This is a genomic window from Rhodococcus sp. GB-02 (assembly GCF_053470465.1).
Genome location: NZ_JBPUKE010000001.1, coordinates 569,973 through 627,643, shown reverse-complemented (window position 1 = coordinate 627,643; position 57,671 = coordinate 569,973). Strand labels below are relative to the sequence as shown.

Below are 57,671 nucleotides of genomic sequence, written 5' to 3'. Positions count from 1 at the left end.
AATTCGGCGTCAACCTCACGTATGCGGTGCAACACGAACCGAACGGCCTCGCAACGGCATTCACCCTCGGCGCAGAGCACATCGGATCCGACTCCGTGGCGCTCGTCCTCGGCGACAACATCTTCTACGGCCCCGGCCTCGGAACCCAACTCAGGCGTTTCTCCGACATCGACGGCGGAGCCGTATTCGCTTACTGGGTCTCGAATCCGACCGCCTACGGCGTCGTCGAATTCGACGACTCGGGTCGCGCGGTGTCCATCGAGGAAAAACCGACGTCACCGAAATCCAATTACGCAGTCCCCGGCCTCTACTTCTACGACAGCGACGTCGTGGACATCGCACGCACGCTGAAGCCCTCTGCGCGTGGCGAATACGAAATCAGCGATATCAACCAGCGCTATCTCGAAGCAGGCAAACTCTCTGTCGACGTCCTCCCCCGCGGAACCGCGTGGCTCGACACCGGCACACCCGATTCCTTGCTCGAGGCTGCAAACTACGTGAGGACCATCGAACACCGCCAGGGTCTCAAGATCGGTTCACCTGAAGAGGTCGCGTGGCGTCAAGGATTCATCACCTCCGACCAATTACGCACTCAGGCAGAAACATTGGGCAAATCCGGGTACGGCAACTACCTACTCGAGCTGCTCGAGCACGGCAAGGAATGGTGACGTGGAAATTCGTCCACTGAAGATCGCCGGAGCTTGGGAAATTACGCCGAAGCAGTTCGGCGACAACCGTGGTGTCTTTCTCGAATGGTTCAAAAGCTCCGCCTTCACCGCCGCGACCGGCCGCACTCTCGATCTCGCGCAGGCCAACTGCTCGGTTTCCGAAGCCGGTAGCCTCCGTGGGATCCACTTCACCGACAATCCGCCCGGACAGGCGAAATACATCACCTGCGTGAAAGGTGCCTTCCTCGACGTTGTCGTAGACCTGCGCGTCGGATCACCGACCTTCGGCGAGTGGGATGCGGTGGTGATCGACGACGTCGATCGACGAGCGGTGTTCCTGGCGGAAGGCCTCGGCCACGCGATCCTTTCACTCGAAGACGGATCGACAGTGATGTACCTGTGCAGCATCGAATACTCCCCCCACCTGGACCGCGACCTCGATCCCTTCGATCCGGAACTCGCGATCGAATGGCCGAAGACAGACCGTAACGGCAACCCCCTGACCTACGAGCTCTCCGCAAAGGACGCCGCCGCACCGTCCCTGTCGACGCTCCGCGCAGACGGCCTGTTGCCCGGTTTTGTGGCCGAAGATTCGCCGAATCGGTAATCTTCACCTTTCACGACTCGATGGGATGACGACCGGCGGGACGGACGGCTGGATGACCAAACGTGCGAGCAGACGCGGCCTGTGGACGGCCGTCGTTCTCGCAGCCGGACTCGGCGCCCTCGCACTGGTCGCACCGCCTCTGACTCCAGGCACGATCGAGTCCGCACCGGTCACGGTCATCACGACCACCCCACCCGCGCCGGTTGTTCCGCTCTCCCCGGAGGAGCTCGCGGCCCGGGTGGTCCCCACCATCGTCACCATCACCGCGCCGGCCGGATTCACCACCACCGCAGGAACCGGGATCGTGCTCTCCCCTGACGGGGTGGTGCTCACGAATCACCACGTCATCAGCGGAGCCTCGGACGTCACTGCCGTCAGCATGTCCAACGGACTGATCTACGACGCCGAGATCCTCGGTTACGACAGTGTCAGCGACCTTGCCGTCCTGCGCCTCGCGGGCGCCACCGATCTGCCGGTGGCAGTGGTCGGCAAGTCCGTGGAAGCCGCTCGTGGGGATGCCGTCACCGCAATCGGAAATGCCGAAGGCGGCGGAGTACCCGTCCCGGCTCCCGGCGTCATCACCAACCTCGGTGTCACCGTCAACACCCGTAACGTGTCCGACGGATCGCGAAACCAGTTGAAGGGCCTCATCGAGGTGGACGCGGACATCCGGCCTGGCGATTCCGGTGGCCCCCTGGTCAACGCCGTTGGAGAGCTGATCGGCGTCAGCAGCGCGGGCAACGCCGTCACCGAACGCACCGAAACCTCACCGGCCCCTCAGTCCTACGCGATACCGATCGACACGGCACTACCGATCGTCGAGCAGGTGCTCGGTGGCCGCTCCTCCGAGGCCGTGCGCGTGGGACCGACGCCCGTACTCGGCGTCGCGGTGAAGGACCACGCAGAAATGCCGCCCGGCGCCGAAGTTGTTGCCGTGAGCTTCGATTCGCCGGCCGAACGGGTGGGGCTCACCAAAGGCGCGGTCATCACGGAGTTCGGGGGCAGCCGGATCGCGTCGTCCGCGGACCTCAATGCGGCGATGAGCTCACGCCGCCCCGGCGACACCGTCGCGCTGACGTGGGTAGACGCGACGGGGCAGCCCGGGGCCGGGTCCTTGGTTCTCGACGAGGGACCACCTCGCTAGCCTCGAAAAGCTCTAGCCGTGAAAGCATCGTCGCATGACCACGGTTCTTCTCCTCACCTGTGACGGCGCCGCCCGCGAGGCGGATGTCGAAAGCAAACTCGTCATGGAAGCTCTCACCACCTACGGCATTGCGTCGACAATGGCGCCGTGGTCGAGTCCGTCCCTCCGCGACATCGACGCCGACCTGGTTCTGATCCGGTCTACATGGGACTACACGCAGCGTCTCGAGGAGTTTCTCACCGTTCTCGATCAGCTGACCGTTCCGATCGCCAATCCCCTCGCGATCGTCAAGTGGAACGCCCACAAGGGATACCTGACCGAACTTGCAGTAGCAGGGGTACCCATCGTCCCCACCGCTGTGCTCACCGCCGGAAAGAGCGAAACACTCACCCTCCCTTCGTTCGAGAGTGCCGACGTCATCGTCAAGCCTGCGGTGTCCGCGGGCGCTGTCGGAGTCGGAAAATTTGCCTCCGGGTCTGCGCAGGCCCACGCTCACCTCAGCTCCATCCTCGAGAGTGGCAACGACGCATTGGTCCAGCCATTCATCACGGACGTCGTCGACGGCGAGCGCTCGATCATCCACATCGGCGGACGCTACTCGCACGCTGTACGGAAGATCCCGGCCGCCAACGACTTCCGTGTGCAGGAATACCACGGCGGAACCAACCACCTCCACGAACCGTCCGCCGCCGAACTCGCGGTGGCGGATGCGGCACTGGCCGCAGCTCCGTGCGGCCCCGGCGAATTGCTTTATGCGCGTGTAGACGTCGTGGGACCGGTGGATCAGCCACTGCTCATGGAAGTGGAACTGATCGAGCCCGAACTCTTTCTGCCATTCGCCCCTGGATCTGCCGACGCCCTCGCACGGGCAGTTGTCGCGTCACTAGGTCTGTGACGCGCCTCGGAGTGCCTTCTTGTCGATCTTCCCCAAAGCAGTGAGCGGCAGCGCTTCCAGAATCGAAATCTCCTTGGGCGCCCAGATCGGGCCCTTGTGCGATCTCACGTGTGCGATGAGCTGCTCGGGTGTGACCGACCATCCCGTCTTCAGCACGACTGCGGCGGTAACCGCTTCTCCCCATTGAGGGTCGGGGACACCGAATACTGCACATGCGGCCACCGCGGGATGATGTCCGAGTGAGTCCTCGACTTCGCGCGGATAGACGTTGAATCCACCACTGATGATCGTGTCCTTGATGCGGTCGACGATCGAGATGAGCCCACTTTCGTCGGTCCGAGCAACGTCGCCGGTGTGCAACCACCCATTCGCGAGCGCTGCAGCGGTTTGTTCGGGTTTGTTCCAATAGCCGTCCATCACGAGCGGACCTCGCACACAAAGCTCCCCGGGTACCCCCGTCGCCGTCTCGTTTCCCTGCTCGTCAAGCAACACCACTTCGACACCTGGCATCGCGCGCCCACAACTCCCCAGAACTACGGGATCGTCCCCGTGCTCACGTATATCGAGTACCGTCAACGCATTCGGTGCTTCGGCTTGACCGTAGTGCTGACTCAGGATCGGCCCGAACACCGCCCCTGCCTGCGCGAGCCTGGTGGGGTCGATGGGTGCAGCACCGTAAAGCATCCAGTTCAGCCCGGACAGATTCGCATCTGACAGGCGTGGATGATCGAGCAAGGCGTAGAGCATCGTAGGAACCACGAATGTAGCTGTGACTCTGTCATTTTCAATTGCGTCGACAACCCTGTCCGGGTCGAACGACCTGTGCAGCTCGAAGCTTGCACCTCGCATCAGCCCAGGCGCGACGAGCAGACCGGCAGCATGAGACATCGGCGTAGTAAGCAGCATGTTGGTATTCGAGGGCCACTCCCACGTGGTGCAGGCCCAGGCATTGGCGACCAAGGATCGGTCTCTCAGCATGACGCCTTTCGGCTCACCGGTAGTCCCACCGGTGTAGAAGAGATACAAAGCTCGACCGTGACCGCCGAATCCCGAACCTGTTCCTGCCGCAGCCAATTCACATGCCGATTCGAGAGCTGACAGTGACATCACTCGAGTCTGCGCCGCTTCGGCGCGCGCCTGGAACTGTCCGTCGGCAACCAACAGGAGATCGGTACCACTGTCTTTCAGCACCATTCTGTCGTTCTCTTCGGTCGCGAGCGGATGGAGTGCCGTGTAGCGCACGCCTGCCAGACACGCTGCCGCCATGACCGTGAATGCTTCAGGACACGGACCCGCAAGCAGGGCGACCCCGCCTCCGTCCGGCATAGCGAGGCTACTGAAGACACCTGCAATCCGCTCGATCTGTTCCGCGGTCTGCCGATACGTCAGCTCGGCCCGATCACCGTTCCGATCCGTGAATCGAAACGCGATGTGGTCTGGTCGGCGCCGCAGCGCCGACAGAATCAGATCCGCATATCCCGCTTGCGCGTGCAAGCCTGGCGTCGTCGGTTCCTCGTTCATCGTTTCCGGCGTCATCATGTTCGCGTTCATCGTGGTCCTCCCAAGATCGTGACCGCGGCGACGGCTTCCTCGATGCCGTAGAGACCTCCGCCGTTCTCTGCGACCGCGATTCGAGCACCCGGAACTTGTCGCCGCCCTGCTTGTCCACGCAACTGCGTGACAAGTTCGAAGACCTGTGCCAGTCCCGTTGCCGAGACCGGATGACCACGGGATTCGAGCCCACCTGACGGATTCACCGGACGGACGCCTCCCAATGAACTCGCACCGGACGCAGACCACGCGCCGCCCTCACCGATCGGGCAGAACCCCAAATTCTCGACCTGCTGTACTTCACCGAAGGCCGTGGCGTCGTGGACCTCTGCCACATCCACATCGCCTGGCCCGAGTCCGGCTTCCTCGTATGCGCTCATTGCTGCGCGGCGGCCGATGTGACTCTCCACATCATCTGCGGCCCGATCCGTGCCTGACACCAAGCTGCAACCGAGTACCTGCGCCGCCCGCCGAGAGAAATCGTGCCTTCGCGCAAAGTCCGCACTGGTCACAATGACCGCCGCTGCACCGTCACTGACGGGCGAGCACATCGGAACGGTCAGAGGCCACGCGACTCGCCTTGCAGCAAGCACCTCTTCGACGCTGAAGGGTTTGCGAAAGTGCGACCGCGGATTGTGCACGGAATGCGCATGATTTTTGGCTGCTACGGACGCGAGCTCGAACTCGGTAGTTCCGAATCTCTCCATGTGCGCCCGGGCAAGAGAAGCGTAGATCTCCATGAACACCGACCGCTCACCCTGCGATCCGAGTGCATCCGGCAGCGAAGCGGACAGGGAGGCAAGGCCCGCGAGCGTCTCGTCGCGATGCGCAACGTCGAGTGCACCGTCGAACACCTCCAGACTTCGAGCCGGATCCGAGCACACCAGCTTGTCCACCCCGACCGCCAACGCGACCTCGGACAGACCGGCGCGAACGTGGGCGATCGCCAGCCAGAGTGCAGTTGCGCCGCCGGCGCAGGCATTTTCGACATTGACGACCGGGACTCCCCCGAAACCGTATGGCCTCAAGGCAATCTGGCCTGGGATCATGTGCTGCCGGTCGATCGCCTTCTGGCTGACTGTCGCATAGAAGACCGCACCGACGTCACCGCGGGTCAGGCCCGCGTCTTCGACGGCATCGATCGCCGCACGCCCCGCCAATTCCGAGGCCGAGGTATCCGCGTGCCGCCCAAAGGGGGTCGCGCCGACACCGAGAACCATGACTTCGCCGCTCACGCCACTACTCGATTCCTCAATACACCGAGGCCTGTGACCTCGAGTTCGACTACGTCTCCCGGCTCGAGGAACCGCCCGTGCTCCAAGCCACATCCACTCGGCACAGTGCCGGAACAGAAGACCTCACCCGGGTACAACCGCGTGGAGGTCGAGGCAAACGAAATCACGTCCTCGAAACGATGGTCCATATCGGCGCTGGTTCCTCGGCTCACCTCTTCGCCGTTGATTCTCGCGGTCATCTCGAGCTGATAGGGGTCACCGACTTCGTCGGCGGTCACGATCCAGGGCCCGAGGACATTTGCGTTCGAAAAGTCCTTGCTCTTACTGAGACCGAGTCCGGTGGAGATCTCCTCGAGCTGAGTATCGCGGGCGCTGAAATCGTTGAAGATGGTGTAGCCGAAAATGTGCGCGGGTGCGTCCGCGCGTGAGATGTCGGTACCACCGCGCCCCAGTACACAGGCGAATTCGAGTTCGTAGTCGCGCAAGCTCGAGTACTCAGGCCACACGACGTCAGATTCGTGCCCGGTCACAGCCAATCGGTTCGCTATGTAATACAGCGGGCGCTCCAACTGGATCTTCGGCAGCTCGACGCCCTCGAGCTCGACCCCTTGAATTCGGGCGCGAGCGTTGCGGAAGTGATCCATGAAGCAGCCGAAGTCTCGGATCTGGACCGGCTGAGGAAGCGGCGACATCCAGCGCACATCACCCGAGTCGACGATCGCACTTGCCGGCAACTCGTCTGCGAGCCGATCCAGGATCTCCCGTGCCGCCGGACCACCTTCGATGATGGTTTGCATGGTTTCCAGTTCGGGAGCCAGTCTTCCCGTCACACTTTGATGAGCTCGCTCGAGTAACAACAGCTGCTCGCCGCTGCCCGTCACCAGAGCCGTTTGCTGGGTCTTTTCGTATTCGACGGTCGCAAGTTTCACTGTGAATCAATACCTTTCACTGAATTGTTCGGTGCGTGAGGTGGGAATTCGGCTCAGACGAACGCGACCACACGAGCCGGGGCAGCGCTGGCACGCGCAAGCTTGATCGGAAAGAACGCCACGTGAAATCCCGATGGCGGAAGCGCCGCGAGGTTCGCCAGCTGCTGAACGATGAATACTTCACGTTCGCGTCCGGCCCGGTGTCCGTCCCAGAGAACCGAGTTGTCCCCGGTCTCACGAAACTTCTGCGCCATGACTGCAAAGCTCAAGTCCCAGCCGGCAGCGTCGGTGCCCAACACCTTTGCGCCTTGCTCGGCGAGAAACAGCGTGCCTTCGCGACTCATCCCTGGATACTGAAAGAACCCTGGATCGGCCAAGGTGAAGCTCTCTTGTCCGGTCCGAAGCAACACTGCACCGCCTTGGGGGACGGGCGCACCATTGTCCGCGAGGGCAGCCTTCAAAGCGTCCAGCGAGATCGGCTGGTTCGCCTTGCATCGGCCGCGCAGATCGAGTACCACTGCCTCGCAGAACAATTCATCCAGCGCGATGTCTGTGATCGTGCGAGCCGGCTTGCCCTCGGAGGTCGATCCGTAGTGCAACGGTGCGTCGACGTGGGTTCCCAGATGACTGTTGAACTCACTCAACATCTCCGATCCCCACCCTTCACCGTCCGGAAGATCATGAACTCCGCACTGCATTGCTGCCGCGAACTCGTCGCGCCCGGCACCTGTGGGGTGCGAGTAGGTCACGGAGGGGGCAACGACGGAGGCCAACGCCTGCAGGCCCTCGGGGAGTAGTTCCCGATCGGCTGGATCGAGAGTTCTAGTCAAATCGATGAGTTCCATGTCCGCCCATTCGCTAAGTTATTGGACGCTCAGCATAGAACCGGACGATCAACATAGGCAAGAGGTTCTTTCGAAGGGAAACGACCGTGCGATGGACGGCCTCGTAGCATGAGTGCCGGTACGCAGGTCTCGGCCCCGACGGGCACGTCGACGTCACCGCGTACCGGAATTGGCTGCACTCGAGAACGAAAGAAGGCAGGAACACCGAATGGCGTCGACACGCAAGCAGGAGATCTCCGAGGAAACCAGACGGCGACTGGTGAAGGCTGCGGCCGAACTGGCTGCGGAAGGCGGGTCGGCCGCCATGTCCGTACAAGCCGTGGCGGAAAGATCCGGCATCAGCCGAGGGTCCGTGGCCTGGCACTTCGGGTCGAAAGACGGGCTTCTACGAGCCGTCGTCGAGGACGCATTCCGGTGGGGCATGGAGAAGTTGCGCGCAGAGTTGGCATCATCCTCGGCAACTGGAATCGAAGCACTGATCGAAGCCAACTTCGTGCTGATGTCGTACCCCGAAGCGCGAATTTTCTCGACGATCCTGATCGAAGCCGTGATTCCCGGATCCACCATCCGTGAGACCTACGCAGAGCAGTACGTCGCAATGCGCACGCTGTACGCGGACTACCTGCGTTCGATCGACACCCCGGTCGCCAATCCGGAGTTGGTTGCCATCACCCTTCTAGCCGGCACTCTCGGGATCAACCTCCAACATCGCCTCGATCCCGACAACGTCGATCGACGTTCAGCGGTAACCGAACTCGAATCGATCTATGCCCGAGCGCACGAGAGTCCATAGCCGGAACGGAAGTTCAACTTCCCGAACAACTTTCGCCCGCAGCCTGGGGCGGGACAGCATCTAGCCTGGTGCGAATGAACCCGGCAACGTCACGTAGCGCCGCCCGGCTCTCCGGCAAGCCAGGCCAGACGGCAGGAAACGCGTGAACCTGGCCGTTCCAGATCTGCAGCGAGCATGCCGCCCCCGCGGCGGCGAGCCGCTGCGCCATCACCTCCGAATCAACTCTGAGCACCTCGGATTCGGCGGCGATCAGCAACGACGGCGGCATCCCGGCCAGATCGCCGTCGACGGGCGAGTTCGTCTGTCCGCCAAGCTTTCCGATCGCCATCAAGGCCGACACCGGGGCGATCACGTCACGTCGAGCGTTGGCGTGAACCGATTTGGTGCTGCAGTCGAGATCGAGGAGCGGTGAGAGTCCGACAAGGCCGGCCGGAACCTCGAGTCCGGCGGACACAGCAGCAAGCGCCGTCGCGAAAACCAGGAAACCTCCGGCCGAATCACCCACGAAGACAACCTTTTCCGGCAAAGATCCCTGTTCCAGGAGCCACCGGTACGCACCCAGGCAGTCGTCGACGGACCCGCTGATACTCGTGCTCGGCAACTGCCGATACGCGACGTGCAGGACCGGAAGGCCGGTTCGCTTGGCGATGCTGGCAACCACCGGCCGATGCGTGTTGAGCCCGCAGCACATGAACCCGCCGCCGTGCAGGTAGAGAACGACACCGTCGCGCAGATCAGCCGTCGAGCCTGCCGTGCGCACGAGTTCACCGTTGAATCCCGGAAAACGAATCGCCTCCCGATCGATCCCGGACGGAATGCGTACACCTGCGGCCGAGTCCAGAACTGCGGCGCGGCGCATGGCGCCAGGCGTCAGCGGGGCGATCCCGACTACGGGCCGAAGCATCCATCGGCACGCGTTGTAGAGGACCTGTGATTCGATACTCGGCCTGCCGTATCGAGTTCCGGTCCTACGACTGACAGTCGGCAACAGAGACATCTGTCCAGATTAGAAGCGATCAGGCACCGAAGAGGTCGACTTCGTCGAGATCGTCGACGATCGTGACCTTTCGTTTCCGCCCGCCGATGACCTTGCCCAGACCGCGCAGTCCACCGGACTGAGCTTTCGGGGCGGGTTCGATGCGCTGAGGCGCAACTCTCGTCCGCGCTGCGCGCTGAACGGGCTTGGGTGCGGGAGCTACTGCCGGTGCCGCGGGTTCGGGAACCTCTGCGGGAGCCACGGGTTCGGGAACCTCTGCTGGAACCACCGCTTCCGGCTCCACAAAACCCTGAACAACCTGGGCCTCGGAGGTCGGCACAGCGACTTCCTCCACCTGCACCGGTCCGTCGATCACCGGGATGTCCGACGCCCAGCGGACCCGATACTCGAGGCCGCGCGACGCCAGTTCACGTGCGAGATCCGCATGCCAGACCCCGTCTTCGCCGTCGCCGTATGCCCGTGCGTCGGAACTGACCCAGATGACGTCGACCTCCGGGTTGCGGTCGGCGAGATCGAGCACGGTCAGCCAGTTCAGCGTCGCCGGGTAGCCGTCACGTTTCTTCTTGTCGGTATAGGGCCGACGCAGCGAGATCGCCCTCTCGACCACCTCGAGATGCGAAACGTCAACTGGATCGACCACTTCGACACCGATCGCCACGAGGTCTTCGATCACGTCGTCGACGTAGCCGTCGGCCTTGTCGTGAGCCGCGTCGACGAACCTCGTGAGGTCGCGCCGCAGCCCCAGTCGGTCGTACATGCGCGCCTGGACGCTCAGGGCCGCGATCATCTCCGCCGATTCCTCGCGGTAGCGACTCGCAACCTCGAGTACGACCAATCGCGGCACGACGACGCGGTGTCCGAGTGCGCGAGCGTCGGCGATGGCGGTGTCGAACCGTGCACCCCTGGTCAGGGCCGAAGAATCGAGAACGATGATCATGGGCTCGATTCTCTCTCGAGAAACCGGACGAATGCGCTAATCCACCCCGAACCGTTACTTGATCTTGAAGATCACTGCCCGCTGAACGATGAAGTTGATAACCGTCGCGGTGCCCTGCGCGATGACGAAGGCCAGCGGTGTCCGCCACCAATGTTCATCGAAGACATGGACCATCACTTCGTTGAGTCCGACCTGAACCGCAAAAGTGATCGCATACAGCGCAACAACCGCGATGAAGCGGGCGCGCGAAGGCTCGGCCTTGAACGTCCACCGACGATTGATGAGATACGCCGTCGTGGTGCCCGCGACGAAGCTCAGCGATTTTGCGGCGACGCGAGGCAATCCCAACGCAAAGAGCAGCACGTACAGCCCGTAGTCCACGACCGCCGACAGCCCACCCGTCGCGACGAACCGGACGATCTGCGTTTTCAGGTCCATCGCGTCGTCGGCGATGTCCGTCGTGACAGGAATCTCGACGGGCAGCGGGACGTGGGGTTCGTGCTGGTGACTTGCAGGTGTTTCGGGCACGACGACGAGAGTAACCACTCGAGTCGGAGCCGTCGGCACTACTCCCAGGTAACCTCTACCTTGATGTCCACGACAGCAGAAGAGACGCCGAAGCCGGCTCTCCACACCCAAGCCCGCACCCTCACCGGTTGGGGACGCACCGCCGCCACCACCGCACAGGTGCTGTCCACCCCCGACGTGGAAGTGATCGCGAACGCGGTCGCCCAGGTTGCGGAACAGAACGATTCCAAGCCCTCGCATCTGCGACGCGGCGTCATCGCGCGCGGCCTCGGCCGCTCGTACGGTGACCCGGCGCAGAACGCCGGCGGGCTGGTCATCGACATGAATGCACTCGACCGCATTCATCGCATCGATCGCGACACCGCTCTGGTGGACGTCGATGCCGGCGTGAATCTGGATCAGCTGATGAAGGCTGCTCTGCCGTTCGGCCTGTGGGTCCCGGTCCTGCCGGGTACTCGCCAGGTCACGATCGGCGGCGCCATCGGCTCGGACATCCACGGCAAGAACCACCACAGCGCAGGCAGCTTCGGCAACCACGTTGTGTCATTGGATCTGCTGACGGCCGACGGCAAGGTTCGCACGCTAACCCCCAAGGGCGGGCGCAACGACCCGAAGGCCGCGCTGTTCTGGGCCACGATCGGCGGCATGGGCCTGACGGGCATCATCCTGCGCGCCACCATCAAGATGACACCGACCGAGACGGCGTACTTCATCGCCGACGGCGACGTCACCAACAGCCTCGACGAGACCATCGCGCTGCACAGCGACGGCAGCGAGGCCAACTACGAGTACTCGAGCGCCTGGTTCGACGCGATTTCCGCGCCCCCGAAGCTCGGTCGTGCGGCAGTCTCGCGCGGATCGTTGGCGAAGCTCGATCAGCTTCCGGCCAAGCTGCAGAAGAACCCGCTCGCGTTCGATGCACCGCAGCTCCTGACGTTCCCCGACGTCTTCCCGAACGGGCTGGCCAACAAGTTCAACTTCACCGCCATCGGTGAGGTCTGGTTCCGTAAGTCCGGCAAGTACCGCGGCAAGGTCCAGAATCTGACGCAGTTCTACCACCCCCTCGACATGTTCGGTGAGTGGAACCGCGCGTACGGATCCAACGGATTCCTGCAGTACCAGTTCGTGGTTCCGCCGGAGGCCGTCGACGAGTTCAAGAAGATCATCGTCGACATCCAGCGCAGCGGGCATTACTCGTTCCTCAACGTGTTCAAGCTCTTCGGCGAGGGCAACCAGGCGCCGCTGAGCTTCCCGATCCCGGGCTGGAACATCTGCGTGGACTTCCGTATCAAGCCTGGCCTGAACGAGTTCGTCACCGAACTCGACAAGCGTGTCCTCGAATTCGGTGGACGCCTCTACACGGCCAAGGATTCGCGAACGTCCGCGGAAACCTTCCACGCCATGTACCCGCGCATCGACGAGTGGATCGCGACGCGCCGCAAGTACGACCCCACAGGCGTTTTCGCCTCCGATATGTCCAGAAGGCTGGAACTGTGATCAACGCTGTAGGTAACCCGCAAACCGTTTTGCTTCTCGGTGGAACCTCCGAGATCGGCCTCGCCATCTGTGAGGAATACCTGAAGAAGGCGCCGCTCCGCGTCATTCTGGCGGCTCTTCCCGGCGACCCGGGACGCGAAGCTGCGGTCAAGCAGCTCGAAGCGAAGGGCGCCACCTCGGTGGAGCTCATCGACTTCGACGCCGTTGATTTCGAATCGCACCCGAAGGTGATCGACCAGGCGTTCTCGAACGGTGACGTCGACGTCGCCATCGTCGCTTTTGCGTTGGACGGTGACTCCGAAGAGCTGTGGCAGAACCAGCGCAAGGCTGTTCTGGTGGCAAACGTCAACTACACCGCTTCCGTCTCGGTCGGCGTTCTCCTCGGCGAGAAGATGAAGGCTCAGGGCTTCGGCAAGATCATCGCGATGTCGTCCGTAGCCGGCGAACGCGTCAAGCGTGCCAACTTCGTCTACGGCTCCACCAAGGCGGGCCTCGACGGCTTCTACCTCGGGCTCGGCGAGGCTCTCGCGGAATTCGGACCGCAGGTGACCGTCGTTCGCCCCGGCATGGTGCGCACCCAGTTCAGTGCCCACGTCAAGGAAGCCCCGCTGACGGTCAACAAGGACATCGTCGCGAAGCTCGCCGTTGCCGCCTCGGACAAGGGCAAGGAAATCGTCTGGACTCCCGGCCCCTGGCGCTTCGTCATGATGGGTCTGCGCCACGTGCCGCGCCCGATCTTCCGGAAGTTGCCGGTTTAAGCTCCTCCCGTGCCAGAAACAACAACTGCTCCGAGTACAGACCTTTCGACCCCGTCGCCGTGGCGTAATGCCGCGGCGACGGTGGTGGAAATGGCGCTCGGAGCGCTGGTCGCCGCTGTTGTAGCCGCTGTCGGGCTCTTTGCTTTCGGCCGAGTCCAGTGGCCGGCGTTCACCTCTTCCAACGTCACGCAGGCAGTCACGACGGTGCTGCAGGTGCTCTGCATCGCAGTGGTCGGTGTTGCGGTTCTGATGTTCCGTGCCCACAAGGCCGAGCGGGTCGCAAAACTCCTCTCGTGGGCCGGGCTCTCCGGCTTCGTCACCACGACGCTCGGACTTCCCCTGGCCGCGACGAGCCTGTATCTGCACGGCGTCTCGGTCGATCAGCAGTTCCGCACCGAGTACCTGACCCGGTTGACGGATTCGGCTGCGCTGCAGGACATGACGTACGTGGATCTGCCGCCGTTCTACCCGGCCGGTTGGTTCTGGGTCGGTGGACGCGTCGCGAACCTGCTGGGCATGGACGGTTGGGAAGCCTTCAAGCCCTACGCGATCGGCTCCCTGGCGGTCGTCGCCGTCGTTGCACTCGTGTTGTGGACCAAGCTGATTCGACGCGATTGGGCCGTCGTCGCAGCATTGGCCGTCACTGCCGTCGTGTTGGCGTACAACTCCCCCGAGGCATACGGCGCCGTCATCAACCTCCTGATTCCGCCGGTGATGATCCTGGCGTGGGGTGCGCTCGATCGTCCGGGTGCTTCTCGATTTGCCGGAGCCGGCGCGATTCTCGGGACGGGCCTGTTCCTCGGTTTTGCCGCAACCGTCTACACGCTGTACCTCGCCTTTGCCGCCTTCTCAGTCACTTTGATGGCCGTCGTTGCCGCAGTACTTGCCGCCCGCGCTCAGAACACGTGGAAAGCCGCACTGGGACCCCTCATTCGACTTGCAGCAATTGCAATCATCTCGGGTCTGGTCGCTCTGACCGTCTGGACGCCGTACCTGCTGAAGGCACTCTCCGGTGCCACCGCAGAGTCCGGCACAGCGTTCCACTACCTCCCCGACTCCGGCGCGGTGCTGCCCTTCCCGATGCTGAGTTTCACGCTCGTCGGCGGCCTGTGCCTGCTCGGCACGGTCTGGCTGATTTCGCGGTTCCTGTTCTCCCGCCGCGCCCGAGCACTCGGTATCGGCGTCATCGCCGTGTACCTGTGGGCACTGCTGTCCATGACGTTCACCGTTGCCGGCAGTACGCTCCTCGGTTTCCGACTGGAGCCGGTTCTGATCGGACTGCTTGCCGCCGCCGGTGTGTTCGGTTTCTTCGAGTTCGCGGGCTGGATCGTGCTGGCCACCAGCGAGAATCCCCGAGTCAAAGCGGTACTAGTTGCACTCGGCGTCATCGGAGCCATCGCTTTTGCGCAGAACATCCCGCAGGTGCTGGCGCCGGATATCGCTGTGGCATACAGCGATACCGACGGCAACGGTGAGCGCGGTGACAAGCGACCCCCGGGTGCCGAAGCCAATTACGCCGACATCGACCGGATCATCCGCGAGCAGTTGGGACGCGAACCCCATGACACGGTGGTGCTCACCGCCGACATCGGCTTCCTGAGTTTCTACCCGTACTTCGGTTTCCAAGGGCTGACGTCGCACTACGCAAACCCCCTCGCCGATTTCCGTGCGCGCGCCGCGCTGATCGAGCAGTGGTCGGAACTGAAGACCGCTGACGAACTGATAGCTGCGCTGGACTCGGCGCCGTGGCGCAGCCCCGACGCCTTCGTCTTCCGCCAGGGCGCCGACGGGTACACACTGCGGTTGGCCGAGGACGTCTATCCCAACGACCCGAACGTCCGCCGCTACACGGTCACGTTCCCCAAGGAACTGTTCGACGATCCTCGTTTCACCGTCACAGAGCAGGGTCCGTTTGTGGTCGTTACCCGCTCTGACGCGAAGTAACCAGGAGATACGTCACAAAAGGCTTACCGTCGGGGTCGTTGACGCGACCCCGACGCACCCCTAACTTCATACCGTGACCCGAACCGATGCCCGAGCGGCAATGATCGATGCGGCCGAGCGTCTGGTTGCCGAACGTGGCCTGGCCGCTCTGACGCTTCGTGACGTTCAGACCGAAGCCGGGCAGGCCAACAAGTCGGCCGCGCAGTATCACTTCGGTTCACGTGAGGGTTTGCTGGCGGCAGTTGTCGAGTCCAGAATGCGCCCTGCCGCTGAGCGTCGGCGTGAGTTTCTCGACATGATCGATCTCGATCCGAATCCGCCGACGATGCGTGTCCTCGTCGAGGCTCTTGTCCTGCCGTTGGCAGAACAGACCATCTACCGCGAGGGCACGTTGTACGCACGGTTCCTGGTGCAGTCGATCTTCGACCCGGCCATGTCGTCGACCATCCGCGATCACATGCAGGCCGAGAGCTTCCGCGAAGTTCAGCGGCGGATCATCGCCGCTTCGCCATTGCCGACAGACATCGCCGAACTTCGAGCGGGAACTCTGACCGTGCTCACCGTCGTCACGTTTGCCACGTGGGAGGGTCGCGTCGACAGCCGAGATCGGGCTCACGTGATCGCTGCCGACCTGATCGAAAGTTGCCTCGGAGCACTCTCGGCACCGGCTGCGCAAATCTGACACGCCACCCGGCGAGTTTGTTTCCGAAACTGCCGGGGTACTCAGCCCCTCCAAGCGCAGTCGAGCAAACGGCCGCATCAACCACCGGCGGGGTAGGTGATGACAGTGAGCGAACTTGTTGCGCAAAGCCGCGAGCTAGTACCGCATCGTGCAGTTCTCGATTCCGCAGAGCATGTTCTGGTCATTGCACGCGGCAAACCGTTCGGGCGCGAGCAGGCCTTTCACGAAGTGCTGAGCGTCGCGATTCGCAACCGCATCGAAGTCCTCACTCTGGCAAGGGCTCTCATCGACGTTTCCGAGTCTCGCGACTACCGCACGATCCCGACCGACACCGCGCACACCGTTGCGGTGCTCGAATGGGGTGAGCTACTCGAGATCCCGACCGAACACCACGAGAAGTCCAAGGCCGAATCGGCTGGGGACATCGATGAATCGAGCGAACCCGACGATCCGATCGAGCCTGAGTACCTGGTCGAGACCGACATGGGCGGACGCGTCGTCTTTGTCGCCCTCGCGTTCACGGTCGGCGGGATAGTCGGATTCTTCGCGCACGACTGGGCACTTCTGCTTCTGATCACCGCCGTGTACCTCGTGTGGATCGCGGCGCGACTGGTCGCGAAACTCGTCAGTGTTTCCCGCAGTGCCCATTGGGCAGACGCTTCGCCTATTCGCGGCACCGAAGCGACCACACGCAACGCGGAAAACCCCCACCGTCACGCTGTTGCAGCGTGACGGTGGGGGGCACCCGCTTCCGCTAAAGCCTCTGCGGTACACCGTAAGTGACGACAGTATCGCCATTCGAAGTAACGGCCTTCGCGTACGGCCTGATAGTCACCGGACCGATTGCTCCCTGTACGTATCCGTGAACTCCGGAAAGTCGAACGGCCGCTTCGGGACCGTCGAATTCCTGATCCTCGAGCAGCGCGACGTCGGTGATACCACCCGGCGCCAGATCGACATCGAGTTCCTGGGACGGAATGATGTCACCGCCGATGGCGAACCCGTTCGAAATATCCAGTCCCAGTTCGAAGTCCGGAACCAAGCCGATACCGAGGTTGGTTCCACTCTCGACAGCCCAGTCGAGACCGGGACTGTTGAGAACGACCGTGGCGCCGGTCAACGCGATCGGGTAACCGATCTGATAGCCGATCGTCAGCTTCGTTCCGGTGAAACTTGCTGCATCCGGCCCGTCTATCTTCACGCCGGCAACCCCGTCGTGAAAGAACTCGACACTCAGCGGTGAGCTGTCGAGCGGTGGAAAGACATGGATAGCGGTGTCCGCTTGAAAGACTTCTATCCGATTTCCTTTGACGTCGGTTATCGAACTGGTGTTGTCGACGCCCGCCGACGCCGTCCCACCCCCCAAGACAACGGCTAACAAGGCCACTGCCCCCACTGCGCTACTACGAACTGCTGTCTTCGACATGCACAAGCACCATCCCATCCGGTATAGGCCCCGGACGTAGGTTCCAACTCTTCGTCGAGGATGGGATTCGTCGGGGCTGCCTGAACAAACGCGAGCAAGATCCTTGTTGCGATACCCCGGTCACGAACCTGTCAAACGGTGCAAGAAGCATTACTTTCCGGACAAGTCGGGTGGACCGGTTTGTCCCGATGACTGCACCCGCTCGCGGACGCGAACCGTTTTGTTCGTTACTCTGACAGTGGAAGTTATCGAATCGAGACCTAAAGAGGCCACCCCGAACTTCTGAGATCGCCACTTCAGGGATGGGCGCCAGAACCGAAAGGCACCGACTGCATGACCGAGACCTTGCCCGACGTCCAACTGCTCGAAGAAGCACGTCCGGGGCGAGTCCGTTCACTAGTCAGGCGCTCGGTCGTCCAGCGCGGGCGTCTGGTCGATCTCGCGATCATGGCGACGTTCACCGTCGCGGCGATCTACGTGATGTCGAACCTGTGGAGCGATCTGCAGTCCGGCTATCTGTTCAATGCGGGCCGCGACCAGGCGATGTGGGAATGGTTCTTCGCCGATACCGCCCATGCCCTCGCCCAGTTCCGCAGCCCGCTGTTCAGTGACCTGCAGAATTACCCGCTCGGCGTGAACCTGATGGCCAATACCGCGATGTTCGGCATCAGCATTCCGCTGGCCCCGATCACGCTTATCTTCGGACCGACGGCCACGTATGCAATCGGGCTGACCGCCGGGCTCGGCGGCACCGCCATCGCTTGGTACTGGGCCTTCTCGAGGCACGTACTGACCGGCGTTTCGGTCCGCTCCAAGGTTGCCGCCGCCGTCGGCGCGGGGTTCTGCGGATTTGCCCCGGCCATGATCTCGCACGCCAACGGCCATCCGAACTTCGTCGCGTTCTTCGTCCTTCCGTTCATCTTCTTGCAGGTAGTGCGCATCTCGAACGGCAAGCGCCCAGTTCGCGATGGAATCGTTCTCGGCCTCCTCGTCGCGTGGCAGATCTTCCTCGGCGAAGAGCCGCTCCTCATCTTCACGATGTCGGCCATGGTGTTCGGCGCCGCATACGCCCTGCCCGACCTGGCCAAGTCACGCCAGGCGATCAAGCGCGCGATGCCCGGTCTCGTGATCGGCGGCGCAGTCACACTCCTGATCACCGCCGTGCCGCTGTGGTCGCAGTTCTTCGGCCCAGCGAGCTACGACGGCGTCTCACACGGTCAGGCCGGCAACGACACCGCTGCCCTCACCACGTTCCCGACCGAATCGGTTGCGGGCGACCCCGAGGGCGCCGAGTTCCGGATGAACCCCACCGAGGAGAACGCGTACTTCGGCTGGCCGCTGGTGATCCTGCTCCTCGGTGCCACGGTATGGTTGTGGCGCATCCGCCTGACCCGCGCTGCCGCTGCCGTGATCGTGGTCATGGGTGTGCTCTCGCTCGGTTCCGAACTGATCATCGACGGCGACAGGACCGGCATCACGCTGCCGTGGAAACTTCTCGCCGACCTACCGTTGTTCGAATCGGTGCTCGAATCCCGATTCGCCATGGGCGCGATTCCCGCGATCGGACTGCTGCTCACCCTCGGCACCTACCGCGCTTTTGTCGAACTTCGTGGACCGCGCCGCACTGCTGCCGGTGTCTGGCTGGTGACACTCGCCGTCGCGATGATTCCTCTCATCCCGACGCCCATCGACGCCGATCAACGATCTGCGACGCCCGAATTCATCACCAGCGGCTCGTGGGAGAACTACGTCAGCGACGGCACCCTGGTGACGGTCCCCGTCGCGAGCGCGGAAGACGCCCGCGCACTGAGCTGGCAGGTCGACGCCGACTTCGGCTTCCCCATCGCCGGCGGGTACTTCGTCGGCCCGGATTCGAAGACCCGCGCCGGAATCTACGGCGCCGAGTCCCGGCCCACCTCGACCCTGCTGGTCAATGCCAAACAAACCGGCAAGGTCCCGTTGATCGACGTGGGCACCAGAGCCAACGCACTGACCGACCTGCGGTACTGGCACGCCGACGTACTGGTGCTTCCCCGATTCTCCGGCGACGACGCCCTGCGCCACACGGTCGACGAACTGGTCGGCTTCGATGCCAAGCGCGCCGACGACGTGTGGGTATGGGACGTACGAGACCTCGTGAGCGGCAAGACCTCCAACCAGAGTTGAACGGGTTGATCAGCGGGTCATGATCACCGGACCGTCTTCGGTGATCGCGACCGTGTGCTCACTGTGCGCAGCCCTGGCACCCGAAACGGTGCGAAGGGTCCACCCGTCGGCGTCGTGCCGGTAGTCGTCGGTTCCGTCGGCGATGAGCATCGGTTCGATGGCGATGACCAGGCCGGGCCGTAACCGGAAGCCTTTGCCTGCTCGACCTTCGTTGGGCACATCCGGCCCTTCGTGCATCTCGCGGCCGATGCCGTGCCCACCGTGATCGGCGAGCATGCCGTACCCGCGGCCGCGCGCGTACTGTCCGATCGCGGCACCGATGTCGCCCAATCTGTTTCCGGGCTGGGCGGCGGCAATGCCACGGGCAAGTGCCTGATCGGTCGCGTCGATCAGTGCCTGATCCTCACTACTTCCCTGTCCGACGGTGAAGCTGATGGCGGAGTCGCCGCACCAGCCGTCGAGTCTCGCACCGCAGTCGATACTGACCAGGTCACCGTCACGGAGTCGGTACCCATTCGGGATACCGTGCACCACAGCATCGTTCACGCTTATGCAGGCGACACCGGGAAAGGGTATCGGTGCCGTCGCCGGCCGGTAATTCAAGAACAGCGCCGAGGCGCCGGCAGCCGAAATGACCTCCGCGGCAACGGCGTCCAATTCGAGCAACGTCACTCCGGCGCTCGCCGCCTCACGCGCCGCAGTCAGAGCCTGCGCCGTGATTCTCCCCGCCGCCGCCATCGCCTCGATTTCGCCTGCGGTCTTGATTTCGACCATCTCGAACACCTTCCTTGTCGAATAACTATACCGGTATTACTATAAGCGCATGGTGCGCGTGCCGCTGACGGCGGAAGAACTCGAACGAGGACTACGACTGGGTGAACTCCTGCGGTCTGCGCGGGGGGACCGAAGCATGGTTCAAGTAGCGCTCGACGCCGGGATCTCCGTCGAAACTCTGCGCAAGATCGAAACCGGACGCATCGCGACACCCGCCTTCTTCACCATCAGCGCGGTCGCGGAAGTGTTGGGTATTTCACTCGACACCATCGCCCGAACACTTGAAACACCACAATCCGAACAGGAAGTTGCATCCTGAGTAGTTCTCTCAGGATGTGCGGGCCCGCACTCGCCTAACATCGTTCCTTGTGCCGTCTGAAGTAGTAGTGCCCCCGAAACCCGTTCCCACTGGCCCCGACGCTCCCCGAGAATCGGATTCCCAGAGAGTCCGGACGGCACGACTCATCGCGATAGTCACCGGCCTTCTGGGCTTGCTACTTGCACTCGCGACGCCCTTCCTGCCCGTCAAGCAGGAAGCCGCGAGCATCGACTGGCCGCAGGGTGGGACCGTCAACAGCGTCTCGTCGCCGCTGATCTCCTACTCGCCCACATCGCTGGACATCAGCATCCCCTGTTCGACCCTGGACCAATTGGGCGAGCGCGGCGGCACACTGCTCTCGACCATGCCGAACGGTGCGCCGGACCGAAACGCCCGCGGCCTCACCGTCCGCACCACTGCCGACCGAATCGAAGCACTCACCCGCGATTCGGTGCTGATCTCGGCTCCGCTCGATCAACTGAGCGGGTGCACGGCGATCACCATCACGACCAACTCCGAGCAGACCGTCGCGGCGGTCACCGGAGTCGACGGCGTCGGCACCACCCTGACCGGTGACTACCGCCCACAGGTTGTCGGCATCTTCACCGACCTGCAGGGCGCAGCGCCCGCCGGACTGTCCGCCCACATGGACGTCGACTCGCGGTTCTCGTCCAGCCCCGCACTTCTCAAACTGTTCGCGATGATCGTCGCGGCACTCTCGACCATCGTCTCGCTGTACGCACTGCACCGGATCGACGGCGTCGACGGCCGTCGTGCCCGGCGGTTCCTTCCGGCACGGTGGTGGAAGTTCACCGGCATCGACGCCCTGGTGATCGGCACGCTGGCGCTCTGGCATGTGTTCGGCGCCAACACTTCCGACGACGGTTATCTGCTCGGCATGGCCCGAGTCTCGGAGCACTCCGGGTACATGGCCAATTACTTCCGCTGGTTCGGAGTCCCCGAAGCACCGTTCGGTTGGTACTACGACGTGCTGGCGCTGTTCGCGAAGGTCAGCACCGCGAGCATGTGGATGCGCCTGCCCGCGTTGATCGCCGGAATCCTGTGCTGGATGGTCATCAGCCGTGAGGTGATACCGCGACTCGGTGTTGCGGTGCGCCGCAACAAGGTTGCCATCTGGACGGGCGGGCTCGTGTTCCTTGCCTTCTGGTTGCCGTACAACAACGGCTTGCGTCCCGAGCCCATCATCGCCCTCGGCGCTCTGCTCACCTGGTGTTCCATCGAACGCGCCATCGCCACCGGACGTCTGTTGCCCGCCGCGATGGCCGTGCTGATCGCCGCATTCTCGTTGGCCGCCGGGCCTTCGGGTCTGATCGCGATCGGCGCGTTGATCGCCGGCGCCCGGCCGATCCTGCAGATCCTGATCGCCCGTGGCAAACGCGTCGGCTTCCTGTCTCAGGTCATGCCGATCCTCGCGGCCGGAACCGTGGTGCTTGTAGCGGTCTTCGCAGATCAAACCCTCGCGACAGTTCTCGAATCGACCAGGGTGCGAACGGCCGTGGGGCCGAACGTTCCGTGGTTCGAGGAACGGTTGCGTTGGGATGCACTGATGACCATCTCCCCCGACGGCTCACTCGCACGCCGCTTCGGCATGTTCGTCATGATCGTCGGACTCGTCTTCTGCGTCATGATGATCCTGCGCAAGGGCCGGATCCCCGGTACCGCGATCGGGCCCTCGCGCCGAATCCTTGGCATCGTGTTCGCGTCGCTGCTCCTGATGCAGTTCACCCCCACCAAGTGGACTCACCACTTCGGTGTGTACGCCGGTCTGGCCGCCACGGTTGCCGTGCTCGCCGCCGTCGGCGTGAGTGCGTCGAGCATGCGTTCGAAACGAAACCGCGCGCTGTTCGCCGCGGGCATCCTGTTCATCCTCGCTGTGGCGTTCACCAGCTCCAACGGCTGGTGGTACGTCTCGAGTTACGGCGTGCCGTGGTGGGACAAGCCGCCGTCAATCGCCGGCAAGGGATTCTCGACGGCCTTCCTCGGTCTGACGATCCTCGCGCTGCTGTTGGCCGCGTGGTACCACGTCATGGAGCCGCGCGAGCGAAACGGTGCGGAGGACAGCGTCAAGAAGACCAGGCGACTTCGCCTTCTCGCCCCGTCGCCGTTGACCATCGCGGCCGGAGCCGTCGTGCTGTTCGAGGTGCTGTCCCTACTCAAGGGAGCGGTCGCGCAGTACCCCGCGTATTCGATCGGCAAGTCCAACATCGAATCGGTCTTCGGCGGAAGCTGCGGTCTCGCCGGCGAGGTACTCGTCGAGTCCGATCCGAACGCCGGCGTTCTGCAATTGACGGATCGGCCCACCGATCTCGCCGGCGCGGGTGCGTTCGGTGCGAGCGAATCAACCGGTTTCTCGCCGGACGGAGTCGCGGGCGACCTCACCGCAGACGCAGAAGATTCGACGGCGGGCAGTGCAAACAGCCTCGACACCACGACCTCTCAGTCCGGCACCACCACGCCGGGAACCGGATCCGGAACGGCTGGCGGCTCGCAGTCGACCTCAGGCGTCAACGGCAGCAATGTCGCGCTCCCGTTCGGGCTCGACCCCGCAAAAACGCCGGTGCTCGGCAGTTACGGAGCACCCCAGAACGCGTCGCTGACCACCGGTTGGTACTCACTTCCCGAGCGCAACGACGCCGCACCGCTCCTCACGGTCGCCGCGGCCGGACGAATCCGCTACGTCAACTCCGACGGCATCGTCACCCCCGGTGCGGTCCTGCAGGTCGAGTACGGCAAGAAGCAGGCCGACGGAAGCGTCGACGCACTGGGACGTGTCGATCCGATCGACATCGGCCCGTCGCCGTCGTGGCGCAACCTGCGCGTTCCGATGGATCAACTGCCCGCCGACGCCGACACCGTGCGTCTGGTGGCCAGTGACACCGACATCAGTGCCGACCAGTGGCTGGCGGTGACACCGCCGCGAGTGCCGACCATGCGCACGCTGCAGGACGTCGTCGGATCCACCGATCCGGTGCTGATGGACTGGGCCGTCGGTCTCGCCTTCCCGTGCCAACGCCCGGTCGATCATCTGTACGGCGTCGCCGAGATCCCCGAGTGGCGCATTCTGCCTGACCGCATCGGCGCGGAGTCCACCAACGCCTGGCAGGACCACTACGGCGGCGGACCGCTCGGTTGGACCAGCGAACTGCTCTCGGCCAGGGCATTGCCCACCTACCTGGACAACGACTGGGATCGAGACTGGGGTTCGCTCGAGCAGTACACACCGCTCGATCCGGACGCGATTCCCGCGCAAATGAACGTCACCACCGAGACCCGTTCGGGCACCTGGACACCGGGCCCGATTCGTTACCAGTCGTAACTGTTACGCGTGGACCTACCAACCACCCGGGCACGGTAGGTCCACGCTCAGCCCTGACATACCATCGGTAGCCGTGCCCGACGCCGTGACAGCTTCACCTCAGACTTCGAGTTCGCCGCCTCCTGCTGGTCAGGATGCCCGCGAGCGTTTCCATCGCACTCGATGGGTTGCGATCATCGCCGGCTTGCTCGGCTTCGTGCTCGCACTGGCAACTCCGCTGCTTCCCGTCGTGCAGACGACGGCGACGGTCAACTGGCCGCAGAACGGCATGATCGGCGACGTCGAGGCACCTCTGATGGCGCAGGTTCCCATCGACGTCAACGCGTCGATCCCTTGCACCGCGGTCAGCTCACTGCCCGAGGGCGGCGGCATCTTGCTGTCGACGGCGCCTGCACAGGGCGACGGCGCGGCACTGTCATCGATGTTCGTCCGGGTGTCCGCGACCAGCGTCGACGTGCTCGATCGCAACGTCGTCGTCGCTTCGGCGGCGCGCGAGGACGTCGAGTCGAGTCGCTGCGGCGCCATCGCTTTCAGCTCTGACGTCAACCGGACCACGGCAGAGTTCGTCGGACTGACCTATCCCGACGGCAACCCGATTCGTGGTCAACTCGACGGTGACTTCCGCCCTCAGGTGGTCGGTGTCTTCAGCGACCTGCCCGACGGCGCTGCCCCCGAGGGCCTCGGCTTCTCGATGACGATCGACTCACGTTTCTCGTCGAGCCCCAGCGTATTGAAGCTGGTCGCGATGATCGTGGCCGTCCTCTCGACCATCGTCGCTCTGGTCGCCTTGGCCCGCCTCGACGGCACCGACGGCCGCAAGCACCGACGCTTCCTTCCCGAACGCTGGTGGAAGTTCTCCGGTATCGACGGAGTTGTGGTCGGAACGCTGGTCGTCTGGCACTTCATCGGCGCGAACACCGCCGACGACGGGTATCTCCTCACCATGGCCCGAGTCTCGCCGGACGCGGGATACATGGCCAACTACTTCCGTTGGTTCGGCGTTCCCGAGGCCCCGTTCGGTTGGTACTACGAAGTGCTGGCAGTGATGGCGAAGATCTCGACCGCGAGTCCGTTCATGCGTCTGCCCGCTCTGCTCGCCGGAATCCTGTGCTGGATGGTCATCAGCCGCGAGGTCGTCCCGCGTCTCGGCCGGGCGGTTCGCCGGAGCAACGTCGCCCTCTGGACCGGCGGGCTGGTGTTCCTGTCCTTCTGGCTGGCGTACAACAACGGTCTTCGCCCCGAGCCCATCGTGGCTCTCGGCGCACTGCTCACCTGGTGCTCCATCGAGCGCGCCATCGCCACCGGACGCCTTTTCCCTGCGGCGACCGCGATCTTGATCGGCGCCTTCACTCTTGCCGCCGCGCCCACCGGATTGATGTGTATCGCTGCCCTTCTCGCCGGTGTCCGCCCGCTGGTGCGCATTGTCGTCAAGCGTCACCGGCTGGTCGGCACACTGCCGCTTCTCGCTCCGATCGCCGCCGCCGGAACCATCGTGCTGGTGGTCATCTTCGCCGATCAGACCTTCGCCGGCGTCATGGAAGCCACCCGCGTCCGAACGATCATCGGCCCCAATCTCGATTGGTACCAGGACTTCCTGCGCTACTACTACCTCTTCGTCCAGACGGTCGACGGCTCGGTTGCCCGACGCTTCGCGTTCTTGACGATGATCCTGTGCCTCTTCACGACGCTCTTCGTGTTGCTACGCCGCGGCCGCGTCCCCGGCGCCGCAACCGGTCCGTCGTGGCGCCTTGTCGGCGTCGTCTTCGGCACGATGTTCCTGATGATGTTCAACCCAACCAAGTGGACTCACCACTTCGGTGCGTACGCGGGCATCGCCGGTTCTCTCGCCGCGCTGACCGCCGTCGCTGTGTCCGCGTCGGCCCTGCGCTCGCGGCGTAACCGATCGGTGTTCGTGGCCGGACTGCTCCTGATGCTGGCGTTGACGTTCGCCGGCATCAACGGCTACTGGTACGTCTCGAGTTACGGCGTACCCTGGTTCGACAAGACCATCTCCTACAACGGCCGTGAATCCAACACCCTGTTCCTCGCACTCTTTGCTCTCGCCTTGGCTTTTGCCGCGTGGCAGTACCTGCGTGAGGGATTTGCAGCCCCGCCCGAGAAGCCGAACACGGCCAAGGGCAGACGAATTCGCAAGTTCGCAGCTGCTCCACTCACCGTGATTGCCGGCCTGATGGTCCTCTTCGAGGTGCTCTCCCTACTCAAGGGCGCAGTGTCGCAGTACCCGGCGTACTCGCTGGGTCGAAGCAACATCGAGGCACTCGCGGGCAAGACCTGCGGCATGGCCGAGGACGTACTGGTGGAGACCGACGTCAATTCCGGGAATCTGCCGCCACTGACCGCACCCGGGTTCAACGCCGAGGATCCGCTGTCCGGAGTTGATTCGAAGGGCTTCTCCCCCAATGGGGTTCCCAGTGATCTGACTGCGGATTACATCGAGGTCAAGCAGGGCATGGGTAACACCGACAACCAGAGTGTCGGCCCCAGCTTCGCCACCGGCTCCGGTGCCGGAACCAGCGGTGGCACCGGCAACGTCGGCGTCAACGGCAGCACGGCCAAGCTCCCCTTCGGTCTCGATCCTTCGAAGACACCGGTCATGGGCAGCTACCAGCCCGGCGTGCAGGAACCCGCTTCCCTCATCTCGAGTTGGTACGGATTGCCCACTCGCAGTGAGGAATCACCGTTGGTGGTCATGTCCGTCGCCGGGCGCGTGTGGTCCGTCGACAACACGGGTGCCATCACGTACGGCCAGTCGCTGCTGGTCGAGTACGGCAAGACTCAGCCCGACGGAACCGTACAGGTTCAGGGTTCGTACATGCCGCGAGACATCGGACCCGCACCGTCGTGGCGCAACGTCCGCATCCCCATCGACGAACTCGCGCCAGACGCCGACGCCGTTCGGGTGGTCGCGTTCGATCCCAACCTCACGGGCGATCAGTGGATGGCATTCACGCCGCCGCGCGTGCCCAAGCTCGAGACCTTGAACTCGTACATCGGCAACGAACAGCCGGTTCTCCTGGACTGGGCTGTCGGCCTTCAGTTCCCGTGCCAACGTCCGTTCACACATCAGAACGGTGTGGCCGAGATGCCGAACTTCCGTATCCTCCCGGACCGTCCCCTGGCCGTCAGCTCCACCGACACCTGGCAGTCCGCGGACAACGGTGGCCCGCTCGGATTCACCGAGGTCATCGCCGGTGCGACGACGGTTCCGACGTACCTGAAGAACGACTGGGCACGAGACTGGGGCTCACTCGAGCGCTACGACCGGTACTTCCCGAATGCTGTTCCGGCAGAAGTGGAGACGGGGACCGCAACCCGCTCGGGCATGTGGATGCCCGGCGAGATGCGGGTGCACTAGCCTGCACTGCCAACCCGGGGAACTACTCGGGTGCGACGTACGGAGACGGCCGAGACCGCTCCGACAACGACGACGCACCCGAGTAGCTGCCCGATACCGGGCCGTTCGCCGAGCAGCACAACCGCAAGCAGTACGGCGAGTACCGGTTGCATGAGCAGGAGCGTCGCGCCCACCTCCGCGGGAAGCCGAGGGAGCGAGTGCCCCATCAGCATCCAGCCGAACACCTGGCCGATCAGCGCCAGTGCCGCGAGCCAGCCGAACGCTTCCCAACCCGGGACGAAATCGATCCGGCCCCAGAGTGATCCGATGACGGACCCGGCGATGCCCGCGGACGTCGTCGAGATCAACACCTGGCTCGCTGCCCGATCCGCCTCGCCCGTACGGCCGACCACGAAGATGTAGCCGCCGTAAGCGATTCCGGAGACGAGCGAGAGCGCCGTTCCCCACAGCAGCTCGTCGCCGGTTCCCCCACCCCCGAACACGCCGCCCGCCAAGGCAATTCCCGTGAACATGAACGGTAGGGCGAACACGAAGCGCATCGGAACCCGATTGCCGAACACCAACCAGGACAGCGCGGGCACCACAACCACCTGCACGTTCACGACGACGCTCGCCATACCCGCGCCGATCATGAGAATCGACTGCGACCACAACGCAAAATCCAGCCCGAGCAGCAGACCGCCGAGCACCTGCAGAACGACCGCCCGCCTGCTCGGCTTGCCCACCCGGCGGTACTCCCGCCACGCCAACCACGCGAGGGGCGGCAACGCCAGGAAGCAACGGAAGAACACGGCCGTCGAGGGCCCGACATCAGCCAATTTGATCAGGATCGAACTGATCGAGATCGCGGCCGCGCCTCCGACGACCAGCAATCGAGGGTCGATGCGCCCCTGAGAAGTTCGGGTACGGGTCGGTGTGTGCGTGGTCGCGGAGGTCAGAGTGGTCACCCGACAATGTTCCTGCCGCTAACTATTCAGCACAAGCAAATGTTCAGACCGTGTACTCAGTAGTATTACTACTGTGTTGAACCTCGAGAGACTCCGCGCCCTGCACGCTGTCGCCGAGAACGGATCAGTGGCGGCAGCCGCCCGCACCTTGCATGTCACACCCTCCGGAATTTCGCAGCAGTTGAACAAACTCGAGCGCGAGGTCGGTGTTCCACTCCTCGAACCGCAGGGACGCGGTGTACGACTCACCGAAGCCGGCCGGATCCTCGCGCGCCGAACCGCTGAGGTTCTCTCGACGCTCGCTCAGGCCGAGGCGGAAATCGCGTCGCTGCAGAGCGAGGTGACGGGCCGCGTGCGTATCGGCGCCCTGGTCTCCCCCAGCAGGACGGTGCTGCCGCGAGCCATCGCCGAGATCAAGCACGCGCACCCCCAGCTCGAAATCACCTTCAACGAAGGCGAATCCGAAGAACTGCTCCCCGCACTGATCCGCCGCGACCTCGACGTCGTGGTGGTCGACAGCTGGAGCACTCTGCCCGTCGAGCTTCCCGACGGACTCTCCTTCACTCCCGTGTACGACGACGTGGCCCTGCTCGCTCTCCCCGCGTCACATCCGCTGGCGGAGAACAAGGTTGTCGCGCTCAGCGAACTGTCCGACCATGCCTGGGCGACGTGGACACGGGGAACGGATTTTCACACCTTCACCGTCAGGACCCTACGCGCGCAGGGGTTCGACCCACGAATCGAATACGAGGTCGCCGAGTTTCCCACCCAGGTCGAATTCGTCGCCCAGGGCCTTGCCGTCGCATTGATCCCACGCCTGGCGAGAGTTGTACCACCGGAAGGTGTTCGGATGCTCGACACGGTCCCGCCGCTGGGCCGAGACATTTACCTCGCCTGGCGGACCGACAGCGAAAAGCCCGCCGTCCTGGCGGCGATAGAAGCGCTACGCCGCCAGTTCGATCTTCTGGGATGAACCTCAGCGATCACTTCGCCAACCCGTTCCGTCGAATGACGGACACCGCCGGCCAACAGCATGATGTTTGAGGGCCAACCGACCGATACCCTTTGTCATACATGCCTTTTAGGCTCGGAGTTATCCACCCCTTCGAGTACCAGGAGCATCATGATCGATCTGACCGGCAAAGTTGCACTCGTAACGGGGGGCTCTTCGGGTATCGGCAGGGCTATCGCTGAAACACTGTCGGCAGCGGGTGCACGAATCGTGGTCGCCGATCTTTCCGAACAACCGCGAGAGGGTGGACCCACGACTACGGAGTTGCTCGAATCGCGTGGAGGAGTGTCCGAGCACGTCCACCTCGACGTCTCGGACAGCACAGAAGTGACAAAGGTCTTCGCCGAGACCTCTCAGCGAAACAACGGAATAGACATACTCGTGAATAACGCCGGCATTCTCGTCGCCGGGACTGTCCTCGAAACCGACGACGACCTGTGGCGTCGACAGATGTCGATCAATGTTGACGGCACGTTCTATTGCACCAGGGAGATGATCCGACAGCTTCGCGCAATCAATCGAGGTGGAAAGATCGTGAACATCAGTTCCATCAGCGGGTTTCGAGGAAACCCCGGCTTCGCGGCCTACTGCGCCTCGAAGGGTGCGATCGTCAACTTCACACGACAGGTAGCGCTCGACTACGCACCTTTCGGCATCAACGTCAACGCTGTAGCCCCCGGATTCGTGACGACTGCGATGACGGATTCCTACGACCAACCAACACGCGAGATATTGACCGGCCAAACCCCGAGGGGGCAGTGGGCCACTCCGAAAGATATTGCGAACGCTACTTTGTTCCTGGCATCCGATCTCTCCGATCATGTTGTCGGAGAAAATATCCTCGTCGATGGGGGTTGGACCATCGGCACTCCGACGGGCGTACAGTAGCAAAATCGTCGGGCGGTCTCGGTGTCGAGCGACGCCGAGACCGGTTCGTTGTCACCGCAGCGGCAGGACAATGCCCTCAGCTGTCGCGATTCCCGCCGCCGCCACTCGTGAGTGGCAGTCGAGTTTGTCGAGTATGCGTTCGACATGTGTTGCAACAGTACGATGACTCGCATGTAATTCTCTGCCGATTTCGGCGTTACTGAGCCCGCGGGCGAGATACGTGAGTACCTCGAGTTCCCGAGCCGTCAGATTCCGGGGCGCCTTTTCGTGACGAAGCGTCACCAGCGATCCAGCAGCTACGGGCGTAACGGACATACGCATCGTATGTCCGTCGGGCGAAACCCAATAGAGACTTCGAGGGCCGCCGAGGGCAACTGCAATACGCATTTGTTGGTACAGCGCACCATCCTCGTGGAGATGGTCTCCACGGGCCGTGCCCTGAACATCGGACACCGATCCTTCGTCGGTCAAGAATGCAGTTTCTTCCGAACCATCGACCAACAGTTCCCAACTGCCCCCGTCGTTTGCCCGCAAACCGTCGGTCAGCGTCGCGATGAGGGGCTGAACAGCGATCAAACAGTCGACGGCCGCGTCACTCAATGGAACAGGAAATGTTGTGCTCAGATGAAGTGAGCCTGTATATCGACCGTCCCGTGTGAACAGACAAGTCGTGACTCCTTCGTTGAAACCGGAAGGTTGAAAGACCTCTCGCGCACTGAAGTTGTCTGCGTAATTCGGAATATCGCACCAGCGCAGCGGCCTCGAACGTCGAAATCGCATAGCGAGAAAGGCGGGGTCGTCGACGGTGAACCCCTGATTGAGATACGAACTCACTTCTCCCGGGTATTCCGATGCTGCAACGGTGAAGTGACGCTGCTTTCCCATGTCGTAACTCGCGATCGATGCGGCCTCGAAGGGTATCTCCTCGTTCAGCCGATCCATGACCGCGGATGCTCTCTGGCCGACAGGTGCATTTTCTATGCATATCGACGCGATGTCCGCCACAGTGGCGAGCGTGTGATGAGTGAGCGCCATGTCGTCATCCTCACTTCGATCGATGCGCGCCACATGGCGACAATCGACCAGTCGGTTTCTCGTGCACGATCCCTATCGAAAATTGAAGCGCATCAAGACTTTTCCACGGGATTCATCCGAAAATTCATCGGCTGATAGCACGGTAGGATACCGCGGAACCATGCTTTTCGGGTGACAATAACCGCTTTGCCGAGACAGTGGGCTGCTTCGCAGGGGCGGTCATCAACAGATCACTCGCACTCGGCCGGAGCCGCTGCCCGAGGATTCCGCGAAACGGACTCCGAACAGCGACTCCGACCGAATAGTGAGAACTAGGCGATGCCTGTGCGAACGGCATGCAGTCAGGACGCTCGCAGTGCCCCGTCCTGTCGCACACGGACCGGGCTCCGACCGGCCTCGAAAAGGGTATCGACGCGACGACGATCTGCGTCGGTCCGACCAGTGATCGCCGAGACCGACAGGAAGACAACGAGGTTCACTGCCATTCCGACTATACCTGCGGTGAGCCCGCCAAGGCCCGCAATGTCGTCAGGGTAGATCCAGGTCAAAATCACCGCGACGCTGAACCCGGAGAGCATGCCGGCAACTGCACCGTGCTTGTTACCACCGCGCCAGAAGAGTCCCAGAAACAGAGGAATCGACAATTGCACGATCCCCTGGTAAGAGATCTGAGCAAGGAGCTGCAAACGAGCCATGTCGAACGTGAGATACGCGACGACGCCGGCGACCGCCATGAATACGACCATGCTGGACTTTGCAACTGCCGTCAGCTGTCGATCTGAGAGCGGACGCTTTTCCGAATTGATGATGTCGTTTGCAATCTGAAGACCGCACACCTGGACGCTGCCGTCGATATGCCCCATCGATGCTGCGAAAACAATCGTGACCGCCAGTCCCAGCATCCATGTTCCACCGTATTGGTACATCAGGGTGAACCAACCATTCTGCGGCACCTCGTGCACTTCTACAATGGTCGACGCAGCGAGTCCCACAAGCATCAACAAGCTGTAGAAGACCCCCGAGATCAAGACGGTGCGGATTGTGCCCGCCTTGACTGCTCGCACTCCGGATGCCGTGTAGATACGCTGGAAACTTGTTGGCCAACAAAGTGATCCGACAACGCCAGTGAAGATCAGTGCAAACAGGTAGAAGGGCCCGTATGCGTCGCCGTCGCCTGGTACCCGCAACATCTCCACCGGCAGTTCCGCCAACGCCCCGAAGCTGATGGGTGATCCACCAAATCCGACGAGCATGAGCAGACACACCAATCCGGCAACTACGTAAGCGACTATCCCTTGGAACAGGTCGGTCATGATAAGCCCCCGCATGCCCATCTTGACTGTCCAGATCTGGCGAACGACGATGAGCGCCAAGCCGACCAACAGGCAGGTTGTGACGGACCATTTGCCTTCGCTTGCAACTTCGAGAAGTTGTCCCAGCGCTTGCATTCCGAGCACCACCCACGGGAACAACGACACCACGCCGATCACACTGGCAATCTTCTTGACCAATGTCGAATCGAACCGCAGTCCGAGAAGGTCTGGTTGTGAACGTAATTCGTATCGAGCTCCCCATCGCCAGGCCTTCGTGGCCATGAAATACATCATCGCGACGCCGAGCCCCGAGTAGGCCAGTCCGTAAAATCCGAATACTCCGGCACCAGCCGCCAAACCGAAGAAGGCGATGAAAACCGCACCCGGCCACCAAGAGTTGACGTAGGACATCGCGACGAACCATGGACCATAGCTGCGACCACCCACCGAATACTCGGTGAAGGACGGCGCTTCGCTGCGCTTGGTGGCGTAAAGGATATAGACGACGACAGCATAGAAGACTGTCAACATTCCGAGCATGATCAACATGTCATTCTCCAGTCGGCGAACTCTGTGACCCAACGGAGGGGCCGGATACCACAGCGAAGTCCTCGTCCAGCTCGCCCCTGATGCCTTCGACCAGATAGAGCGCCCACAGACTCAGCCCGACCAACAACCCGTCGAAGAGCCAGTAGAAGATACTGAACGGCAGCCCCAAGATTCGTGTCGAGACGCCACTTGCTGCGAGATACAACGGAGGAAACAGCGCAAGCAGAAGGCTTATGCCGTAAAGGAAACCGAATGTCACATGAATTGTTCGCGGCTCGAGTTGCCGAATGAACTCTTTCATTCTGCCTGCTCCTCGAGTCCGCACCAGTCGATCGCGAGGGCGGCGAAAGTTCTGGCAGCAGTCTGAATTTCGTCAATCAGACAGTACTCGTCATCTGCATGAGACACCCGCAAGTCGCCGGGGCCGTAGCTGATCGCGGGAACGCCTGCCATTGTGAGAAAAGAAGTATCCTCAACCGCACAGAACCCGGCAACGGTTGGCGCACCGCCAAACCGTGTCCCACCCGCGGCAGCGATGTGTGCCTGGGAGATCGCTTGGGTGATCTCAGCTGCCGACTCTCCCGGGTCGTTCGCCGGCCAACTGAGTTTCCATTCGACGGTCGGCGGATTGTCCCGCAGCCAGCCGTCGGTCCGCGCTATCGACTCGATTTGCGCCTCGATCTCCTGCTTGACTGTTTCAGGGTCGTCCTGAGGTGGGTACCAAACGCAGTACTCGATGGTCATGTATTCCGAAAGGATGAACGGCACAAGCACTCCGTGTGGACCACCCGTCACCACACCGGGATGAATCGAGAAATGCCCGGGAGCGAAGAGCGGGTGTGTCTTCGTGAATGCCCATTCTTCCTCGAGGCGTTGGAGTGCCTGAAAGACGAGAAACCCCTTGTCGATTGCGTTGACGCCGACCTTTGACCCGCCACCGCCGGCTCTGATCGTCTGACCACGCATCGACGAGTGAGTAGCTTTACCTGCCACTGTCACCGAGAACCAGAGCAGACCTGGGGTCACCGGGATTACGCCGAGTTGAGTCGGACCGCTCGGTTCGGCCACGACAGCAGCATCAGCCCGATACCCGCGTTCCAGGGTCGACGAGATCCCGCACTCGTGGTCCATGACCTCTTCCCCGACAACCGCCTGAATGATCAGATCGCCACGAAGTGCGATGCCGGCACGTTGCAGTGCCTTGACCGCAAAAGCCTGTGCGACCAGCCCTGCTTTCATATCGCTTGCGCCGCGCCCCCACACTCGGTCACCGTCGACTCGGCCAGAGAACGGGTCTCCAGATTCCCACCGCGCAACATTTCCCGGAGGTACGACGTCCACGTGCCCGTTGTAGATCAACGAACGCCCGCCACCGGAGCCGGAAACAGTCCCCACAGCGTTGGTCCGCTTGGCCTCGACTTCCCATCTCTCCACATCGGCGCCACTGTCCTGATAGATCTCGGACAGCACGTTGCTGACTTTGCCCTCCAGACCTACGACTTGGTCGTAGCTCTGGCCGGGATATTTCGGATTCACGCTGGGAATAGCGATGATCTCCGACAACACTGTGACCATGTCCTCAGCCAACGCATCGACAGCGTCGAACGCGCGACGTTTCGCTGCCATTTCGGATGAGGGTTCGGACAACTCCGTGGGATTGCTCACCATGTGCTCCTGGAATGTAAGTGAATCGACTTGAACCAGAAAGAGTCCCGTGCATTCGTAGACGGAATACTTACTGCGGCAGCAGATTCGCCGCGAGTAGACAAAGACTAGATGTGAACAAGGTCACGCAACATCAGCAACTCGACCCCAGATGTGCACCTAACGGGACACGTTCATCCGTCAAACAACGGATCCCTGGATTGTCCGACACGCAGCCCCCACGTGGATCCACCAGGGCTTCGGTACCGACCGGCAGCCGGATCACGCAATCCGACGCTATCTCGTTCTATTACAACAGAACTCAGGATTCGGAGTCGGTTCGAACTTCCAGGACGGTGGTTGTTGCCTCTGTTCGTCCAGCCGATCCCCGGGCAGTGACCGAGATTCGAGTTCGATCAGCGCGAAACAGGTCACGTGAGTATTCGAACGGAATGCCCGACTGGTCTCGGGTGGTGCGCGTGATCAACAACAGAGCAGCATCAACGCGGGTGCCGAGTACCGACGCCTCAGTCGTGGTGGCGTTGACAGCTTCGATTTGCTCCTCGGCCGCACCGGGAACCAAACCGTATGCCTGCTCCATCAATTCGTAGAGCGAGCCGCCGAGAGGACGCTCCAATAGGCCCGGAAACCTACCAGCCGGGAGTTGTACGTGTTCCAACGAGATGGGAGACCCGTCGGCGAGCCGAATGCGCCGAATATCGATCACGAACTCGTCCTCGCCCAAATCCAGCGCATCTCGCGCGCTTCGGTCGGGAACGGTCATTTGAGTGGACAGGATTCTACTGCCGGCCACGTATCCTTGGCTCGCCAGATACGCGGGTAACCCGATGACACCGGAGAGATCTCGCTCGACCGTTGCATGACTGATGAACGTCCCGCCGGAACGCCCGATCGCTCGACGAACGACCCCGGCTTCCTCCAATGCAGCAAGAACCTGCCGAAGACTCGAGCGGCTGACTCCGTAGTGTTCTGCCAGTTCCCGCTCGCTCCCGAGCCGCGACCCGGGAGGCAATGCTCCGGAATTGATCTCGGCCACGATACGCCGCCGAACCTCCTCAGTTTGCGCACCCATGGGGCAGCCTCCTGAACATGGCGGGTATTCGGTCTGACCAAATAATAGCCGTGCGCGCCGACGACGGATTCACCGGGGACAGGTGAATCCGTCGTCGCTTGTCTTACATTTCGCCGAGCGCCATCGCCGACTCCGGAAGGACCTGTCCCCCATCCACGATCAACGACTGACCGGTGATGTACGCGGCTTCGTCCAGGGCAAAGAACAGTGCGGCATTGGCGATATCCTCGACGCTGCCCAGACTGCCGGCCGGGACACTGGACGCCATTTCGTCCAGATACTGCTGTCCCAAACCGTCGAGTCCCTCGGTGATCACATTGCCGGGTAAGACGGCGTTGATCGTGATCTTCTTCGGGGCCAGCTCAATGGCAGCGGTTCGGATGAAGCCCATCTGCGCGGCCTTGCTTGCCCCGTAGTGCGACCATCCCGGATAACCGGTCACGGGTCCGGTGATCGAAGATGTCACGACGACCCTTCCATGCCCGGAAGTTTCGAGCCACGGCATGCACGCTTGCACGGCGTGGATGGTGCCCTTGACGTTGACACCGAATACGCTGTCCATGTCCTCCGAGGTCATCTCCCCCAGCCGCTTCGACGGGAAAATCCCAGCGTTCGCGCACAACACGTCGATTCCCCCGTGTCGCTCAGCCGCAACTTCTGCCATACCGGCCAAGGAGTCAGGATTCGTGACGTCGACTTGAAGTGTGGAGACGGTGCCAGGAAGATCGTTCAAACCCTCCGCCGCACGTTCGAGAGTCGGAGCGTCTCGCGCGGTCATGAGCACATTGGCCCCTGCGCGCGCGAACACCCGGACCATTCCCAAGCCGATGCCCTTGCTACCGCCGGTGACGACGACCGAACGACCTTCAATGGAGTTGAACATTTGGACCTCATCAGAGTTGATTGATCGGGACTAGTCGGTCAGCAAACAGAACCGGTTCGTTCGAGTGAGGAACCGGCGGAATCGAGGTATCTGGTCGCCAGATCGCACGTTCCCGCTGCATAACTCGAACTCTTGGTGCGCGACTCTTGGGAATGCGAGTGGGAACCCATCCAGGCCACCAGGAGCATCCTGCGCAACATGACGAATGTAGCGAGCATGTCTTCGTCCTCGTCGGACAATTCCGCGACGGTTCGGTACCCGGACAACCACGCTTCCTGCCAACGCGGCAATGCCGGGTCGTGCTCGATGAAAGACACGGCGGTACCGAAGTCGTACAGGAACCAGCCGAAACCACAATCGTCGAAATCGATCACGTTGACCTGATCTGCATCAACGAGAAGATTCGCCAGTCGGAGGTCTGCGTGCACCAGACCGAATCGGTCCGGGCCCTGCCCGTATCGTTCCAACCTCCGGTGAATCAATTCCACGGCAGGCTCCAACGTCGCAATCTCGTTGGTCCCGATGCCGACGGCATCTTGCCAGCGCCCCCACCGCGGTGCCTCGCCGAGTGTATTGGTCCAATCCCAGGAGAAGCGAGCGAAACCCGCCGGCTTGCGCCAACGCTTCGAATGAGAATGAAGTCTCGCTGTCACCGCTCCGAGAGTATGAAAGTCGTTCGCACAAATTCCCGCTTCATCCGGCTCCAAGCCACCCATCGTCTCGAAAAGGACGGCATGCCGCGTTCGTCCGGAAACTTCCGTCGTCACGATTCGACGCCCGTCCGATGTTCGAATCACTTTGGAGGCATCAACGATGTTCTCCTCGTGGAGGGCATCGAGCCAATCCAGTTCTGACTCGATCGCCTGCGCATCGTGGTAACCCTCCCGATGCACGCGGAGGATTCCACCCGAGTCTGTCCCCGGGTCTTCGACCAGGTAGGTCGCATTTTCCGACAAATTGATCATGCGCCACTGCGCATCTCGCGAGAACGTGTACTCTTTGATCGCACGATCTGCGACCAGATCTTCGGCCGATCCCGCACCTTCGACAAACATCAGGTGGTCCTCCTCTCCTCTCAGAAACTGACTCAGCCGTGTTCGCGGCCTTCGATACCTGCCAAGACGTCCGTGATCCTGTCTCGGGCCGACGTCACCTCTTCGGTCGATCCTGCGATATACAGCCGTCCGGCTGCACCGATCATCTGCACGTCTACGAGAGTGATTCCCGGAGCTGCGCGTTCGGCCTCGTTGGCAGCCACCGTCGCGAACAGCGCCGGGGTCATTTCGTACACGAGCAGTGACTGCCCAGGCATCACCATCGATGCCTGTCTGTTCCGATTGATGATCACCGCATGCTGATCCGTGATGTCCTCGATCACGTCGTGGTAGAGCACCTTCGGTCGCAACTGATCAGCTGCCTCGCTACCAGTGCCGTCCAAGATCGCCTGACCCGCACGTTCCACATCGGCGAGGTTGTTCGCATGAATCTCGAGAACTCCGAATTGCCTTTCCACGTAAAGTATCCCGGGCTCGACGGAAGGAACCGCCCTCAGCGCGAGGTCCATCACGCGTTCGATCGCCAGAGCTGGTGACACCTCGACGATGAGTGCGTAATCGTGCTCATACGGCGGGTACCCACGCGCGCGAGTGGGTGTACCCATGTACGCCGCAAACTGACGTTGCAGGTCATGCACCATCAGGTAGACGCGGATATCCGTTGTTGATTGCACTTGTGCGGACACCGAGGTGCCTCCTCCTCAGACTTTGATCCTGCCAGGACGTTGATCCTGCTGGGCCTAACGGATGCGACCGAGCTACTTGGAGACCACCGAGAAGTGCGCACCTAGTTCGGCATGCGGACGCGGAATCACATGGACGCTCACCAATTCGCCTATCTGAGAGGCTGTTTCAGCGCCGGCCTCCGTGGCGGCCTTCACCGCCCCTACTTCACCGGTGACGATGACCGCTACCAATCCGTCGCCGACCTCTTGCCGATCCGTGATGGTGACGTTTGCTGCCTTGACCATTGCATCGGCGGCCGCCAACGCTGCAACGAATCCCTTGGTCTCGATCATTCCGATTGCTGTGCTGGACATTTGTCGACTCCTTTGTTGACGGTTCTGTCGCGAGGTACGCAGACAGGAGGATCACGATCCGGTCAGTGACCGGAGTTCGGGGGAACTTCGGGTGTGGCGTCTCGATCGATCGATCCGATGACGAGAGCGTCCACAGGTGGTGGTGTGCCGGGGAACCAGTTGGATGCGACGGAGCCCTGCGCAACGAGGACGTGCTCGCCGACACCTGAACCCAGTACATCGAACGCGATGAATCGGTCGCCCGACTCCAGAGCCTCGACGCGCAGAAGCGCGCCGTTCGGCAGTCCGTCGATGCGTCGCGACGACCAGATGTTTCCCGTGACAACTGCGGCAATCATCAGCGCTCCTTTTCGAATGAGACCCCGAGTGCGCGTGCCTTCTCGCGAGCCAGCGGGGTTATCACTGCTTTGCGCCCGAGAACAAGGCGCGCACCGGATTCTGCAAAGCGAGCTATGTGCCGCTCGGTCACCACACCCTCGTCGATACGGTGAACTGCCGATGTTGGTCCCGCTGCCTTCGAGCCGGGGGCGAGTGTGAATTTCAATCGGCCGGCCCGCAGGTCTTGCCGCGATTTCGGATTCTCGAACAATTCCAGCAGCTTGAACACGAAGGTCTGCAGTTCGGCGCTGGTGCTCAGCCGCACTGCTTCAGTCTTGTTTCGATGAGAGGCAGCCATCGGACCAGTCGGCGCCGGAGCAAGCTGAGGTGAGGCGGGCTTGCTCGGGGCGGGTTTACTCGGAGTGAGCTTATTCGGGATCTCAGGTGCGACTTCCCGGACGATCTCTCGAATCATAGTCCGAAGCTCTTCGGGCGGAGGCAATTTCATCAGAATTCACCTCCCAGAGCACTCTGAGCTGCCTCGGCGGCCTGCCGCACATCTGCTTCACTACCCGATAGATACACTCGACCAGTTGCACCCATCATGCGAAAGTCGACCACCTTGACGTCGGCTGCCTTCTCTGCCTCGTTCGTGGCCAGGATCGCGTATGAGGCAGGCTGAACTTCCAGAACGAACAGCGAATCTCCAGCCAGCACCATCGATCCGATCTTGTTGCGATTGATCAGGAACGCATGCTGCGGTTCGATACTGGAAATGATCTTCGAAGCGAGAATTGTCGGCGAGATCGCAGAAGATCTGGTCGCCTCGAGTGCGTCCAGCGCCGCGTCTGCGGCAGACGTCACCGCCCCTGTTTCACCGTGAAATTCCAAGTACCCGAATTGCCTTTCGACAACCAAGACGCCAGCCTGCACATCAGCGTGTTTGAGGGCAACGTCGGTAATGCCTTCGATATCGAGTCCTGGCGCAACCTCGATAATCTGAGCGGCAGAATCGGCCCGCGGAAGCGTTCCACGAATGAAGGTACCCAGATAGGACATCGTCTGTGGTTGCAGCCTGTCAATGAAAATGAACGATCGAAGTTCAGCCATGGGTCACCTCTTGTTCAGTTGGGAGAGTTCTTCGACGACTATCCGACGGAGCTCTGCACGGAGTCGATCCGCATCTCTCGACGAACCTCGAACAGGCGAGTCAGCGCGGATTGTCTGCGGAACCGATTTCGGCACAGCCACTCCCGACCCGGGGGCAGCATTCGAAGCGATGGGGTAAACCGGCACGGCGCCGGCCGGCACCTGCCAGATTTCGACACCCGAAAGATTCGCCATGCGGACACTTTCGTCCGAGTTGTAGGCGACGCGAGCCCAGTTCAGTAGATGCTTCGGCTCGAGATTGTCACCGATCGAACTGCGCCCGGCGAATCCGGTACCGATCGTCATCGATGGAGCCAGATTCGTGTCGAGTCCCGCGCTACCCGTACTGTTCCCGACGTTCACCGAAATACGCAGCACCGGCACCAGCGCCGCATAGTTCATGATCGTGTGCGAATTCTCGCTGTGAATTGCCGCAGAATGACCGGCGCCGGCGATACGGACCACTGCCCGCGCAGCTCGTACACCTCGATCAGCGTCAGGGACCCGCACCATCCCGATCACCGGTGACAGTTTCTCGTGCGCCAGAACCTCTTCCGAGCGAACAACATCGAACGGAGCTACGAGCAGTCTGGTTTTCGCGGTCAGTCTCAGTCCGATCTTGTCCGCGATCCACACTGCATCCTTGCCGACGACGTCCGCGTTGAGGTGGCCGTCGGGAAACATGTACTCGCGCAGTCGATTCACATCGTCGACATCCAGGAAGTAAGCCCCCGCACGCTGCATCTCGCGCGCCAAACCATCCGCAACTGAATCCTCGGCGATGAGTACGGATTCGTTGGTGCACAGAAGAGAATTGTCGAAAGCCTTGCTGTCGACGATTCGTTGTGCGGCCAAACGCACATCCGCGGTGGCGTCCACGAACACAGGGACATTGCCCGGACCCACCCCTAGAGCCGGATTGCCCGACGAGTAAGCCGCGCGGACAACGCTGGACCCACCCGTTGCCACGATGACGTCGGTTCGATCGTCCGACATCAGCGCTTCCATCAACGGAATCGTCGGCTCGTCGACCACCTGAATGATGCCGTCCGGTGCGCCCGCTGCCACCGCTGCAGCACTGAGCATGTGCGCCGCATCCGCACACGACAGCTTTGCCCTCGGATGTGGTGCAACCACGATGGCATTTCGGGTCAACATCGCGATCAGCACTTTGAAGTACACCGACGAAACAGGATTGGTAGTAGGAGTGAGAGCAAGCACGACACCGGCAGGGCGCGGAATCTCGACTATCTTGTCGAGCTCGCCCACCCTGGGGCTGACAAAATCTTGCCCACGGTAGAACTCGAGGATTCCGCGTGAGCAGGCCTGATTCTTCCGAACCTTGTCTGCAACCACGCCCATCCCCGTCTCGCGAACCGCCCATTCGGCATAGTGCCCAGACGCTTCGTATGCCGCGTCGGCTACCGCCTGCGCAATACGACCCACCGAGTCGGCGTCGTAGGTGGCAAATGACTCGGCGGCCCAAACGGCGCGTTCGAGCATATGTCCGGCAAAAGCCGTACTCATCAGATTGCCCTCCGGTCAGAGTTGTGAACGTCGTCGCGTGCTCGTCCGACAGCAACTTCAACGCGATCGAGGACGTCTTCGCATAGCTCACGCGACATCAGAATGCCTGGTTTGAACTGCAGCACACGCGGATCCAAGGTCGAAAAGATTGCCCATACTCCCAGTTCGTACAACTGGCGCATCACGAACTTCGCCCCTTCGGGGTGATCGAATCGCAAACCGAGGATCACTCCGTTCTGACGAATCTCGGCGAACCACCCGGGGTATTGATCTTGAATTCTGCGAAGCCCGGCACCCATGAGTTCGGATATGTAATGCACCATCGATCTCACCTGTGGGCGGGTGGTGATCTCGAGTGTCTTAAGCGCTGCGACACAACCGAGTTCGGCGCCACCGAACGTCGAGATATGGCCGAAGCCATCCTGCTCGAGCCACTGCCCCGCCCGATCACTGAGCAGCACAGCCGCGATCGGGTAGATACCGCCTGAAATTCCCTTACCGGTCACCATGATGTCGGGATCGATCCCGTGCTTGGTGATACCCCACAGTTCACCGGTACGCATCAGTCCTGTCTGCACCTCGTCTGCGATGTACAGAGCGTCGTACGCTTCTGTCATCGCTTTGACCGCTTCGAGGTAGCCCGGCTCCGGTAGTGGAAATCCGTACGTCGCCGGAATCGTTTCCATGATCACCGCCGCAACGTCACGGCCAGACAAGGCCTTGTCCATTGCATCCAGATCACCGAACGGCACTTGAATGAACTCGTCCGGTCGATCCGCGAGGAAGAGCTTCGCGAACCGATCGTCACCGGTGCCTACCGCAAGTCCGGTATGACCGTGATAAGCCTTCACGATCGATACGATCTTTCGCTTCTGCGTTGCATGCCGAGCACTTTTGAGCGCGATATCGATCGCCTCTCCACCTCCGGACGCGAACGCAACCTTCGTCAGACCTGCAGGAGCCGTCTGGACCAATGCTTCAGCGAGTGCGGTGCGCGCGACCGAGGGAAAGTGGTGGTTTCCGATGTCGAACAGCTCGAGTCCCTCGGCAACTGCCGCCACTACCTCCGGATTTCGATGCCCGAGGTTGTAGGTTCCGCCATTCAAATGAAGGTCGATGAGGCGGCGGCCCTCCATATCCCACAGCACGTAACCCTCGCGTCGGCCGATGACCAGATCGATGCCACTGTCGGTCCAGAACTGAGTCTTGTCGGGGTTCCAGTACCGTTTGGCCTTCTCCAGCACTTCGCTCTTGGAATCGAAGCTGAATGAGCCGTAGTCGTACATATCCCACCTGTCCTGACTCGGGCCCGATTCGTTCGGGCTTTCGACTCTCTGTGTACATGTAAATCATTAATGGTCGGACCAATAAAGTCAATGGCATGGGCAAGAAAAAGTTGAATCCTCTGATCGCACGACTCAATAAAGCTGCACAACATAACAATTCGAACGTCAGCTGGCTTTCCCGCAACAAAACATGCCCGCCGTGCCATATTTGGTCATACCAAATGAAGATCAGTTGATCGAAGGTTCCGCTTCCGGTTCCGATTCGGGTGCGTCGTCCAAGACGATGCGCCCGATTCGGGCGTATCGCTCAGGAGCTCGGTACTTGTACCAAACTGCGACGAGCATTCCGAAAAGAAACAGTCCGCCCACGATGTACGGACTCAAGCGGAAAAGCAGGGTATCCGCAGCAGCACCCGCCGCGAAACTGCGGTTCTCCCACAAGAGGTACACCACGTACAGCATTCCCAACCCTCCGAGGAGGGGAGCCAGAAGAGTTCGAAACCAGTTGGCCGTTTCCGGATGGTTCCTGGAAACATGGAAATAGCCGATGACTGCAAAAGCGCAGAGCGACTGAACAATCAGGATTGCCATCGTACCGAGAATCGCCAACAACCCGAATAGGTGGATGTACGGATCCATCCCGGCAACCGCGAAGGCGATCACAATCGCAGTGGCCATGACGGTCTGGACGAATGACGCGATGTGTGGCGACCCGTGCACGGGGTGGGTTCGACCGACGGAGCCTTCGGAACCGGGAATCAGCCCTTCACGCCCCAGCGCATAGATGTATCGAGATGCGCACTGATGGAAGGCCATTCCGCATGCAAATGACCCTGAAATGAGTAGTACCTCGAAGACAGTTACGGCCCAACCACCGACGAAATCACGTGTCGGACCGAAGAATATTTCACTGGAAGTCGAGGAATCCTGCGCCAACTCGATGGCCCGGGCAGGACCGGTACCGGCGATGGCCATCCAGGAAACGAATACGTAGAACAGTCCAATTCCCAGAACCGACAGGAGAATTGCACGCGGAATGATTCGTTTGGGGTCGCGCGACTCCTCGCCGTACATTGCCGTCGACTCGAAGCCTACCCACGACCAGAAGGCGAAGAACAGTCCGATACCTGCCACTGCACCGCCGACGCCTGCCGCAGGCTCGAACGCATTCACCGGGTTGATCGAAGACACCGCGAACCCGTCCGGACCACCGCCGTGAACGAGCACTGCAACGGCCATCAGTCCCAACATCAAGATTTCCGTTACCAGAAAGGCTCCCAAAACCTTTGCAGCCAAATTGATATCGAAGTAAGAGAGGATCGCGTTGGCCGCGAGCATCACCAAAGCGAACACGATCCACGGAACGGAGATGCCGGTATACTTCTCCACCGTGCTGTGCGAGAAGAAGCTGAAGATGCCGACGAGAGATGCCTCGAACACCACGTAGGCCATCGTGATGATCGTCCCCGAGGCCATCCCGAGTACCCGTCCCAGCCCATGACTGATGAATCCGTAAAACGCCCCGGTCGCGGTGATATGGCGTGCCATCGCTGCATATCCGACTCCGAAGAGGCCAAGCACGATGGTCGCGACCAGATACCCCGCCGGAGCGCCACTGCCGTTGCCGAAGCCGATAGCAATCGGAACATTCCCGACCATGGCAGTAATCGGCGCAGCGGTCGCCACAGCCATGAAAACCACACCTGCGAGGCCGACTGAATTCTTCTTCAGACGTTGGACTGGCTGACCAGACTTGTTCTCACCGGCGGCGGCCGCACCGTCGGCCTCGGATACATCGGTCACGACGAAGGTCCTCTCAGTATTTGCCGAACAGATTCGACGACTCGAACTGCGACCTGTCGCCGCAGCGCACCTTGCGATCGACTGAGTGTGACACACGTAACATACCAAAACAAGACCTGTTTAGACCTTTTACATGGCTATGTACTGCGGTTATATCAATTGGATCGAAATTTGGTATGTCCGATGGTTGAGAATATTCAGCGTTTGGTCCACCTCTCTCAGCACTCACCCAGAAGGGTCAACCATTCGACCCCGCCAAGACGCTAGAAGCTCCGATCAACCGCCCACCATGCGATAAGCTGCCGAAACAGACCGCAGCGGCTCCAGCAGTGTGCGGGATTGGCGAATGGGTGTTGGACGTGCCGCACTCCGGCGCCGGGGCGGGAGGCGATTCCGATGACGACTGGCATGGGTGGGCCGGTAGCCGAGCAGGTTCGCCGAAAGATTCTGAGCGACATCAGTTCCGGGATTCTCAAACCTGGGGATCGTCTCCCGAGCGAGCGAGAACTGGCCGAGCACTTCCAAGTGAGCCGATCCACATTGCGGGGCGTTCTGACAGGTCTGTGCCAGGCAGGAATCACGCATCGCCTACCAGGCCGGGCTGGAGGCACGTTCATCGCGCAGCGGAAGTTCGAGCGCGACCTTGATCGAGTTGACGGGTTGCCGTCCTATCTCGCGAGGCAGGGGATGACATCCGGGTCACAGGTGCTGTCGGCCGTCTTGCAAAACCCTGAACAGTCGGTTCGAATCCGACTCGGCCTCGACGACGAAGCCTCGCTGGCGTTCAGCATCATCCGATTGCGTTTCGCCGACGGAACTCCATTGTCCATAGAGCAGGCATGGCTCCCTGCTCAACGCTTCCCCGGGCTACTGGAGCGGCCATTGGGTGGCTCCGTCTACGAACTTCTACGAAGTGAGTACCAAGTCGAGGTCGTGAGCAGCGAGGAAAGACTCGAAGTAGCCTCGGCGACACCGGAAGAGGCTCGATTGCTTTCCGTCCACACCGACGCGCCACTCATTTCAATTCAGCGAACTGCGCGGGACGCGGCCGGCACAATCATCGAATGCTCGAATGACCTGTTCCGAGCCGACCGCACCCAGATCCTCGTTCGCTCGGCCGGTCACGGGATACGTGCCGAATCGGACAATTCTGATTCGGGGCTAGAACTCAACCTCATCTATTGAGCCAACCCCAGACCGAACCCTCCATTCAGTACCTCTCAGGTACTAGAGCGGCAGCAAGTTGTGCTTGCGCGGGTTCTTGTAGATCGTCTTGTCCTTGAGCAACTTCAGAGCCTTGCGGATTTCGAGACGCGTCTGCGAAGGCTCGATCACCGCGTCGATGTATCCGCGCTCAGCCGCGATGTACGGCGTTGCGACGAACTCGTTGTAGAAGTTGATCAGCTGGGCACGCACCGCGGGTGCGTTCTCGCCGGCCTCGGCGAGCTGACGCCGACCCATGATGTTGACGGCGCCCTCGGCACCCATCACGGCAATACGTGCCGTCGGCCACGCAAGGTTGATGTCGGCACCGAGCTGCTTGCAGCCCATGACGGCATAACCGCCGCCGTACGCCTTACGAACCACCACAGTCACCTTCGGCACAGTGGCCTCGATGTACGAGAACAGGAAACGCCCGCCGCGCTTGATGACGCCGACCTTTTCCTGATCGACGCCGGGAAGGAAACCGGGTGTGTCGACGACGAAGACGAGCGGGATGTTGAAAGCGTCGCACAGGCGCACGAAGTGGGCGGCCTTGTCGGAGCTGTCCGCGTCGAGGGCGCCACTGAGGTACGTGGGCTGGTTGGCCACTACACCGACGGGCAGGCCGTCGACGCGGGAGAATCCGGTGATCACATTGTGCGCGACCTGGGCTCCGATTTCGTGGAAAGTGCCGTCGTCGAAGATCCGCAGAATGATGTCGTGCATGTCGTAGCCGGCATTGTCGGCATCCGGCATGAAGGCGTTGAGTTCGAGATCCGACTCGGTGATCTCGGGTTCGAGACCCGGGTTGATCAGCGGAGCCTTCTCCTGGCACGAGGACGGCATGAAGCTCAGGTACTCACGCACCCAGTCGAAAGCCGCCTTCTCGTCGGGAGCGACGTGATGGATGTTTCCGTACTCCGCCTGCTTGCGTGCTCCGCCCAGATCCTCGAGGCTGACCTCTTCGCCGGTGACCGACTTGATGACGTCGGGCCCGGTGACGAACATGTACGACTCTTCGGTCGCGACCACGACGTCGGTGTTGATCGGTGCGTACACGGCACCGCCGGCGCACTTACCGAGGATGACCGAGATCTGCGGGCACAGGCCCGACAAGGGCTCCTGACGTGAACCCATGTTGGCGTACCAGGCCAGCGAGGAAACAGCGTCCTGGATGCGAGCTCCACCGGAATCGTTGATACCGACGACCGGGCAACCAACCTTCAGCGCGAAATCGTTGACAGCTGCGACCTTACGGCCGAACATCTCTCCGGCGGCACCGCCGAACACAGTCTGATCGTGCGCGAACACGGCAACCGGACGCCCGTCGACGGTTCCGTGACCGGTCATGACGCCGTCGCTGTACGGGTTGTCCTCGCCCGCCATCTTCACCAGGGCGCCGATCTCGATGAAGCTACCGGGATCGAGCAACATGTCGATGCGCTGGCGCGGCGTACTGTGCCCTGCTGCATCGCGCTTGGCAATGGCCCGAGCCGAGCCGGGTTCCTTTGCCTTCTCCAACTTTTCGCGGAGTTCAGCGAGCTTCTCCGCGGTGGTTGTCGTCACTTCTGAACTCCGGTTTCCGATACTTTGGTCTGGGCTGTCTCGATCTGGGCCAGCTTTGTGGTGAGGTCTGCCGCGACCTTCGCGATGTACGGCTCGTCGACGATCTGCAGGTGATCCCCGCCGATGTAGACGACCTCGAGGTTCTTCACGTAGTCACCCCAACCACCATCTGCCTTGCGGGTCTTGAATGCAGGCTCGAGCGTCATCAGCTCGTCGTGGTACTTGTCGGCCATATAGAGCACGACGTCGCCGTCGTAGCTGCTGAACTCGGCCGTCTGGATGGCACGGTCGTCCAACCAGGACGTCCGCTGATGTTCGATGATGCCGCCGGGAATCTTCACACCGCTCATCTTGATCAAATCCATCAAGATCTGGATTTGGTCCTCGTCCGACTCAGTGGCGGCCAGAACGTCAAGCGGCAGCGGAACATCCAGGTTGTAGGTTCGCTTGGCGAACTTGCCGTAGCGCTCCCAACGCTTGCGCCGTTCCGCCTCGGTATCCGGCACGACCTCGCCGGCCATCACGGTGTCGAGCAACCCGACCACACGAACGTCGGCGCCCTGCTCGCGCAGCAACTTCGCGACCGCATACGACATCACGCCGCCGAACGACCAGCCACACAGCACGTACGGCCCGTCGCCCTGGATCTCACGCAGCAACGGAACGTAAGCAGCAGCGCGGGTTTCGAGTGAGCCCTCGACCCGCTCGAACCCGTACATCGGTGTGCCGGCGGGCAGGCGCTTGAGCAAAGGCTCGTACGTCACCGTCGAACCACCGGCAGCGTGGAAGACGAATACCGGTACGGCAGTGGAGCCTTCGGGACGGGCACGCAGAGTACGAACGAGCCCGTCGATCTTGCCGTCGTCCTCGAGGTACTGGCGAACGACGTCCGCAAGCTCTTCGATGGTGGTGGAATCGAGAACGTCGTCGAGAGTGATCTCGCCGCGCGCACGCTCGGAAAGCCGAGCCGCCAGCTTCTCGGCGACCTCGTCACCGACGATCGGCAGATCGTTGAAGATACCCTTGGCGGACTTCCCGGTGACGACGGCCCACGTCGCGAACGTCAAGCGCTCGGCCGCATCTCGCGGCGGAACGTCGGAGCCGGCGTCGTCGGCAGTTCCGGCACGCGAAGGATCAGCGGGCGCGGCAGCAGCCACAACGGGAGCAGTGGCAGGTAGTTCCACCGCCACCTCGGCGGGAGCAACGTCCTCGTCGGCAGCATCGGCCGCCAACTTCTCCGCGGCCTGCTTGTCGGCCATCGCTTGAACCTCTTCGCGATTGTCGATCGCGTAACGCAGGTACTTGTTGACCTCGTTGAGGCTCGCGTCCTTGACTGCCTGGAGCTGGAGCTGCGGAATGTCGAACTCGTACTCGACGCGGTTCTTGATGCGCATCGCCATGAGCGAGTCGAGACCCAGTTCGATGAGCGGAACCTCGGCCGGAAGATCTTCCGGCGAGTACCCCATCGACTCGGCCACAACGATCTTGAGGCGGTCGTCGAGGCTCTGCGAACCGTTCGGATCCCACTTGTCTCCGGCGTCTTCGACGACCTCGGCCAGGGTCTCCATCGGCGCACTGGTCTTGACCGGCGCACTGACGACCAGCTCGGGCAGCGGCTCACCGGACGTGACGACGGAGTCGAAGAGCAGACGGAACGTAGCGCCTTCACGAGCGTGCACCTGCACCGACGCTCCACCTGGATGCGGGTTGAGAGTTGTCGTCAACGTCGCAGCACCGGCCAGCTCACCGTGCGGAACCGCAGCGGTGAGAGCGACATCCGAGAGCACCTGTCCGGCAGCAGCGCTCACGAGCACTGCCAGGTCGGTGACCGCGGATGCGTCGACCTCCCACACGTGGCGGCCGTCGGGCAGGGCAACGTGCGAACCGGGAACGCGAGCCGAACCACCGGCACTGACACGAATGTCGAGCCAGTACGGCTTACGCAGGAACGCAGTACGCGGAACCGAAGCGAAATCGCCTGCGGGAAGTAAGGACTCGAGGTTCACGGCATGACCGTGCACGTACAGCTGCGCGAGAGCGGCAATCACACCCGCGGACTCGTCTTCCTTACGCTTGAGCGTCTGGATGAGTTCCATGTCGTGCAGACCCGAATCGAAAGCGGTGGCCGCCACCGACATCAGCGTCACCGGGTTGGGTGCAAGCTCGACAAAAGTGGTGTGGCCGTGGGCAACTGCACCGCGCACCGCATTGGTGAAGTACACACTGTGGCGAAGACCCTTGACCCAGTACGCCTCTTGGTGGATCGGCTCGTGACCGGGACGGTAGAAGGTGTCCTTGTCGACGGACGAGTAGACGCCGAGCTTCAACGTGGTCGGCTCGATACCGGCCAACTCCGCGGCGAGCTCGCCGAGCAACGGATCTACCTGCGAAGTATGGCTGGCGCCCTTGGTCTGCAGGACACGCGCCATCTTGCCGTCGGCCTCGGCGGCAGCGACGATCGCCTCGATGTCCGGCTGCGGTCCACCGATCACCGTATGCGTCGGAGCTGCGTAAACGCAGACCTCGAGCTTGGGGTAGGTGGGCAGCAGCGCCTCGATCTCGGATGCGCTGTACTCGAGCAGTGCCATCAGACGGATGTCGTCACCGACAAGTGCGCCCTCGGCCTCACCCATCAGCCGTGAACGTGAACAGATCACGCGGACAGCGTCTTCCAGGTTCAGACCGCCGGAAACGTACGCGGCAGCGGCTTCACCCATCGAGTGCGGAACCACGGCTTCGGCCTCGGCCCCGTGGTGGCGCAGCAACGCAGCCAAACCGACCTGGATGGCGAAAATTCCCACCTGTGCGGTCTCGACGTTGTACTCGATCGAATCGTCGAGGAACATCTCGACCATCGAGTAGCCTGCCTCGTCCTGGATCAGCGCGTCGACCTCGTCGACGGCTGCCTTGAAGGCCGAGTTCTCCGTGTAAAGCTGCTTGGCCATCTTGCGGTGCTGCGAGCCGAAGCCCGAGAACACCCACACCGCGCCCTTGGGCGACGGTGAGTCGGCCGAGAAGACGCCCTGGGCCGGCTTGCCCGCGGCGACAGCGCGCAACGAGCTGATGGCCTCGGACCGCGTCTTCGCCACAACAGCGGCGCGCGAGCGTCCGTGGTTGCGACGCGCGAGTGTGCGGGCGACGTCGGCGAGGGGCGTCTTGCTTCCCTCTTCGGTCTCGAGCCAGTCGGCCAGATCGGCGGCTGCGCGGCGACGACGCGAAGGCAGCGCGCCGGAAACGGCCAGCACAACCGTGATCTCGTCCTCTGCTGCCGGTTCATCCACAACCGGGGCATCCACAACTGGTTCCTCGACTACAGCGTCGGCAGGCACGTATTCCTTGACCACGACGTGCGCGTTGGTTCCGCCGAAACCGAAACCGGAAACACCGGCGACGGCCTTGCCGGTGTAACGCGGCCAGTCGGTGGCCTCGGGCGTCACCTGCAGGTGCGCCTTCTCGAAGTCGATGTGCGGGTTGGGGCCCAGGTAGTTGATCGTCGCGGGAATCTTGTTTTCCTGCATCGCCAGAACGACCTTGATCAGGCCGGCGGCGCCAGCAGCTGCTTCCAGGTGCCCGAAGTTGGTCTTCGCGCTGCCGAGCAGTGCCGGCTTGTCGTCGTCACGGCCACGACCGACGACCCGGCTGAGCGCGTCGGCCTCGATGGGATCACCGAGATCGGTACCCGTCCCGTGTGCCTCGATGTAGTCCACGGTGGTCGGCACGATGCCGGCGTCGCGGTACGCGAAACGCAACACGTCGGCCTGGGCATCGGGGTTGGGTGCGAGTAGACCGTTGGAACGGCCGTCCTGATTGATCGCGGATCCGGCGATCACCGCGAGGATCGAATCGCCGTCACGCTCGGCGTCTTCGAGACGCTTGAGCACAACGAGTCCACCACCCTCACTGCGAACGATGCCCTGAGCCTGTGCGGAGAAGGCACGCAGTTTGCCGTCGGGAGCGAGCATCCCGATCTGATCGAAACCGAGGGTTCCGGGAGGGGCCAGCAGCATGTTGACGCCACCGGCCAGTGCGATGTTGGAATCACCGCTGCGCAGCGAGCGCACAGCCTCGTGAACGGCAACCAGCGAAGACGAGCACGCGGTGTCCAGAGCGATGGACGGTCCACGGAAGTCGAAGAAGTACGAGACCCGGTTCGCGACGATGGCCGTCGACGTTCCGGTCAGTGCGTACGGATGCGCCGTCGTCGGATCATTGACAGCGAGCAACTGGTAATCGTTGGCGGAACTGCCGATGAAAACACCGACCTGCTTGCCCTTGAGCCCACTTGCCGGAATGCGCGCGTGCTCGAGGGCTTCCCACGCGAGTTCGAGTGCGAGGCGCTGCTGCGGATCGACGTTGACGACCTCGAGCGGAGACATCGCGAAGAACTCGGCGTCGAAGCCCTTGACGTCGTCGAGGTACCCGCCCTTGGTGTTGGCGTTCTCGACCGCGGCCTTGATGGCGGGGTCGGACATGAACTCGGCCCAGCGGTCCTCGGGGAGGTCGCTGATGCCGTCGCGTCCGGCCGCCAGCATTTCCCACATGTCCGAAGGCGTGTGCCCGGCACCGGGGAATCGTGTGGACAGACCGACGATGGCGATGTCGTGAGCGTCCGTCGCGGCGCCTGAGACGTAGTACGACGCGTCGATGGTCTCCTCCGGCGCCTCGGGCTCACCTTCGATGATCCGAGTCGCCAGCGAAGCGATGGTGGGGTGTTGATAGGCAACCGTGGCGGTCAGCGTGACGCCGAGCAGATCCTCGATGTCGCCGCTCAGCGCAACTGCGTCGCGCGAGGCGAGTCCGAACTCGTCCATCGGGCGGTCGTCCGTGATCGTCGACACCGGCTGACCGGTCGCGTCGGCGATCCAGTTGCGAAGCCACTCACGCAACTGCGCGACGCTCATCTCGCTCACAACGTCTTTGCTCTGCGCACCATCTTGTTCAACCATCAACTCACCAAGCCACCGATCATGAAGGGACTGCTCCTCAAACGCTATCGGGGAATGCGGTCTGCTGATAGCCGCCTCGCAACGTTCCCTCGATATAGCTCGCTTTACACGCGCGGCGAGCGATCTTGCCGCTGGACGTACGCGGAATCGAACCGGCAGGAACGAGCAGGATGTCTCGGGCCGTAACGCCGTGACGGGAAGAAATCGCCGCACGCACGGTATCCGCGATCGGCTGCGGATCCGCCTTGCCTGCACCGGGAGCACGCTCGGCCACGATGACCAACTGCTCCGAGGAATCGTCGTCGTCGAACTTCAGACCCGAATGCGTGTTGGAGAACACGACAGAAGGCAACTGATTGGCCGGCACGGCAAACGCAGCGATGAATCCGGGACGCAGAGCGGGGCTGGCTTCCTGAGCCGAAGACTCGAGGTCCTGCGGGTAATGATTGCGGCCGTCGACGATCACGAGGTCCTTGACGCGCCCGGTGATGTAAAGCTCACCGTCGACGTAAACACCGAAGTCGCCGGTGCGCATCCAGTTGGCATCCGCCGGTGTGCCCTCGGTGTGGCTGTCTTCGCTCAACCGATTGTCCAGCTTGTTGTGGAAGGTCTCGGCCGTCTCGTCGGGGCGTCCCCAGTAGCCGATGCCGATGTTCTCGCCGTGCAACCAGATCTCGCCGACGTGATTGTCGGGGACCTCGGTCAGCGTCTCGGGATCGACGATCGCCGCCCACTGACTGCGCGAGACGTACCCACAGGAGACCTGTGCGATGGCGTTCTCGGAGTACTGATCGACGATGACCATGCGGCCCTTGTTGAGTTCCGTGCGGTCGACGTAGATGACCTTGGCCTCGTCGGAATGCTTGGTCGAGGAGACGAAGAGCGTCGCTTCGGCCATGCCGTACGACGGCTTGATCGCAGTCTTTGGCAGACCGTACTGAGCAAAAGCCTCGTTGAACTTGCGCATCGACGACGTCGTGACCGGCTCACTGCCGTTGATCAGTCCGATGACGTTGCTCAGGTCGAGGGTCTCGCCGTCCTTCGGCAAACCGCGCGCGGCAGCATGCTCGAACGCGAAGTTGGGAGCAGCAGCAAAGGTGCCGGCGCCGTCGGAAACCGCAGCCAGTTCCTTGATCCACCGGTACGGACGCTGTACGAACGCACGCGGGCTCATGATGGTGATGTACTTGCCGCCGAGGGCAGGCAGGATGACCGTCAGCAGGCCCATGTCGTGGAACAGCGGCAGCCACGTGACGCCGCGTGAGTCCTCGTTGAGCTCGATGGAGTCGACCATCTGGAGCGCGTTCGTTCCCACAGCGCGGTGGGTGATCTCCACACCGGCGGGAACTCGGGTCGAACCGGAGGTGTACTGCAGGTAAGCGATGTCGTCGAGCTCGATGTCGGGGCGAACCCACGTTTCACCGACAGTGTCGGGAATCGCGTCGACGGCAATGATGCGCGGACGCTCGGCAGCGGGAAGCGAGCGGAACAACTGACGAACGCCGGCTGCCGACGATGCGGCAGTCAGAATCGCGGTCGGCTTGCAGTCACCGAGAACAGCGTGGAGACGATCGGTGTGACCGGGCTCGTCCGGATCGAAGAGCGGCACCGCGATGGAACCGGCCTGAATGGCCGCGAAGAACGAGATGACGTAGTCGAGCCCCTGCGGAGCAAGAATCGCAACGCGGTCGCCACGCTTGGTGACCTGCTGCAGACGGGCTGCAACAGCCCGCAGACGCACGCCGAACTGCTCCCAGGTCAGCTCCAGGGCTTCACCGTCACGCTCGCGTGAGTAATCGATGTACCGATACGCGAGCTCGTCCGCGTTGACACGCGAGTGTTGCTCGACGTAGTCGACCAGCGTGAAGCCTGGTTGCAGGCGGATCTGGCCCTTCTCGTCGAGAAAGCCATCGAACAGCGCGTTCATTCCATCTCCTCCGAAGCGATCACACAAGCACTGTCTTTCATGCTTGCGCCCCAGACTTCCTTCGCTCTCTCGGGTCCATCTTCGATCAATCGAATCGCACTTTGTGCGCAACTCACCTGAATCACTTCATCGATCCCAAACCATCGATATGTTACAGATTCGCATCGTCCGTATTCTCCGGCCTACTCGCCCGCCAGTAACGGGATGATCGGGGCGAACGCTTCCATCTGCGTCGGGAAGACCCCGACGTACGACATCGACGTCTTCTCACGGACCAGTCGAATCTGGTCTGCGATTTCCTCGAAAGTGCCCACAGCCAGGTAGGGAGAGTTCAACAGCTCCTCCACGCTCAGCTTACGATCCACTTCGATGTTCGGCGGAAAACCTTGGTCCAGAGCGGCGATTGCCATCTCGGCAGCCTGCTCTCGATCGTCGGTGATCATGATCATGGTGATGGTCCAGTTGAGTTCGATCTCATCGAAACGCTCGCCGGCAGCTTCGCGGATCCGCTCGACACGTTCGATGGTCTTTTCCATCGTGATTCCGGAGAGCAGAAGTCGCCCGTCACGGTTGGTCGGTGTGGCGACCGAGATGATGTCCGCGTACTTCGCCGCGAGAGCGAGCATCTTCGGTCCGCCGCCGCCCACGATGATCGGCGGCCGCGGGCCCTGCCGTGGTCGTGGGCTGCCCTTGAGCCCGCGCACCTGATAGTGCTTGCCTTCGAAAGTGCATTCCTGTCCGCGCAGCAGAACGTCGAGAATCTGCAGGGACTCCTCGAGCTTCTCGATGCGAACGCCCGGGCTTTCGTAGGCGATGCCGCCCTTGTCGAACTCTTCCTTCATCCAGCCTGCGCCGATTCCGAGTTCGAGTCGACCGCCGGACAGTACGTCGATGGTCGCCGCGTCCTTCGCCAGCACAGCAGGATGTCGGAAGCCGTTGGCCAACACGGCGGTGCCGAGACGAATCTTGTCCGTGGCCACCGCGAGCGCTCCGAGAGCGGCGATCGGGCCGACCTGATTACCCAGGTGGTCCGGAATCATGAACGAGTCGTAACCGAGTTCCTCGGCCTTTTGCGCAAGCTTGACGAAGCGTCGCGCACCACCCTCTTCGGCGTTGCCCTCGCCACCGGCCGCAAACCGAAATTTGCGTCGGGCATCGCTGCCGTGGGTGGAACTCATATATCGATCTCCTGTGATGGACACGTACGTCGTACTCGGACTACAAACTCGGACAAACCGAACCTACTCGCCAGTCACTTACGTGACAGCACTGTAGAGGAAGCCCCCGGACCGTGCAGCACTCTACCGGGACCAAACGAGCAGATTACCCGCGAGCGAACTCCCGAGACGCCCGATTGTGACGAATCAACAGTGCGGCGGCGTCTCAACTGTGGGGCGGCGTCGGCGCGGCGTCGATCTTCTCCGCAGCCCACTGTGCCATCCACTGGGTGGCCGTCGTGCCGTTCGGATCGACCTGGAAGGAGTTGTACATCGCGTGCACAGGGTTGTTGTAGTACTCGAGCAGTCGCGGCGCCGAACTCAGCCAGTTGGTCGGGTTGAGAGCGGCGGCCGGAGCGTCACAGATACCGTCGCTGGGCGCGCAGATCTGATAGGTCCGGTCGTTGAGGTCACCGAAACCGCCAGGCCTCGGGCCGGTCATCGTGAGACCGGGAAGCTTCAGCCCGTTCAGCGACAGCTCGGCGCCGACACCGGCAACGCTTGGGCCAACGGTGTTCCCGAACGCCGGATCGCGCCGACCGTCGGCGATCAGGCCGACGCCCAGAACCAGATCGGCTGGCACCGCGCCGCTGCCGTCGCCGATACTCGCTGCGACGTCACCCGCGATCACCGCACCCTGGGAGAATCCGGTCAGGACGTAGCTCGTGAGCGGGCACTCGGCGTGCCGCTTCATCAGAAAGTCGTTAGTGGCAGCAGTTCCCGCGGCCCGACTGTTGTTGTAGGACTGCTGTCCGTCCGGCGGGATCGCAACCGGATTCGAAAACTGTGCGACGTACGGAACGGTGTAGACGTCGGCCCGTGAAGTATCGAACTTCTCCTGCAGAGGGCGGGTCACGTTCAGCATCAACGACGCCGGATTGGCCGTCGGGTTGTACGGGTCGTCGGTAGCGCTCGACTCCCACGTACCCGGTATGGCTACTACCTGGACATCGGGGCAACTGGCCGGCTGAGTCACCGGCGGCTCCGGGCTCGGCGGGATCGGAGTCGGCGAGGGCACCCGCCCGGCCAGGATGTACCAACCGCCGATCACGACCGCTGCGACCACAAGAATGATCAGCAGCGGGATCAGGCACCCACGACGCTTTCCAGACCTCGCCATTTCCCGCTCCTACTTGCAGTAGGTGGCGTTGGCGACGTCGATGTAGATCTGAGCGTTCGCACCTGCCTGATCGGGAGTGATCTGCTTGCCTTCCGCCGACGCTTCCTGGCCGACGAAGGCGGTCACGAAGGTCAGGACCTCGTCGTCGGTCTGAGGACCGGCAGCGCAGATGTAATTGGCCGTGTTGACGGCGATGCTTCCGTCACCGGCCGGGGTGATGCCCTTCGCCTTCAGCCCGTCCAGGAACTTCTGCGCCTCGGGGCTGACCTCGACGACTGTGGGCCCCGGGAAGCCTTCGATGCTCTGCGGCTGCTCCGGCGGCGCGGTGGCCGCGGCTCCTGGACTGGTGGGCGCAGCCGAAGCCGTCGTGGTCGCCGAGGCGGACGCGGACGCCGATCCGCTCGAGGACGAAGCCGCAGCGGACGTCGTGGTGACCGGATTGGAGGTTGCAGTGGAGTCGTCACTACCGCACGCGACAAGTGCGCCACCGGTGGCGAGCGCCAGGGCGCCGACCGCGATCGCGCGTGCACAAGTGTTTCGGTTACCCGAGAAAAGCGACATCAATGTCCGTCCTTGCCTTCAGTCGAAAGTCCATCAACAGGTTACGCAACGCACGCGGGCGGGCACCGATCCGTGATCGGGCCCGCCCGTCGTGCACCACTGTGAGTTAGTGAACTTCTGTCTTGTCACCGATCACCGTGATGTAGCCGAACTGGAAGTTCTGCTGGACACCACCGGGAAT

49 protein-coding genes (2 of these 49 cut by a window edge) are annotated in these 57,671 nt (G+C 62.1%); 17 read left to right on the top strand and 32 right to left on the bottom strand.

Going from position 1 to position 57,671, the window contains the following annotated elements:
- The 4 genes in view from rfbA to ACSW29_RS02955 are tightly spaced (at most 52 nt apart) and all read left to right on the top strand, a layout consistent with a single transcriptional unit that may run on beyond the window.
- Positions 1–668 carry the 3' portion of a glucose-1-phosphate thymidylyltransferase RfbA gene (gene rfbA / locus ACSW29_RS02970; protein WP_230817618.1) on the top strand. The gene continues 208 nt to the left of window position 1, outside the view, so 668 of the gene's 876 nt are visible here — the last part of the coding sequence; its start codon lies off the left edge, out of view; it ends in the stop codon at positions 666–668.
- A 1-nt stretch (position 669) separates the two neighbouring features.
- Complete coding sequence (locus tag ACSW29_RS02965; protein ID WP_448276405.1) at positions 670–1,275, top strand: dTDP-4-dehydrorhamnose 3,5-epimerase family protein; 606 nt, start codon at positions 670–672, stop codon at positions 1,273–1,275.
- Positions 1,276–1,327: 52 nt separating this feature from the next.
- Positions 1,328–2,419: a S1C family serine protease gene (locus ACSW29_RS02960; RefSeq protein WP_448276404.1), complete on the top strand. Its 1,092-nt coding sequence runs from the start codon at positions 1,328–1,330 to the stop codon at positions 2,417–2,419.
- A gap of 34 nt (positions 2,420–2,453) precedes the next feature.
- Positions 2,454–3,314 carry an ATP-grasp domain-containing protein gene (locus ACSW29_RS02955; RefSeq protein WP_448276403.1) on the top strand — a complete coding sequence of 287 codons (861 nt, stop codon included), beginning with the start codon at positions 2,454–2,456 and terminating at the stop codon, positions 3,312–3,314.
- Here the strand turns inward: ACSW29_RS02955 and ACSW29_RS02950 are convergent.
- The 4 genes from ACSW29_RS02950 to ACSW29_RS02935 are packed head-to-tail and all read right to left on the bottom strand — an operon-like array spanning position 3,303 to position 7,874.
- Positions 3,303–4,865 (bottom strand): AMP-binding protein, encoded by a 1,563-nt coding sequence (locus ACSW29_RS02950; protein WP_448276401.1) that lies wholly within the window; start codon positions 4,863–4,865, stop codon positions 3,303–3,305. The two genes, ACSW29_RS02955 and ACSW29_RS02950, sit on opposite strands and share 12 nt — an antisense overlap.
- On the bottom strand, positions 4,862–6,100 hold the full coding sequence (locus tag ACSW29_RS02945) for a thiolase family protein (RefSeq protein ID WP_448276400.1): 1,239 nt from the start codon (positions 6,098–6,100) through the stop codon (positions 4,862–4,864). Before ACSW29_RS02945 ends, ACSW29_RS02950 begins: the two co-directional genes overlap by 4 nt.
- Positions 6,097–7,029, bottom strand: a complete 933-nt coding sequence (locus ACSW29_RS02940; RefSeq protein ID WP_448276399.1) for a fumarylacetoacetate hydrolase family protein — start codon at positions 7,027–7,029, stop codon at positions 6,097–6,099. Before ACSW29_RS02940 ends, ACSW29_RS02945 begins: the two co-directional genes overlap by 4 nt.
- Positions 7,030–7,082: 53 nt before the next feature.
- The gene (locus ACSW29_RS02935; protein ID WP_347871076.1) at positions 7,083–7,874 is read right to left on the bottom strand and encodes a cyclase family protein; all 792 of its coding nucleotides are present in this window, start codon (positions 7,872–7,874) and stop codon (positions 7,083–7,085) included.
- A 208-nt stretch (positions 7,875–8,082) separates the two neighbouring features.
- On the opposite strand from ACSW29_RS02935, the gene ACSW29_RS02930 reads away from it, so the two are divergent.
- Positions 8,083–8,667, top strand: coding sequence for a TetR/AcrR family transcriptional regulator (locus ACSW29_RS02930; RefSeq protein ID WP_347871077.1), 585 nt, complete (start codon positions 8,083–8,085; stop codon positions 8,665–8,667).
- A gap of 13 nt (positions 8,668–8,680) precedes the next feature.
- Here the strand turns inward: ACSW29_RS02930 and ACSW29_RS02925 are convergent, their stop codons facing one another.
- From ACSW29_RS02925 to ACSW29_RS02915, 3 genes are read right to left on the bottom strand one after another with little or no spacing between them, the layout of a single operon-like run.
- Positions 8,681–9,664, bottom strand: coding sequence for an alpha/beta hydrolase (locus ACSW29_RS02925; protein ID WP_347871078.1), 984 nt, complete (start codon positions 9,662–9,664; stop codon positions 8,681–8,683).
- Positions 9,665–9,683: 19 nt separating this feature from the next.
- On the bottom strand, positions 9,684–10,601 hold the full coding sequence (locus ACSW29_RS02920) for a PIN domain-containing protein (protein ID WP_347875758.1): 918 nt from the start codon (positions 10,599–10,601) through the stop codon (positions 9,684–9,686).
- Positions 10,602–10,655: 54 nt separating this feature from the next.
- On the bottom strand, positions 10,656–11,129 hold the full coding sequence (locus ACSW29_RS02915; RefSeq protein WP_302622415.1) for a GtrA family protein: 474 nt from the start codon (positions 11,127–11,129) through the stop codon (positions 10,656–10,658).
- 63 nt (positions 11,130–11,192) lie between these two features.
- On the opposite strand from ACSW29_RS02915, the gene ACSW29_RS02910 reads away from it, so the two are divergent.
- From ACSW29_RS02910 to ACSW29_RS02890, 5 genes are all read left to right on the top strand, one after another.
- A complete protein-coding gene (locus tag ACSW29_RS02910; protein ID WP_230817627.1) occupies positions 11,193–12,626 on the top strand; it encodes an FAD-binding oxidoreductase in 1,434 nt (477 codons plus the stop codon).
- Positions 12,623–13,384, top strand: a complete 762-nt coding sequence (locus ACSW29_RS02905) for a decaprenylphospho-beta-D-erythro-pentofuranosid-2-ulose 2-reductase (RefSeq protein WP_019746424.1) — start codon at positions 12,623–12,625, stop codon at positions 13,382–13,384. Before ACSW29_RS02910 ends, ACSW29_RS02905 begins: the two co-directional genes overlap by 4 nt.
- A gap of 90 nt (positions 13,385–13,474) precedes the next feature.
- On the top strand, positions 13,475–15,328 hold the full coding sequence (locus tag ACSW29_RS02900) for a galactan 5-O-arabinofuranosyltransferase (protein WP_448277396.1): 1,854 nt from the start codon (positions 13,475–13,477) through the stop codon (positions 15,326–15,328).
- A gap of 73 nt (positions 15,329–15,401) precedes the next feature.
- Positions 15,402–16,010: a TetR/AcrR family transcriptional regulator gene (locus ACSW29_RS02895; protein ID WP_230817628.1), complete on the top strand. Its 609-nt coding sequence runs from the start codon at positions 15,402–15,404 to the stop codon at positions 16,008–16,010.
- A gap of 99 nt (positions 16,011–16,109) precedes the next feature.
- Positions 16,110–16,742 carry a hypothetical protein gene (locus ACSW29_RS02890; RefSeq protein ID WP_230817630.1) on the top strand — a complete coding sequence of 211 codons (633 nt, stop codon included), beginning with the start codon at positions 16,110–16,112 and terminating at the stop codon, positions 16,740–16,742.
- A 22-nt stretch (positions 16,743–16,764) separates the two neighbouring features.
- Here the strand turns inward: ACSW29_RS02890 and ACSW29_RS02885 are convergent, their stop codons facing one another.
- Positions 16,765–17,436 carry an MspA family porin gene (locus ACSW29_RS02885; protein ID WP_317826651.1) on the bottom strand — a complete coding sequence of 224 codons (672 nt, stop codon included), beginning with the start codon at positions 17,434–17,436 and terminating at the stop codon, positions 16,765–16,767.
- Positions 17,437–17,769: 333 nt separating this feature from the next.
- Here ACSW29_RS02885 and ACSW29_RS02880 point away from each other — a divergent pair, with 333 nt between their 5' ends.
- Complete coding sequence (locus tag ACSW29_RS02880; protein ID WP_448276395.1) at positions 17,770–19,602, top strand: glycosyl transferase; 1,833 nt, start codon at positions 17,770–17,772, stop codon at positions 19,600–19,602.
- 9 nt (positions 19,603–19,611) lie between these two features.
- On the opposite strand, the gene map is transcribed toward ACSW29_RS02880, so the two are convergent.
- Complete coding sequence (gene map, locus ACSW29_RS02875) at positions 19,612–20,376, bottom strand: type I methionyl aminopeptidase (protein ID WP_347875754.1); 765 nt, start codon at positions 20,374–20,376, stop codon at positions 19,612–19,614.
- Positions 20,377–20,425: 49 nt separating this feature from the next.
- Between map and ACSW29_RS02870 the strand changes: the two genes are divergently transcribed.
- The 3 genes from ACSW29_RS02870 (at position 20,426) to ACSW29_RS02860 (ending at position 27,408) form a co-directional block, all read left to right on the top strand.
- The gene (locus ACSW29_RS02870; RefSeq protein ID WP_003943854.1) at positions 20,426–20,695 is read left to right on the top strand and encodes a helix-turn-helix domain-containing protein; all 270 of its coding nucleotides are present in this window, start codon (positions 20,426–20,428) and stop codon (positions 20,693–20,695) included.
- Between the two features lie 49 nt (positions 20,696–20,744).
- Positions 20,745–24,032 (top strand): arabinosyltransferase domain-containing protein, encoded by a 3,288-nt coding sequence (locus ACSW29_RS02865; protein WP_448276393.1) that lies wholly within the window; start codon positions 20,745–20,747, stop codon positions 24,030–24,032.
- 73 nt (positions 24,033–24,105) lie between these two features.
- Positions 24,106–27,408 (top strand): arabinosyltransferase domain-containing protein, encoded by a 3,303-nt coding sequence (locus ACSW29_RS02860; RefSeq protein WP_448276391.1) that lies wholly within the window; start codon positions 24,106–24,108, stop codon positions 27,406–27,408.
- On the opposite strand, the gene ACSW29_RS02855 is transcribed toward ACSW29_RS02860, so the two are convergent.
- Entirely contained in the window at positions 27,405–28,355 is a 951-nt protein-coding gene (locus tag ACSW29_RS02855) for a DMT family transporter (protein WP_448276389.1), read from the bottom strand. The genes ACSW29_RS02860 and ACSW29_RS02855 overlap by 4 nt on opposite strands.
- A gap of 73 nt (positions 28,356–28,428) precedes the next feature.
- Between ACSW29_RS02855 and ACSW29_RS02850 the strand changes: the two genes are divergently transcribed.
- Both ACSW29_RS02850 and ACSW29_RS02845 read left to right on the top strand, forming a co-directional pair.
- Complete coding sequence (locus ACSW29_RS02850; RefSeq protein WP_448276388.1) at positions 28,429–29,328, top strand: LysR family transcriptional regulator; 900 nt, start codon at positions 28,429–28,431, stop codon at positions 29,326–29,328.
- A gap of 150 nt (positions 29,329–29,478) precedes the next feature.
- Complete coding sequence (locus tag ACSW29_RS02845) at positions 29,479–30,255, top strand: SDR family NAD(P)-dependent oxidoreductase (protein WP_448276386.1); 777 nt, start codon at positions 29,479–29,481, stop codon at positions 30,253–30,255.
- A 51-nt stretch (positions 30,256–30,306) separates the two neighbouring features.
- On the opposite strand, the gene ACSW29_RS02840 is transcribed toward ACSW29_RS02845, so the two are convergent.
- The 15 genes from ACSW29_RS02840 to ACSW29_RS02770 all read right to left on the bottom strand — a co-directional run bounded on the left by ACSW29_RS02840 (position 30,307) and on the right by ACSW29_RS02770 (position 44,950).
- Positions 30,307–31,290 (bottom strand): response regulator transcription factor, encoded by a 984-nt coding sequence (locus ACSW29_RS02840; RefSeq protein ID WP_448276385.1) that lies wholly within the window; start codon positions 31,288–31,290, stop codon positions 30,307–30,309.
- Positions 31,291–31,631: 341 nt separating this feature from the next.
- Positions 31,632–33,152 carry a sodium:solute symporter family protein gene (locus tag ACSW29_RS02835; protein ID WP_347875748.1) on the bottom strand — a complete coding sequence of 507 codons (1,521 nt, stop codon included), beginning with the start codon at positions 33,150–33,152 and terminating at the stop codon, positions 31,632–31,634.
- Between the two features lies 1 nt (position 33,153).
- Positions 33,154–33,453: a hypothetical protein gene (locus ACSW29_RS02830; protein WP_347875747.1), complete on the bottom strand. Its 300-nt coding sequence runs from the start codon at positions 33,451–33,453 to the stop codon at positions 33,154–33,156.
- A complete protein-coding gene (locus tag ACSW29_RS02825) occupies positions 33,450–34,817 on the bottom strand; it encodes an ArgE/DapE family deacylase (RefSeq protein ID WP_448276382.1) in 1,368 nt (455 codons plus the stop codon). Before ACSW29_RS02825 ends, ACSW29_RS02830 begins: the two co-directional genes overlap by 4 nt.
- 301 nt (positions 34,818–35,118) lie before the next feature.
- On the bottom strand, positions 35,119–35,889 hold the full coding sequence (locus ACSW29_RS02820; protein ID WP_347875745.1) for a GntR family transcriptional regulator: 771 nt from the start codon (positions 35,887–35,889) through the stop codon (positions 35,119–35,121).
- Between the two features lie 103 nt (positions 35,890–35,992).
- Positions 35,993–36,772 carry a 3-oxoacyl-ACP reductase FabG gene (gene fabG, locus ACSW29_RS02815; RefSeq protein ID WP_347875744.1) on the bottom strand — a complete coding sequence of 260 codons (780 nt, stop codon included), beginning with the start codon at positions 36,770–36,772 and terminating at the stop codon, positions 35,993–35,995.
- Between the two features lie 38 nt (positions 36,773–36,810).
- Positions 36,811–37,827, bottom strand: a complete 1,017-nt coding sequence (locus tag ACSW29_RS02810; RefSeq protein ID WP_347875743.1) for a phosphotransferase enzyme family protein — start codon at positions 37,825–37,827, stop codon at positions 36,811–36,813.
- Between the two features lie 32 nt (positions 37,828–37,859).
- Entirely contained in the window at positions 37,860–38,468 is a 609-nt protein-coding gene (locus ACSW29_RS02805; RefSeq protein ID WP_050794046.1) for a microcompartment protein, read from the bottom strand.
- Positions 38,469–38,585: 117 nt separating this feature from the next.
- On the bottom strand, positions 38,586–38,867 hold the full coding sequence (locus ACSW29_RS02800; RefSeq protein WP_003943829.1) for a BMC domain-containing protein: 282 nt from the start codon (positions 38,865–38,867) through the stop codon (positions 38,586–38,588).
- Positions 38,868–38,929: 62 nt separating this feature from the next.
- Positions 38,930–39,205, bottom strand: coding sequence for a EutN/CcmL family microcompartment protein (locus tag ACSW29_RS02795; protein WP_448276380.1), 276 nt, complete (start codon positions 39,203–39,205; stop codon positions 38,930–38,932).
- Positions 39,205–39,543 (bottom strand): hypothetical protein, encoded by a 339-nt coding sequence (locus ACSW29_RS02790; RefSeq protein WP_448276379.1) that lies wholly within the window; start codon positions 39,541–39,543, stop codon positions 39,205–39,207. Before ACSW29_RS02790 ends, ACSW29_RS02795 begins: the two co-directional genes overlap by 1 nt.
- A 149-nt stretch (positions 39,544–39,692) precedes the next feature.
- Entirely contained in the window at positions 39,693–40,295 is a 603-nt protein-coding gene (locus ACSW29_RS02785) for a BMC domain-containing protein (protein ID WP_003943811.1), read from the bottom strand.
- Between the two features lie 3 nt (positions 40,296–40,298).
- Positions 40,299–41,861 carry an aldehyde dehydrogenase family protein gene (locus tag ACSW29_RS02780; protein WP_448276377.1) on the bottom strand — a complete coding sequence of 521 codons (1,563 nt, stop codon included), beginning with the start codon at positions 41,859–41,861 and terminating at the stop codon, positions 40,299–40,301.
- A complete protein-coding gene (locus ACSW29_RS02775; protein WP_003943881.1) occupies positions 41,861–43,147 on the bottom strand; it encodes a class-III pyridoxal-phosphate-dependent aminotransferase in 1,287 nt (428 codons plus the stop codon). Before ACSW29_RS02775 ends, ACSW29_RS02780 begins: the two co-directional genes overlap by 1 nt.
- A 228-nt stretch (positions 43,148–43,375) precedes the next feature.
- Positions 43,376–44,950, bottom strand: a complete 1,575-nt coding sequence (locus tag ACSW29_RS02770) for an APC family permease (protein ID WP_448276375.1) — start codon at positions 44,948–44,950, stop codon at positions 43,376–43,378.
- A 396-nt stretch (positions 44,951–45,346) separates the two neighbouring features.
- Here ACSW29_RS02770 and ACSW29_RS02765 point away from each other — a divergent pair, with 396 nt between their 5' ends.
- On the top strand, positions 45,347–46,135 hold the full coding sequence (locus ACSW29_RS02765) for a GntR family transcriptional regulator (RefSeq protein ID WP_448276374.1): 789 nt from the start codon (positions 45,347–45,349) through the stop codon (positions 46,133–46,135).
- Between the two features lie 42 nt (positions 46,136–46,177).
- Here ACSW29_RS02765 and ACSW29_RS02760 read toward each other — a convergent pair whose 3' ends face one another.
- The 7 genes from ACSW29_RS02760 to ACSW29_RS02730 form a co-directional block, all read right to left on the bottom strand.
- A complete protein-coding gene (locus ACSW29_RS02760; RefSeq protein WP_317826658.1) occupies positions 46,178–47,719 on the bottom strand; it encodes an acyl-CoA carboxylase subunit beta in 1,542 nt (513 codons plus the stop codon).
- Positions 47,716–52,665 carry a polyketide synthase Pks13 gene (gene pks13, locus ACSW29_RS02755; RefSeq protein WP_448276373.1) on the bottom strand — a complete coding sequence of 1,650 codons (4,950 nt, stop codon included), beginning with the start codon at positions 52,663–52,665 and terminating at the stop codon, positions 47,716–47,718. Before pks13 ends, ACSW29_RS02760 begins: the two co-directional genes overlap by 4 nt.
- Positions 52,666–52,702: 37 nt before the next feature.
- A complete protein-coding gene (fadD32, locus tag ACSW29_RS02750) occupies positions 52,703–54,592 on the bottom strand; it encodes a long-chain-fatty-acid--AMP ligase FadD32 (RefSeq protein WP_317826660.1) in 1,890 nt (629 codons plus the stop codon).
- A 182-nt stretch (positions 54,593–54,774) separates the two neighbouring features.
- Entirely contained in the window at positions 54,775–55,770 is a 996-nt protein-coding gene (locus ACSW29_RS02745) for an LLM class F420-dependent oxidoreductase (protein ID WP_347875736.1), read from the bottom strand.
- A 205-nt stretch (positions 55,771–55,975) separates the two neighbouring features.
- The gene (locus ACSW29_RS02740; protein ID WP_230817648.1) at positions 55,976–56,929 is read right to left on the bottom strand and encodes a cutinase family protein; all 954 of its coding nucleotides are present in this window, start codon (positions 56,927–56,929) and stop codon (positions 55,976–55,978) included.
- Positions 56,930–56,938: 9 nt separating this feature from the next.
- Positions 56,939–57,490 (bottom strand): DUF732 domain-containing protein, encoded by a 552-nt coding sequence (locus ACSW29_RS02735; protein WP_317553625.1) that lies wholly within the window; start codon positions 57,488–57,490, stop codon positions 56,939–56,941.
- A gap of 106 nt (positions 57,491–57,596) precedes the next feature.
- Positions 57,597–57,671: the end of an alpha/beta hydrolase-fold protein gene (locus ACSW29_RS02730; protein WP_230817652.1), read on the bottom strand. The gene runs 1,809 nt beyond the window's last position; only the last 75 of its 1,884 coding nucleotides appear in the window; its start codon lies off the right edge, out of view; it ends in the stop codon at positions 57,597–57,599.

Coding starts and splice junctions, on each gene's coding strand:
- ACSW29_RS02745 (WP_347875736.1), bottom strand. CDS start 55,770: ATGAGTTCCACCCACGGCAGCGATGCCCGACGCAAATTTCGGTTTGCG.
- ACSW29_RS02800 (WP_003943829.1), bottom strand. CDS start 38,867: ATGTCCAGCACAGCAATCGGAATGATCGAGACCAAGGGATTCGTTGCA.
- ACSW29_RS02880 (WP_448276395.1), top strand. CDS start 17,770: ATGACCGAGACCTTGCCCGACGTCCAACTGCTCGAAGAAGCACGTCCG.
- ACSW29_RS02960 (WP_448276404.1), top strand. CDS start 1,328: ATGACCAAACGTGCGAGCAGACGCGGCCTGTGGACGGCCGTCGTTCTC.
- ACSW29_RS02775 (WP_003943881.1), bottom strand. CDS start 43,147: ATGTACGACTACGGCTCATTCAGCTTCGATTCCAAGAGCGAAGTGCTG.
- ACSW29_RS02935 (WP_347871076.1), bottom strand. CDS start 7,874: ATGGAACTCATCGATTTGACTAGAACTCTCGATCCAGCCGATCGGGAA.
- ACSW29_RS02835 (WP_347875748.1), bottom strand. CDS start 33,152: ATGTTGATCATGCTCGGAATGTTGACAGTCTTCTATGCTGTCGTCGTC.
- ACSW29_RS02925 (WP_347871078.1), bottom strand. CDS start 9,664: ATGTCTCTGTTGCCGACTGTCAGTCGTAGGACCGGAACTCGATACGGC.
- ACSW29_RS02840 (WP_448276385.1), bottom strand. CDS start 31,290: ATGGCGCTCACTCATCACACGCTCGCCACTGTGGCGGACATCGCGTCG.
- ACSW29_RS02785 (WP_003943811.1), bottom strand. CDS start 40,295: ATGGCTGAACTTCGATCGTTCATTTTCATTGACAGGCTGCAACCACAG.
- ACSW29_RS02740 (WP_230817648.1), bottom strand. CDS start 56,929: ATGGCGAGGTCTGGAAAGCGTCGTGGGTGCCTGATCCCGCTGCTGATC.
- ACSW29_RS02780 (WP_448276377.1), bottom strand. CDS start 41,861: ATGAGTACGGCTTTTGCCGGACATATGCTCGAACGCGCCGTTTGGGCC.
- ACSW29_RS02950 (WP_448276401.1), bottom strand. CDS start 4,865: ATGAACGCGAACATGATGACGCCGGAAACGATGAACGAGGAACCGACG.
- ACSW29_RS02920 (WP_347875758.1), bottom strand. CDS start 10,601: ATGATCATCGTTCTCGATTCTTCGGCCCTGACCAGGGGTGCACGGTTC.
- ACSW29_RS02810 (WP_347875743.1), bottom strand. CDS start 37,827: ATGTTTGTCGAAGGTGCGGGATCGGCCGAAGATCTGGTCGCAGATCGT.
- ACSW29_RS02910 (WP_230817627.1), top strand. CDS start 11,193: ATGTCCACGACAGCAGAAGAGACGCCGAAGCCGGCTCTCCACACCCAA.
- ACSW29_RS02805 (WP_050794046.1), bottom strand. CDS start 38,468: ATGGTGCATGACCTGCAACGTCAGTTTGCGGCGTACATGGGTACACCC.
- ACSW29_RS02735 (WP_317553625.1), bottom strand. CDS start 57,490: ATGTCGCTTTTCTCGGGTAACCGAAACACTTGTGCACGCGCGATCGCG.
- ACSW29_RS02885 (WP_317826651.1), bottom strand. CDS start 17,436: ATGTCGAAGACAGCAGTTCGTAGTAGCGCAGTGGGGGCAGTGGCCTTG.
- ACSW29_RS02820 (WP_347875745.1), bottom strand. CDS start 35,889: ATGGGTGCGCAAACTGAGGAGGTTCGGCGGCGTATCGTGGCCGAGATC.
- ACSW29_RS02765 (WP_448276374.1), top strand. CDS start 45,347: ATGACGACTGGCATGGGTGGGCCGGTAGCCGAGCAGGTTCGCCGAAAG.
- fadD32 (WP_317826660.1), bottom strand. CDS start 54,592: ATGAACGCGCTGTTCGATGGCTTTCTCGACGAGAAGGGCCAGATCCGC.
- map (WP_347875754.1), bottom strand. CDS start 20,376: ATGGTCGAAATCAAGACCGCAGGCGAAATCGAGGCGATGGCGGCGGCG.
- ACSW29_RS02790 (WP_448276379.1), bottom strand. CDS start 39,543: ATGGCTGCCTCTCATCGAAACAAGACTGAAGCAGTGCGGCTGAGCACC.
- ACSW29_RS02955 (WP_448276403.1), top strand. CDS start 2,454: ATGACCACGGTTCTTCTCCTCACCTGTGACGGCGCCGCCCGCGAGGCG.
- ACSW29_RS02795 (WP_448276380.1), bottom strand. CDS start 39,205: ATGATTGCCGCAGTTGTCACGGGAAACATCTGGTCGTCGCGACGCATC.
- ACSW29_RS02845 (WP_448276386.1), top strand. CDS start 29,479: ATGATCGATCTGACCGGCAAAGTTGCACTCGTAACGGGGGGCTCTTCG.
- pks13 (WP_448276373.1), bottom strand. CDS start 52,665: ATGGTTGAACAAGATGGTGCGCAGAGCAAAGACGTTGTGAGCGAGATG.
- ACSW29_RS02830 (WP_347875747.1), bottom strand. CDS start 33,453: ATGAAAGAGTTCATTCGGCAACTCGAGCCGCGAACAATTCATGTGACA.
- ACSW29_RS02890 (WP_230817630.1), top strand. CDS start 16,110: ATGACAGTGAGCGAACTTGTTGCGCAAAGCCGCGAGCTAGTACCGCAT.
- ACSW29_RS02870 (WP_003943854.1), top strand. CDS start 20,426: ATGGTGCGCGTGCCGCTGACGGCGGAAGAACTCGAACGAGGACTACGA.
- fabG (WP_347875744.1), bottom strand. CDS start 36,772: ATGTTCAACTCCATTGAAGGTCGTTCGGTCGTCGTCACCGGCGGTAGC.
- ACSW29_RS02930 (WP_347871077.1), top strand. CDS start 8,083: ATGGCGTCGACACGCAAGCAGGAGATCTCCGAGGAAACCAGACGGCGA.
- ACSW29_RS02900 (WP_448277396.1), top strand. CDS start 13,475: ATGGCGCTCGGAGCGCTGGTCGCCGCTGTTGTAGCCGCTGTCGGGCTC.